The sequence below is a fragment of the Bacillus paramycoides genome, assembly GCF_001884235.1.
Classification (GTDB): domain Bacteria; phylum Bacillota; class Bacilli; order Bacillales; family Bacillaceae_G; genus Bacillus_A; species Bacillus_A paramycoides.
Genome location: NZ_MAOI01000079.1, coordinates 57,672 through 115,342, shown reverse-complemented (window position 1 = coordinate 115,342; position 57,671 = coordinate 57,672). Strand labels below are relative to the sequence as shown.

The 57,671-nt window shown below is 33.9% G+C and carries 56 protein-coding genes and 2 pseudogenes (2 of these 58 cut by a window edge); 13 read left to right on the top strand and 45 right to left on the bottom strand.

Going from position 1 to position 57,671, the window contains the following annotated elements:
* The 8 genes from BAU28_RS16635 to BAU28_RS16600 form a co-directional block, all read right to left on the bottom strand.
* Window positions 1-977, bottom strand: partial view of a sensor histidine kinase gene (locus BAU28_RS16635; protein ID WP_071719206.1) — the 5' portion only. It extends 427 nt beyond the left edge of the window; 977 of the gene's 1,404 nt are visible here — the first part of the coding sequence; its start codon is at window positions 975-977; the stop codon falls past the left edge of the window.
* A 450-nt stretch (window positions 978-1,427) separates the two neighbouring features.
* Complete coding sequence (locus BAU28_RS16630) at window positions 1,428-2,528, bottom strand: ABC transporter ATP-binding protein (protein WP_025147912.1); 1,101 nt, start codon at window positions 2,526-2,528, stop codon at window positions 1,428-1,430.
* 61 nt (window positions 2,529-2,589) lie between these two features.
* Window positions 2,590-3,297 (bottom strand): HAD family hydrolase, encoded by a 708-nt coding sequence (locus BAU28_RS16625; protein ID WP_071719205.1) that lies wholly within the window; start codon window positions 3,295-3,297, stop codon window positions 2,590-2,592.
* The gene (locus BAU28_RS16620; protein ID WP_071719204.1) at window positions 3,290-4,717 is read right to left on the bottom strand and encodes a CehA/McbA family metallohydrolase; all 1,428 of its coding nucleotides are present in this window, start codon (window positions 4,715-4,717) and stop codon (window positions 3,290-3,292) included. Before BAU28_RS16620 ends, BAU28_RS16625 begins: the two co-directional genes overlap by 8 nt.
* A 91-nt stretch (window positions 4,718-4,808) precedes the next feature.
* A complete protein-coding gene (locus BAU28_RS16615; RefSeq protein ID WP_071719203.1) occupies window positions 4,809-6,170 on the bottom strand; it encodes an extracellular solute-binding protein in 1,362 nt (453 codons plus the stop codon).
* A gap of 25 nt (window positions 6,171-6,195) precedes the next feature.
* The gene (locus BAU28_RS16610; protein ID WP_071719202.1) at window positions 6,196-7,014 is read right to left on the bottom strand and encodes a carbohydrate ABC transporter permease; all 819 of its coding nucleotides are present in this window, start codon (window positions 7,012-7,014) and stop codon (window positions 6,196-6,198) included.
* A 10-nt stretch (window positions 7,015-7,024) separates the two neighbouring features.
* On the bottom strand, window positions 7,025-7,891 hold the full coding sequence (locus BAU28_RS16605; RefSeq protein WP_025147907.1) for a carbohydrate ABC transporter permease: 867 nt from the start codon (window positions 7,889-7,891) through the stop codon (window positions 7,025-7,027).
* 162 nt (window positions 7,892-8,053) lie between these two features.
* Complete coding sequence (locus BAU28_RS16600; protein ID WP_071719201.1) at window positions 8,054-8,842, bottom strand: DeoR/GlpR family DNA-binding transcription regulator; 789 nt, start codon at window positions 8,840-8,842, stop codon at window positions 8,054-8,056.
* A gap of 237 nt (window positions 8,843-9,079) precedes the next feature.
* On the opposite strand from BAU28_RS16600, the gene BAU28_RS16595 reads away from it, so the two are divergent.
* On the top strand, window positions 9,080-9,562 hold the full coding sequence (locus BAU28_RS16595) for a DUF2975 domain-containing protein (protein ID WP_071719200.1): 483 nt from the start codon (window positions 9,080-9,082) through the stop codon (window positions 9,560-9,562).
* A gap of 10 nt (window positions 9,563-9,572) precedes the next feature.
* The gene (locus BAU28_RS16590; protein ID WP_048374789.1) at window positions 9,573-9,788 is read left to right on the top strand and encodes a helix-turn-helix domain-containing protein; all 216 of its coding nucleotides are present in this window, start codon (window positions 9,573-9,575) and stop codon (window positions 9,786-9,788) included.
* A 42-nt stretch (window positions 9,789-9,830) separates the two neighbouring features.
* Here BAU28_RS16590 and BAU28_RS16585 read toward each other — a convergent pair whose 3' ends face one another.
* From BAU28_RS16585 to BAU28_RS16565, 5 genes are all read right to left on the bottom strand, one after another.
* Window positions 9,831-10,142, bottom strand: coding sequence for a hypothetical protein (locus tag BAU28_RS16585; RefSeq protein ID WP_071719199.1), 312 nt, complete (start codon window positions 10,140-10,142; stop codon window positions 9,831-9,833).
* Between the two features lie 114 nt (window positions 10,143-10,256).
* Entirely contained in the window at window positions 10,257-10,643 is a 387-nt protein-coding gene (locus BAU28_RS16580; protein ID WP_071719198.1) for a DUF3887 domain-containing protein, read from the bottom strand.
* A complete protein-coding gene (locus BAU28_RS16575) occupies window positions 10,640-11,323 on the bottom strand; it encodes a YhfC family intramembrane metalloprotease (RefSeq protein WP_025147903.1) in 684 nt (227 codons plus the stop codon). The genes BAU28_RS16580 and BAU28_RS16575 overlap by 4 nt, the downstream gene beginning before the upstream one ends.
* Before the next feature lie 60 nt (window positions 11,324-11,383).
* Window positions 11,384-12,724 (bottom strand): GHKL domain-containing protein, encoded by a 1,341-nt coding sequence (locus BAU28_RS16570; RefSeq protein ID WP_071719197.1) that lies wholly within the window; start codon window positions 12,722-12,724, stop codon window positions 11,384-11,386.
* Entirely contained in the window at window positions 12,724-13,458 is a 735-nt protein-coding gene (locus tag BAU28_RS16565; protein ID WP_071719562.1) for a LytR/AlgR family response regulator transcription factor, read from the bottom strand. Before BAU28_RS16565 ends, BAU28_RS16570 begins: the two co-directional genes overlap by 1 nt.
* Window positions 13,459-13,626: 168 nt before the next feature.
* Here BAU28_RS16565 and BAU28_RS16560 point away from each other — a divergent pair, with 168 nt between their 5' ends.
* Window positions 13,627-14,580 (top strand): NlpC/P60 family protein, encoded by a 954-nt coding sequence (locus tag BAU28_RS16560; protein WP_071719196.1) that lies wholly within the window; start codon window positions 13,627-13,629, stop codon window positions 14,578-14,580.
* Window positions 14,581-14,670: 90 nt separating this feature from the next.
* On the opposite strand, the gene BAU28_RS16555 is transcribed toward BAU28_RS16560, so the two are convergent.
* Genes BAU28_RS16555 through BAU28_RS16540 form a run of 4 tightly spaced genes read right to left on the bottom strand, consistent with a single transcriptional unit; the run spans window position 14,671 to window position 16,810 of the window.
* Window positions 14,671-15,246, bottom strand: coding sequence for an HAD-IA family hydrolase (locus tag BAU28_RS16555; RefSeq protein WP_071719195.1), 576 nt, complete (start codon window positions 15,244-15,246; stop codon window positions 14,671-14,673).
* A gap of 35 nt (window positions 15,247-15,281) precedes the next feature.
* Window positions 15,282-15,869, bottom strand: coding sequence for a kinase (locus tag BAU28_RS16550; RefSeq protein WP_071719194.1), 588 nt, complete (start codon window positions 15,867-15,869; stop codon window positions 15,282-15,284).
* Window positions 15,869-16,411: a GNAT family N-acetyltransferase gene (locus BAU28_RS16545; RefSeq protein ID WP_071719193.1), complete on the bottom strand. Its 543-nt coding sequence runs from the start codon at window positions 16,409-16,411 to the stop codon at window positions 15,869-15,871. Before BAU28_RS16545 ends, BAU28_RS16550 begins: the two co-directional genes overlap by 1 nt.
* Before the next feature lie 15 nt (window positions 16,412-16,426).
* Window positions 16,427-16,810 (bottom strand): VOC family protein, encoded by a 384-nt coding sequence (locus BAU28_RS16540; RefSeq protein WP_071719192.1) that lies wholly within the window; start codon window positions 16,808-16,810, stop codon window positions 16,427-16,429.
* Between the two features lie 300 nt (window positions 16,811-17,110).
* Between BAU28_RS16540 and BAU28_RS16535 the strand changes: the two genes are divergently transcribed.
* Window positions 17,111-17,359 (top strand): hypothetical protein, encoded by a 249-nt coding sequence (locus tag BAU28_RS16535; RefSeq protein WP_000433610.1) that lies wholly within the window; start codon window positions 17,111-17,113, stop codon window positions 17,357-17,359.
* 143 nt (window positions 17,360-17,502) lie between these two features.
* On the opposite strand, the gene BAU28_RS16530 is transcribed toward BAU28_RS16535, so the two are convergent.
* Window positions 17,503-18,612, bottom strand: a complete 1,110-nt coding sequence (locus BAU28_RS16530; RefSeq protein WP_071719191.1) for a lactonase family protein — start codon at window positions 18,610-18,612, stop codon at window positions 17,503-17,505.
* A 513-nt stretch (window positions 18,613-19,125) separates the two neighbouring features.
* On the opposite strand from BAU28_RS16530, the gene BAU28_RS16525 reads away from it, so the two are divergent.
* From BAU28_RS16525 to BAU28_RS16515, 3 genes are read left to right on the top strand one after another with little or no spacing between them, the layout of a single operon-like run.
* Window positions 19,126-20,055 (top strand): AAA family ATPase, encoded by a 930-nt coding sequence (locus BAU28_RS16525; protein WP_071719190.1) that lies wholly within the window; start codon window positions 19,126-19,128, stop codon window positions 20,053-20,055.
* Window positions 20,052-21,215, top strand: coding sequence for a DUF58 domain-containing protein (locus tag BAU28_RS16520; protein ID WP_071719189.1), 1,164 nt, complete (start codon window positions 20,052-20,054; stop codon window positions 21,213-21,215). Before BAU28_RS16525 ends, BAU28_RS16520 begins: the two co-directional genes overlap by 4 nt.
* Window positions 21,190-22,299 carry a DUF4018 domain-containing protein gene (locus BAU28_RS16515; RefSeq protein ID WP_071719188.1) on the top strand — a complete coding sequence of 370 codons (1,110 nt, stop codon included), beginning with the start codon at window positions 21,190-21,192 and terminating at the stop codon, window positions 22,297-22,299. Before BAU28_RS16520 ends, BAU28_RS16515 begins: the two co-directional genes overlap by 26 nt.
* An 85-nt stretch (window positions 22,300-22,384) precedes the next feature.
* Here the strand turns inward: BAU28_RS16515 and BAU28_RS16510 are convergent, their stop codons facing one another.
* Window positions 22,385-23,836 (bottom strand): MFS transporter, encoded by a 1,452-nt coding sequence (locus tag BAU28_RS16510; RefSeq protein ID WP_025147888.1) that lies wholly within the window; start codon window positions 23,834-23,836, stop codon window positions 22,385-22,387.
* A 370-nt stretch (window positions 23,837-24,206) separates the two neighbouring features.
* Complete coding sequence (locus tag BAU28_RS16505) at window positions 24,207-25,424, bottom strand: aspartate aminotransferase family protein (RefSeq protein WP_071719187.1); 1,218 nt, start codon at window positions 25,422-25,424, stop codon at window positions 24,207-24,209.
* Window positions 25,425-25,726: 302 nt separating this feature from the next.
* On the opposite strand from BAU28_RS16505, the gene BAU28_RS16500 reads away from it, so the two are divergent.
* A complete protein-coding gene (locus BAU28_RS16500; RefSeq protein ID WP_071719186.1) occupies window positions 25,727-27,106 on the top strand; it encodes a catalase in 1,380 nt (459 codons plus the stop codon).
* A gap of 566 nt (window positions 27,107-27,672) precedes the next feature.
* On the opposite strand, the gene colA is transcribed toward BAU28_RS16500, so the two are convergent.
* The 10 genes and pseudogenes from colA to BAU28_RS16450 all read right to left on the bottom strand — a co-directional run bounded on the left by colA (window position 27,673) and on the right by BAU28_RS16450 (window position 40,807).
* On the bottom strand, window positions 27,673-30,309 hold the full coding sequence (colA, locus tag BAU28_RS16495) for a collagenase ColA (RefSeq protein WP_071719185.1): 2,637 nt from the start codon (window positions 30,307-30,309) through the stop codon (window positions 27,673-27,675).
* 523 nt (window positions 30,310-30,832) lie between these two features.
* On the bottom strand, window positions 30,833-31,339 hold the full coding sequence (locus BAU28_RS16490) for a hypothetical protein (RefSeq protein WP_071719184.1): 507 nt from the start codon (window positions 31,337-31,339) through the stop codon (window positions 30,833-30,835).
* 116 nt (window positions 31,340-31,455) lie between these two features.
* Entirely contained in the window at window positions 31,456-33,198 is a 1,743-nt protein-coding gene (locus BAU28_RS16485; RefSeq protein ID WP_071719183.1) for an adenine deaminase C-terminal domain-containing protein, read from the bottom strand.
* A 383-nt stretch (window positions 33,199-33,581) separates the two neighbouring features.
* The gene (locus tag BAU28_RS16480) at window positions 33,582-34,748 is read right to left on the bottom strand and encodes a serine hydrolase domain-containing protein (RefSeq protein ID WP_071719182.1); all 1,167 of its coding nucleotides are present in this window, start codon (window positions 34,746-34,748) and stop codon (window positions 33,582-33,584) included.
* Window positions 34,749-35,203: 455 nt separating this feature from the next.
* A pseudogene (locus tag BAU28_RS30955) lies at window positions 35,204-35,904 on the bottom strand (signal peptidase II).
* A 227-nt stretch (window positions 35,905-36,131) separates the two neighbouring features.
* Window positions 36,132-37,550 carry a homocitrate synthase/isopropylmalate synthase family protein gene (locus BAU28_RS16470; protein ID WP_071719181.1) on the bottom strand — a complete coding sequence of 473 codons (1,419 nt, stop codon included), beginning with the start codon at window positions 37,548-37,550 and terminating at the stop codon, window positions 36,132-36,134.
* Entirely contained in the window at window positions 37,547-38,611 is a 1,065-nt protein-coding gene (locus tag BAU28_RS16465; protein WP_071719180.1) for an alpha/beta hydrolase, read from the bottom strand. The genes BAU28_RS16470 and BAU28_RS16465 overlap by 4 nt, the downstream gene beginning before the upstream one ends.
* A gap of 14 nt (window positions 38,612-38,625) precedes the next feature.
* Window positions 38,626-39,063 (bottom strand): DUF441 family protein, encoded by a 438-nt coding sequence (locus tag BAU28_RS16460; RefSeq protein ID WP_002172501.1) that lies wholly within the window; start codon window positions 39,061-39,063, stop codon window positions 38,626-38,628.
* Between the two features lie 15 nt (window positions 39,064-39,078).
* Entirely contained in the window at window positions 39,079-39,945 is an 867-nt protein-coding gene (locus BAU28_RS16455) for a HesA/MoeB/ThiF family protein (RefSeq protein ID WP_083594764.1), read from the bottom strand.
* Between the two features lie 13 nt (window positions 39,946-39,958).
* Window positions 39,959-40,807: a HesA/MoeB/ThiF family protein gene (locus BAU28_RS16450; protein WP_071719179.1), complete on the bottom strand. Its 849-nt coding sequence runs from the start codon at window positions 40,805-40,807 to the stop codon at window positions 39,959-39,961.
* 435 nt (window positions 40,808-41,242) lie between these two features.
* Here BAU28_RS16450 and BAU28_RS16445 point away from each other — a divergent pair, with 435 nt between their 5' ends.
* Window positions 41,243-41,455, top strand: a complete 213-nt coding sequence (locus BAU28_RS16445; protein ID WP_071719178.1) for a hypothetical protein — start codon at window positions 41,243-41,245, stop codon at window positions 41,453-41,455.
* A 208-nt stretch (window positions 41,456-41,663) separates the two neighbouring features.
* Here BAU28_RS16445 and BAU28_RS31585 read toward each other — a convergent pair whose 3' ends face one another.
* Window positions 41,664-41,873 (bottom strand): hypothetical protein, encoded by a 210-nt coding sequence (locus tag BAU28_RS31585; RefSeq protein WP_400559489.1) that lies wholly within the window; start codon window positions 41,871-41,873, stop codon window positions 41,664-41,666.
* A 503-nt stretch (window positions 41,874-42,376) separates the two neighbouring features.
* On the opposite strand from BAU28_RS31585, the gene BAU28_RS30450 reads away from it, so the two are divergent.
* Window positions 42,377-42,520 carry a hypothetical protein gene (locus BAU28_RS30450; RefSeq protein WP_165615170.1) on the top strand — a complete coding sequence of 48 codons (144 nt, stop codon included), beginning with the start codon at window positions 42,377-42,379 and terminating at the stop codon, window positions 42,518-42,520.
* A 29-nt stretch (window positions 42,521-42,549) separates the two neighbouring features.
* Here BAU28_RS30450 and BAU28_RS29885 read toward each other — a convergent pair whose 3' ends face one another.
* The 6 genes from BAU28_RS29885 to BAU28_RS16410 all read right to left on the bottom strand — a co-directional run bounded on the left by BAU28_RS29885 (window position 42,550) and on the right by BAU28_RS16410 (window position 46,902).
* Window positions 42,550-43,275 (bottom strand): 6TM ABC transporter family protein, encoded by a 726-nt coding sequence (locus BAU28_RS29885; RefSeq protein WP_071719177.1) that lies wholly within the window; start codon window positions 43,273-43,275, stop codon window positions 42,550-42,552.
* Between the two features lie 15 nt (window positions 43,276-43,290).
* The gene (locus BAU28_RS16430) at window positions 43,291-44,400 is read right to left on the bottom strand and encodes a DUF58 domain-containing protein (protein WP_071719176.1); all 1,110 of its coding nucleotides are present in this window, start codon (window positions 44,398-44,400) and stop codon (window positions 43,291-43,293) included.
* A complete protein-coding gene (locus BAU28_RS16425; protein ID WP_071719175.1) occupies window positions 44,397-45,329 on the bottom strand; it encodes an AAA family ATPase in 933 nt (310 codons plus the stop codon). Before BAU28_RS16425 ends, BAU28_RS16430 begins: the two co-directional genes overlap by 4 nt.
* Before the next feature lie 146 nt (window positions 45,330-45,475).
* Window positions 45,476-45,769, bottom strand: a complete 294-nt coding sequence (locus BAU28_RS16420; protein ID WP_071719174.1) for a putative quinol monooxygenase — start codon at window positions 45,767-45,769, stop codon at window positions 45,476-45,478.
* Between the two features lie 46 nt (window positions 45,770-45,815).
* The gene (locus BAU28_RS16415) at window positions 45,816-46,454 is read right to left on the bottom strand and encodes a nitroreductase family protein (protein ID WP_071719173.1); all 639 of its coding nucleotides are present in this window, start codon (window positions 46,452-46,454) and stop codon (window positions 45,816-45,818) included.
* A gap of 19 nt (window positions 46,455-46,473) precedes the next feature.
* Entirely contained in the window at window positions 46,474-46,902 is a 429-nt protein-coding gene (locus tag BAU28_RS16410; protein ID WP_002172515.1) for a MarR family winged helix-turn-helix transcriptional regulator, read from the bottom strand.
* A 414-nt stretch (window positions 46,903-47,316) separates the two neighbouring features.
* Here BAU28_RS16410 and BAU28_RS16395 point away from each other — a divergent pair, with 414 nt between their 5' ends.
* Window positions 47,317-49,260, top strand: a complete 1,944-nt coding sequence (locus BAU28_RS16395; protein WP_071719171.1) for an elongation factor G — start codon at window positions 47,317-47,319, stop codon at window positions 49,258-49,260.
* 51 nt (window positions 49,261-49,311) lie between these two features.
* Here the strand turns inward: BAU28_RS16395 and BAU28_RS16390 are convergent, their stop codons facing one another.
* Together BAU28_RS16390 and BAU28_RS16385 are read right to left on the bottom strand one after the other, a co-directional pair.
* Window positions 49,312-49,956 (bottom strand): alpha/beta family hydrolase, encoded by a 645-nt coding sequence (locus BAU28_RS16390; RefSeq protein WP_071719170.1) that lies wholly within the window; start codon window positions 49,954-49,956, stop codon window positions 49,312-49,314.
* A 21-nt stretch (window positions 49,957-49,977) separates the two neighbouring features.
* Complete coding sequence (locus BAU28_RS16385; RefSeq protein WP_071719169.1) at window positions 49,978-50,445, bottom strand: NUDIX hydrolase; 468 nt, start codon at window positions 50,443-50,445, stop codon at window positions 49,978-49,980.
* A gap of 385 nt (window positions 50,446-50,830) precedes the next feature.
* Between BAU28_RS16385 and BAU28_RS16380 the strand changes: the two genes are divergently transcribed.
* Window positions 50,831-52,219 carry an erythromycin esterase family protein gene (locus BAU28_RS16380; protein WP_071719168.1) on the top strand — a complete coding sequence of 463 codons (1,389 nt, stop codon included), beginning with the start codon at window positions 50,831-50,833 and terminating at the stop codon, window positions 52,217-52,219.
* Window positions 52,220-52,361: 142 nt separating this feature from the next.
* Here BAU28_RS16380 and BAU28_RS16375 read toward each other — a convergent pair.
* Window positions 52,362-53,434 (bottom strand): annotated as a pseudogene (locus tag BAU28_RS16375) (SDR family oxidoreductase).
* Window positions 53,435-53,606: 172 nt separating this feature from the next.
* A complete protein-coding gene (locus tag BAU28_RS16370) occupies window positions 53,607-53,906 on the bottom strand; it encodes a hypothetical protein (protein WP_071719167.1) in 300 nt (99 codons plus the stop codon).
* A 210-nt stretch (window positions 53,907-54,116) separates the two neighbouring features.
* Here BAU28_RS16370 and BAU28_RS16365 point away from each other — a divergent pair, with 210 nt between their 5' ends.
* A complete protein-coding gene (locus BAU28_RS16365; protein WP_071719166.1) occupies window positions 54,117-54,872 on the top strand; it encodes a CPBP family intramembrane glutamic endopeptidase in 756 nt (251 codons plus the stop codon).
* Window positions 54,873-55,089: 217 nt separating this feature from the next.
* Here BAU28_RS16365 and BAU28_RS16360 read toward each other — a convergent pair whose 3' ends face one another.
* The 4 genes in view from BAU28_RS16360 to BAU28_RS16345 are tightly spaced (at most 48 nt apart) and all read right to left on the bottom strand, a layout consistent with a single transcriptional unit that may run on beyond the window.
* Window positions 55,090-56,031, bottom strand: a complete 942-nt coding sequence (locus BAU28_RS16360) for a serine hydrolase domain-containing protein (RefSeq protein WP_071719165.1) — start codon at window positions 56,029-56,031, stop codon at window positions 55,090-55,092.
* A 23-nt stretch (window positions 56,032-56,054) separates the two neighbouring features.
* Window positions 56,055-56,945 (bottom strand): AraC family transcriptional regulator, encoded by an 891-nt coding sequence (locus BAU28_RS16355; protein ID WP_071719164.1) that lies wholly within the window; start codon window positions 56,943-56,945, stop codon window positions 56,055-56,057.
* Between the two features lie 48 nt (window positions 56,946-56,993).
* Window positions 56,994-57,464 (bottom strand): GNAT family N-acetyltransferase, encoded by a 471-nt coding sequence (locus BAU28_RS16350; protein WP_071719163.1) that lies wholly within the window; start codon window positions 57,462-57,464, stop codon window positions 56,994-56,996.
* Between the two features lie 17 nt (window positions 57,465-57,481).
* Window positions 57,482-57,671, bottom strand: the end of a protein-coding gene (locus BAU28_RS16345) for a DUF3980 domain-containing protein (RefSeq protein WP_071719162.1). The gene runs 212 nt beyond the window's last position; the window shows 190 of its 402 coding nt (coding positions 213-402); the start codon falls outside the window, past its right edge — the gene reads right to left on this strand; it ends in the stop codon at window positions 57,482-57,484.

Below are 57,671 nucleotides of genomic sequence, written 5' to 3'. Positions count from 1 at the left end.
AACATAAATATAATACTTCTTATTTGTTTTCCTAGATTGAAAAATTCTTTACGTAAAGTTAGTTCTTCTTGATCAAGTGATGCTAGTGTTAATAGTTGTTTACACATTTTAGACATACGTTTACTTTCTGATTCAATGATACTCAAGTAACGATGTTTTTCTAATTCAGTTAAATCCTCTGTTTTTACTGTTTTAGAAAATCCTTGAATAGATGACAAAGGTGATTGAAATTCATGTGATACATTCGAAACGAATTCTTGGCGCATTTGTTCTGAGTTTTGCAGCCTTTTTGCCATCTTACGAAAGTTCTTTGCAAGCACCCCAATTTCATCTTTTCGGTATTCTGGTAATACTAAATCATACTTACCACTCGCGATTTCTTGTGTCGCTTGTGTAAATTTTTGAATCGGACGAACAACGAAACGAGTAGCTATCGCTATACAGGTTAAGCTAATTAATACAATTAGCCCTAACAATACCGCGTAAAAAATTCGCAACTCTCCAAATTGCTGTTGAATATCCGGGCGAATAAATAGAGCAAATTGCTGTCCATTGGTATGAATAGGGATTCCAATACTGTTTGCTACTGTATTATCAAAAAAGCCAGTGGAAAACAATCGATTAGGATAGTTCTCAATCCCGTTATATACATTACCATTTAGTACATTATCAATGGCCTCGTCACTAATATTAATTTTTTTAAAGCCCTCTCCATATCGTTTTCCTTGTTTCTTTTCATCTACCATATAGATTGCAAAACCAAGATTGGAAATAGATTGTAGATATGTCTCCTTATTTAGTTCACTGTCTTCCTCATATAAATGTTCTATATATAGGGCGTAATTTAGAATTTTTTCACTGTTATATGGTTTTAAATACACATGATAAAATATATTTGTAAGTAGAAATGCCACTATACTACTAACCACCATAATAACGGCTGATATAATGACAAATCTCCCATACAATGATTTCATTTTATTTCAACTCCTCTTTGGTGAATTTTTTATTCAGTAAATACTTCTGATTTATTCTTACTACATATGGAAAACATCTTTCCTATTGTGAGTAGTAAATTAGAATAATTTTTACTCTCTAACAATTATGATGAAAAGTATTACAGGGAATTGTAGCTATATAGAAGGTATAATGGAACCAAAAAAATTCATTGTATAAACAATGAATTTCTCCTTGCACTATTTTTACAATAACTAATAATTATGAACGAAAGATGAACATACAATTACAAATTCTTTTAATGTAATATATTGAGTACATTTATTAAATTCTTTTTAATAGTAACGATCTAGTAGTATAATTACACATCAAGCTAAAACATTTTTCATACAAAAAAAGCCTATTTCCTTTTTCTGAAGGATAATCGGCTTTTTACTGTTTTATTATACAGGGAGTTTTTATTAATTACTCTATAAAACAATCCGCTTCTCAGTTTCTGAATCGAAATAATGAACTTTGTCCATGTTTAAACCGAGTTCTATATTTGATTGACTTTGTACATCTATAGAAGTGTCCACACGTGCAACAAAGGATTGGCCATTCATATTAGAATAAAGATATGTTTCTGCCCCCATTAATTCTGCTACATCAATGGATACCGTTACTTTTGCGTTATATGGTAAAGATACGATTGCTTTTCCATAATAAAAATCTTCTGGGCGTATCCCTATTATGATTTCTTTATTCGTATAGCCCTTGTTTCGCAAACTCTTCATCTTCTCTTCTGGCACTTCAATTTTCCACTTATCAATCATAACTGCATTTTCTGTTAATACTCCTTTGAAAAAATTCATTCCAGGAGAGCCAATAAATCCTCCGACAAATACATTCTCTGGATTTTCGTACACTTCTTTTGGTGTACCGACTTGTTGTACAATGCCATCCTTTAGTACAACAAGGCGAGTTGCCATCGTCATAGCTTCTATTTGATCATGTGTAACATACACAGTAGTTGTTTGCAACTTTTGGTGTAACTTTGTAATTTCAGCACGCATTTGAACACGTAGCTTCGCATCTAAGTTTGATAAAGGCTCGTCCATTAAGAATACTTTTGCATTTCGAACAATCGCTCGGCCTAAGGCAACACGCTGACGCTGTCCACCTGAAAGTGCTTTTGGCTTCCGATTTAAATATTCCTCCAGCCCAAGAATTTTTGCTGCATGTTGCACACGTTGGTCAATTTCTTCTTTACTATATTTTCGTAGTTTTAATCCAAATGCCATGTTTTCATAAACACTCATATGCGGATAAAGCGCATAGTTTTGAAATACCATTGCAATATCTCTATCTTTCGGTGTAATATCATTTACACGCTTTCCATCAATATAAAAGTCACCCTCTGAAATCTCCTCAAGTCCTGCAATCATGCGTAATGTTGTAGATTTCCCACAACCTGAAGGGCCAACCAAAACGATAAATTCTCCATCATTTACTTCTAGGTTAAAATCTTTTACGATTGTCACATCATGATCATATTTTTTGTAAATGTTTTTGAATGATAGTTGAGCCATAATATCCTCCTAGAATTTGAGCTATTTTTATAGATGTTGTTAAAAATACTCATGACATGTATTATAAAATTTTCGAAATATCCTTCATACTGTTTAAAATATAATCCGCTTTCCCTTCTAAATCTTCCTTCCGGCTCGCACCCGATAAGACGCCCACTACTTTAATATTACTATTTCTCGCAAATGTTACGTCTGTTAATGTGTCACCTACCATAAGTACGTCTTCTTCAGTTAGTGAAAATTGTTCTTTAAACATATGATAAAAGTCACTTTCAGGTTTTGTTCTATTCACACCATCATCTGCACCTAAAAAATCTACATAATCATATAACTCTGTCATTTTCAAAGAATGTATAGCTGCATCAACATCGTCTGCCGTAACAACCCCAATAATATATTCATTGTCTTTTAAATATCGTAACGTTTCCTTTGCACCTTCCACTTCTGTAAATACTAAGTCATCTGCAGTAGAGTATTTTTTGAATAAAAGACATACATCATGAATAAACTTCTCTTCATTCACATGTTGATTTTCTAACAACGAAAACCAAGCAGCCGCAATAAAGTAATTTGTGCGACAAGCTAGTAAACTCGTACTCTCAAAATCGTTATCATTCATACCAATAATCGTTAAGTAGTCATCTCGTTTACTCTTTTCATTTGGATACATTTGAAATATATCATCTAACACACGATGCACAATTTTGTACCAAACTGAATCTAATTGTATTAATGTTCCATCTTTATCAAAAATAATTGCTTTATTCACCTTTTATTCCCCCTAAAACTTCATTCCATGTTTTCATATTTTTATACTGAACTTTATTATGAATAGGATTAATAAACGCTACTAATTCATCCTCTTCCCATCCCTCAACTCTAGCATATGCCCCTTCATTTAAAGAGAATGCAAAGGTTACGTCGCTACCATATTCTTTTTCAATCATTTGTCCATTTATAAGTAGTCTCCATTCACACGGTTTATCTGTACGAATGTTGTACATAATATTTCCTTTAGCCTCATCACCGACATAGATTGTTTCACCTTCGTTTTGAATATCTATCGCTAGTTTTCTAAATCGAGAGAAATAAATTTTCCCGTTTTTGATCGCCTCTTTTAAGTTTTTAATAGATAAACCGTTACATAATACAAATGTTCCTGGATCACCGTAAATCGATGGATCTTTTGATCCTGGGAATGTTTTAGACGGATGTAAATGAGAATCACTTCCTCCTATCCCCCAGATTTTAAGACCATTTGACCACATTTGATCGAAACAACGCAAAGCTTCTAAAGTAGACGACTTACTCTTTTTATACGTTGGATCACACATAATTTCCATCGTATGAACATTTTCTAAATTAATATTCACTTGGTTCGCCCAAGGCTTCATAAATGGATGGTTCACACTCATTAAGTAGCCTCTTTCTTTCATGAATGAAAATAGTGCATTCATTTTTTCGGCGCTATACGATTCGTCTACATACTCTGTAAAATCCACGTATTCCTTCATACCGAATATGTTGTAATGACCGTAAGGAGTTGTAAGTTCCATAGATGGTATAATTAATGTGTTTCCTTTTTCATAAGATGGCATAACAATATTGTGCTCCGTCGCATATAAAAAATCTAATTCTTGTTTTTCACATACTTTCATTCCAAGTTCATCATCTATCTCACCATCTGTTAAATCCGTATGTTCATGAAAATCCCCTTTGTACCAGCGATGTTCTTCATTTACTACCTTATTAAAACGATCTTCATCGATAAAAACATTTCCCTTGCAAAAATGCTCTCTATTATACTTTCGTTCCAACTGATCATTCACTACTATATTTACTGTATAGTCAACTTTTTCTCCGGTAAACTTTACTACTTTCTTTGCACAATGTGGTATATACACGACTTCTAATTCCCAATTACCTGACTGTATTTCTCCTCCAATACAACCAGCGGAACAAAACTTTGAATCTTTCGAAACGACTAGTTTTTCATTTACAATTGGAGTTTGATATTGTATACGTACATAACCGTTAGGATCTCTCAAGATTAGTAAAAGAGGAATTTTCCGGCTATCCCCTTGATCAATTGTTAATGTAAAGTTTGTAATATCAGTTTCATCCATTTGGAAACAATGTTTATTTTTTACGAATGGAGAAAGTGTTATCGTACTTTTCATTTCAGCCATAGTTCTCACACCTTTTTTATATTTTTATAAAAGAATGTTAGAGGCACTTCTTTCGTTCAAAAGCACCTCACGTTAGTCATACAAAACAGGTTTATTTCTTCTTTTTCAGAACTTTATCTAACTCTTCTTGTGCAACTTTAGCTGCTTCATCTAATGCTTTTTTTGCTGGAACTCCTTCAATCTCTACTTTATCTTTAGCTACATTTAAGGCATCATTAATTTTCCCGCCCGTTGGATCTACAAATGGTCCCACTCCGTAATTATTAGCTTGTTCCAACGGAACTAATGCTTGTGGTTGTTTTTTAACAAATTCAGCATATGGACCATACTCTGTTACATTGTTACGAACAGGGATATAGCCAGTTGCCATTGACCATTCAGCCGTTTTCTCGGTACTTGTCGCAAATTTCATAAAGTCATATGCACCTTTTGCTACTTCTGGGTCAATATTTCTCGTTAATGTGAATAAATATGTTTCTAATTTTGGTGCTGGTTTATGATTACCCCAAGCTGGTTGTGGTAATGCTTCAAATGTGTTTAAGCGTTCTTCTTCCGTCATTCCTTTACCTAATGATTTAAAAACAAATCCTTGGTCACCAGATGATCCTGTAAACCCTAGCGTTCTACCTTCTACTAAATCGATTACTGTTTTATCCCAATATTCCCATCCAGTACCACCTGAATGTATTTTCATAATTTTATCTTCATGAAGCCATGTACGGAATTTCTCCCATACCGTAACCCAAGTATCATCGTTAATTAATACTTTTTTACCATCTTCACTTAATACGCTGCCGCCAGCGCTGCGGACCGCATCAATTAAGTTTGACGTCCCCCACATTGGCATCCAGCCAGCATACGTAACATTTCCATTCTCACCACGTTTTGCGACTGTTTTTGCTACCTTTTCAACACCTTCCCACGTCTTTAAATCCTCTTTTGTAAATCCATTCTCCGCTAACGCTTTTTTATTGTAATAAAAGATTTGTGTTGTACCGTAAAACGGAATCCCATATAATTCCCCGTCAATCGTTGCTTGCTCCATAAAACCTTTTCCGTAATCTTCTTTTTTGAAATTATTATCATTTTTAACATATTCATCTATAGGCACAATTAACTGTTTTTTAACATACTCTTGAATGACGTCTGAACCTAGTAATGCAATTGCTTCTTGGTTATTCGCTGCAAATCCACTTTGTAGCTTTTGATAAGACTCATCGTAGTTGCCCGCCTTCGTCGTTTTCACTACATATTTGTCCTGACTTTTATTGTATTCTTCCACGATTTTGTCTACACGATCTGCAAGGGAACCACCTACTCCATTAATAAATGGAACAACAACCTTCTCGCCTTCTTTACTCGCTTTAACAGTACTTCCTTTTCCGCCTGAACAACCCGCAAGTGCACTAACAAACAATGTTAAAACTGTTAGAAGCATGAATATTTTTTTCATCCCACATATCTCCTTTACTATTTAATTACCCCTTTATTCCTGAATCTGTAACACCAGATAAGAACCATTTTTGTAGAATTAAAAATACGAGTAAGAGCGGCACCGTTGCGATTGTACTTGCAACCATAATGTGTGACCAATCTCGTCCTAAAGAACTATTAATGAAATAATCAGCAATTCCATTCGTGATTAACTTTTGCGTATTATCTTTCAAAATAAGAGCTGGCCAAATGTAATTATTATAATTACCAATAAATGTGACCAATCCTAGTGTTACAAATGATGATCGTGTCATTGGAAAAATAATCTTCCAAAGAATACGCCAGTCACTTGCTCCATCAATTTTGGCTGCTTCTACAATTTCAAAACCAACTTTATGGAAGGATTGTTTTAAATAGAAAATACCGAATACGCTAACAGCCATAGAAATCATGTATCCAAAATGTGAATCAAGTAGACCAAACTTCCCTAACATTACATATACAGGAACATATGATACAGCTCCAGGGATCATATAAGTTGCCATCACAACACTAAACGTAATATTTTTACCTTTAAACTTGTAAAATGCCAACATATAAGCAAAAAGCGCTGACGAAACAAGTACATATATAGTAATAAGGAAAGAAGTATAGAAACTATTAAATAAATACGTGTTAAATGGAAGGATATCTAATACTTGACGATAATTTTCCAAATGAAATTCTTTAGGCCAAAAGCCTCCTTGTAATACTTCACTAGATGTTTTAAACGAACCAAGTACCATCCATATGAACGGAAAAATAAATAGGATACTTGATAACGCTAGAAAGAGATGCTTTACGATTAATGGACCTTTTTTCATATTATTCACCTTAATAGTTCACCCACTTGTCACCTATTATTTTGTTTATAACAGATAGTAGAATTGTAATGATTAGTATGATAAATGCGATTGCTGTTGCAGATCCCATATCAAACTGTTCAAACCCTTGTTGGAAGAATAAATATAGTAACGTACGCGTCGAACCACTAGGTCCACCTTGCGTTAAAATTTTAATTTGGTCGTAAGCTTGCACCGCAGAAATTGTATTGACAACAACTAAGAAGAAAGTTGTTGATGAAACCATTGGCAGTGTTACATATCGGAATTTCTGCCACGAATTCGCTCCATCAATACTAGCTGCTTCATATAAACTATCCGGAACTTTTTCTAATGCACCGATATAGAAAATCATCGTCCATCCAACTAATTTCCAAACTGTCACAATAATGACTGCTAACATCGCTGTTTTACTACTTTGAAGCCAGTCCAAACCTGGTATCCCGAAGAAGTTTAGAACTTTATTAATAACTCCAAATTGAGGTTCATATAAGAGTGACCACACAATGGATACAGCTATCGTTGGCGTTACCCAAGGTGAAAAAATCATTAATTGGTACAATGCAGAACCTTTAAATTTTTTTCGGAAGAATAATGCGAACCCTAAACCTAATGCAATTGTCGGAATGACTGTTCCAATTCCGAAATAAAACGTATTTAACAATGCTTGCATAAAAGAATCTTGTGTAAACAAATTGAAATAGTTTTCTAATCCAACAAAGTTAAAATCATTCGTCATAAAATCCCAATCAGTAAAACTAATACCTAAACTAATGAAATTCGGAATAATCCAAAACAATATTAGAGGTATTCCAACTGGTATTAAAAAGAACACAGCTTTTGATAGTTTTATTTGCATTCTTGCCACCTCCTAATTCATATTGTACGAGTTCATTATTAACACAATGTTGTTAATTTGTTAACTAATTGTAAAAACAACATATAAACAAAATAAAACAACATATAAACAAAAAGAAGACTATTTCTCAACTTACTAAGAAATAGTCTTCTTCTTGTTTTACTATACTGTTATTACTTCAACCCCATTACTTGTTAACACATTTTGCCACGCTTCATCAAGCTTAGCATTTGTATATAATGCATCTATATCGCTAAAATTCCCACTTTTATAAAACTTTGTTAAATTAAACTTTGACTCATCAGCCATCATGACAACTTGTTTTGCATTGTCCTTTAACTGCTTATATATTTGTGCATCTTCAATATACGAACATGTCAGTTCTTTTTCTAATGAAATTCCATCACACGAAGCAAATAATTTATTAACAGTGAAATGATCAAGATAGTTTAACGTCATTTCACCAGATAGTGCTAATGAATTTGAATTCAATATTCCACCAATAACTATTAACCTACAATCAAAGGAATCATATTGTTCTTTAAGCTCAATAATTTTATTTACAGCTGGTATGGAGTTTGTTAAAATCGTCAAATTCTTTTTATCGTGTATGTAATCTAAAATTTGCATTGTAGTTGTCCCAATTTCAATTGCGATAATATCATTATCTTCTACGAGTTTACTTGCTTCCATTGCAATTTTTCGTTTTTCTTCAATATTCTCAGATCGACGTTTATTAAAATGAAATTCTAGTGTTTGATCTTTTTTCTTAAGTGCACCACCATGTATTTTAGTAAGCGTCCCTTCCTTATGCATCATATCTAAATCTCTTCGTATCGTTTCCGTTGTAACATTTAATACTTTCGCTAAATCATTTACCATAACTCGGTTATACTTTTCTAACTCATCTAGTATGTATTTTCTTCGTTCAAATTGTGTATACGATTTCATTTCATTAACACCTCTTCAAATTACGCAAAATATAGATTTTCTAAAAACTCTTATTATAAGAAAGGATTGATTATTACTTTTAACATAACATCATTTACAGAAAGAGGGAACGATTATCTTCATTTAAATTCAAATTTGCTTAACAATATAAACACGATTAAAATAAATAAAGATTTATTGTTAAACGATAAATATCATGTTAGATTAAATAGATAATATTTAAATGAGGTGCTTTATATGAAACAAGGATCAACACTCTTTTTAAAGACCGCTATTATTCTTATCGGAATCCCTGTTCTTGCTTTATGTATATTTTTAGTTCCTAAAATAGGGAATTATGCAGCGGAATTGTATCCCGATATTGCATCTATAAAATATCTTGTTTTAATCAATCTGTATGCAACGGTGATACCTTTTTATTTAGCTCTGTATCAAGCTTTTAAACTTGTAAGCTTCATTGACAAAAATAACGCTTTCTCGAAATTATCTGTTAGAGCTTTAAAGAAGATAAAATACTGCGCAGTAACAATCAGTATTTTATATGTGGTAGGCATGCCACTCTTCTATCTCGTGGCGGAGAGAGCTGACGCACCGAGTATTATTATACTTGGAATGCTCCTAATCTTTGCTTCAATGGTTATCGCAGTCTTTGCTGCCGTTCTCCAAAGGCTATTAAAAGATGCTATAGATATAAAATCAGAAAATGATTTAACGGTCTGAGGTGAATAACATGGCAATTATAGTAAATATTGATGTAATGCTGGCGAAAAGAAAAATGAGCGTAACTGAACTTTCAGAGAAGGTTGGAATTACAATGGCTAACCTTTCTATACTAAAAAATGGAAAAGCAAAAGCAATTAGAATTTCAACTTTAGATGCTATTTGTAAAGCATTAGAATGCCAACCTGGAGATATTTTAGAATATCAACCTGAAGATACCGAATAAAAAGAGTCCTTCTATATAATGAAGGACTCTTTTTATTGCTCATTACGGTGCAAAGCTAACTTGACCAGTCAATACTAAAATAATTGCGATTATCCAAAATATAATAAATGATGAGGACAGTATTAAAGAAATTATAGGAATTACCTTTTTCTCCGTTTTCTTCGTAATTCCAATTGTTGAAAGTATAATACCTGCACCTGTAAGAGCAATCGTTATATAATCTCCAACTATATTTCCGGCATTCGCTATTCTCGTTGGAGTTATAAAAACGAATAAAACACACATAATGCCGATGAGTAAAGATATATAGCTTATTATACTGTACTTCTTTTTGGGAACTATTTCGGTATTCAACGTAATCCCCCCTCCTTTATACATATGAGTTAATATTAGTACGAACAACTAAAAATTGGTAAAAACAAAAAAACAGATAAAGTAAGTACGATCACTTTATCTGTCATTCACCTACTACTTAATATACAACCCTGCTATTTCTTCTTTATCATTATAAGTTACGATGAAGGTACGTTGTTCTTTACTATATTTCGCTACAAGAACAACAGTATATAAACCATCTTTTTCTTCAATCGACTTTTTTTCGATCTTTTCGAATGTACCAGCTTTTTCAATTACAGGAGTAAGATCTTTCATTTTCTTCTCTGATAATGTTGTTTTCATCTTGCTATCAAATTTTTCATGTACTTCTTTATACTTAGCTTCATTTAATAACGTTACAATTTCTTCCGCTTTCGGAATGAATTTTTTTGAAGTGCTTTCATCTACTTTATTACCCGTACATGCTGCAAGTGCGAAGGCCGCGATAGCACTTATAATAATGAGTAACATTCTCTTCATTTTAATACACCCTTTCTTTTTAAAAGAAAACTATAACTAAATACAAGTAAAGCACAAATTGCTATTGAAACTTCTGCAGCAATTATCCCCCTTTTCCCTGATACATATAGCGGTATAATGCTAGCTAATGCATTTACAGTCCCATGGATGAAAATTGCATATACAACATAACGAAATTTCTTTTGGACAACAGCTTGCAATACAATGAAGGAAAGCCCAACATGTAATACCATCGCAAAAATGCGCTCAATACCACCGATATAATAACTGTCACCATTTTGAATGACTGTTTGTGACAATAATAGAGATATTACCGGGATACCAACTATCAACACCGCCTCAATACCGCCGTGCCCTGCTCCGAATAAAAAACCAGACTGCCAATCTCGTTGTTTCATAAAATAACGCATTGCGATAAAACGAGCTGTCTCTTCAAAAATACCAGCTGATAAACTAAGCACAATAACAAATAATATAGGCTGCATAACACTAAACATTTGAAAACCTGTGCTATTTCCATTTAAATAATTCAGTAATGGTATTCGGATTAAAACTTGTGATACAACAAAAGCCAATACTCCGAACATATACGGGATATAGCGTTTCTTCCAAAAAGCATATAAAAGTGCAACAAGCGGTAATCCGATACTTATAAACGCTGTAAAAATAAGACCATTCATCTCGTTTCACCTCTTACTTGAAGTGTATAAAAACGAGTGAAGAAAGTATGTAGTTATTTCTTATTCGGTTTGATTTCCATCATAAATGGTTATCTTTTTTTGTATGAAAGTTTGCGTGAAATAAGGACTCGTATACGTTGTTTCTAACGTTGCATTATTCGTTTTATTTATAATACGTTTTAATGAGAATAACCCATATCCTCTGTCCCCTTCTTTACTCGAATAGTTTTTCTCATAAATTTTTTGTAAATCAATCTCATTATAATGGGAGCTATTACGTACAACAAAATATTGCTCAGCATCCATTTCAAAAAAGGCAATTTGCAGTACCCTTTCCTCACTATGTACCGCTTCTTCAATTGCATTGTCTAATAAAACTGAAATGATACGAATAAATGAAACGATAGACATCGAAACCGTTTCAATTTCCCCCGGAATATCAAGCATTACTTTTATTTGTTGTTGCTGGGCAGTACCAACTTTCGCTCTTAATACACTTTTTACTTCTGGAATATGAATACGAGATAATTTCGCAATATCAAGTTCATGATCATTTATTAATTTTAAAGTCGGAGTAATAACGTCATAATACACTTGCTCGATTTCGTTCACATTTTTTGTGCGTATACCCTCTTCTAACGCAAGTAACACATTTATATAATCATGGCGAAAACTAGCCAGTTCATCATGCATTGATTCTAACTTCTCCACATATTCGAGTAACTCTTTATCTAACCTTTTTTCATGTTCTTCTACCAATTTTTCTTTCGCTAAATGCGAACTCAGTAATACAATAAGTAGTAATACTAAGAACAATATAATTGCTGAAATGAAACTCAATTCACCATATTGTTGATTTAAATTTGCTAAAAAATCATTGGATGGACTCGTCAAAATTAATTCAATCATAAACCCTATAATTAGCAAAGCGTAACTAATATAATAAAGCGGACTTCCTACAATATACTGCGCAATCTTTTGAATTTGTTTACGGGCTACTATAATACCGACAAAAATAACTAACGACACGCAAAGATGTATGATACTCCCTGTCCATAAATATAAATTAAATGGTGTTAACATAAATAACTTCATACCTAATTCTAAACACAACATTTTCACCAATGTAATAACAACCATACTAACTAGTGCAAAATATAAATTATGCTTAAATTTCAATTCATTTTGCATTAACCCTAAACTTATTAGAAATAACACAATTGTACTATTTAACTCTGGATATCTCGTTACTGTTACGACAATTGCAAGCAAAATAATAAATACAGCACTTAAAACTGCTAACATTCTATATGATAATCTGTTGTATCGGATTAATTGAATGTATAAGAATGTATGACTCATACTAGTAAGTAGCAGTGCAAATAAATCATAAATATACATTACATCTCACCCTTTAACATTTTACGTACTTTACTCACTAAACGACGTGATACTGGAATACGCTTCCCGCTTTTTAAAATCATCATTTTTTGCTTCGCATCGTAAGAAGACATTTGCTTCGTATTTACGATATATGATTGATGACAACGAAATAAACGTTCATCTATTATTTCAATCTCCTTTAATGTCCCGTAAAAATAAACGATACGATCTAACGTCACTAATGCTAAACGATGTGGTTCATCGGTCATAATATATTCGATTTCTTGAAATGGTACTCGCACAGTCGCATTATTATTTTCAACGATAAAATCGTCATTGGGAATAGCAGCCTTATTGCGCGCCTCATATTGAAGCAAACATTGTTCAAAAACTTTGTATCGCTCTTCATATGGCAATCCTTTATCAATAAAAGTTAATGCTGATACCATATATTGATATGAAATAGGTGCAAATTCAGAATGCGTCGTTACAAACACAATAATCCCTTGCGTATCATACTTTCTTATTTCTTGTGCCACTTGTAAACCTTTACGCTCTTCTCTTTTTATCTCTATATCCAAAAAATAAATTGGGACATAAGTCGCCCTTGAAATGTTATTAATAATGTTTTCACTTTTGCTAGTTACCTCAATAAAATCAAAAGCTAACATATATTTTTCGCAAATCTCCTCAACTAACCGCTTCATTTGCTGCGCTTGTATGATATCATCTTCTAAAATGAAAATACTCATATGATCACTCACTTTATAGAAATCTACCATTAGAATATCATGATCCCTTACAAATAATGAATAATATTCCCTATATTTTCAAATATAATGATAGTTAATATCCTTTTTCCCTCAAACTGAAAAGGCATTTAAACTACCATTATAGAATACAAACTAGAGGTGATTTTAATGACTAGTATACATATAGAAACAGATATACTAAATAAATGGATAGAACAATTCCTACCTGAATATGATTTATTCTTTTTTCCTGCTAAAAATGAATGTATAGTAAAGCATTTTACTACTAATACCTTATTTATGACTAAGCAGGAGTTTTTCAATCATTCTATTTTTAACAATATTGATAATAGAAATAGCTATCAAATATGGAATATCCATAAAGACGTTAATTTAATTTGTGTAGCAAATCCTAATGTGATTACACAATTAGACAATGCGACACGCCAAATTATATTTCAAACTCAACTTGAAGTTAATAGCGGTTCAATTTATGAATGGGATTTTATTGAACTTGTACTACAAGATATCCATTTTGTTTCAATAAGAAATTCTATAATACAATATTTATCTCTTTATTCATTTGAACACAATTCGAAGCAATATATCAGTATGCAAAAAACGCTATGGGATAACTTACATAAAGAATTTAAATATAAATTTCTACTTCTATTAGCGAGACAATTTGTTTATCAAAATTCATTAAATGAAAATCAAATTAAAACATTTAAAGAACAGTTCCCACATATCGCTCCATATTTTAATACTTTTACAACTACAAATGGACCAAACTGTTTTGCATCAACTTTAGCGAGTATACGTAGCGAACATTCCGAAGTACAATGGATTATTACAAAATGGGTCCATGATTATAGTTTTCTAAAAGGTTTAGACGTAAAAAATTATAGGTTAAAATCAATTTCATTAGACTTTTTACAACCTAAAGATATCCTTGTATGGAGAAATGAAGGAAACAATATAATACATGCTTCTTATTATGTAGGTGATGGCTATTTCTTTAATAAAGATGGACAATCATTCTTTAATCCGTGGCAATTAGTACATATTAATAACTTGCATGATACATGGGGGAAAGAACGTATTGAAGTGTATAGAATTTAAATAATCATCTCATAAAAAAGTAATAACTCTAAAACATACAGACTGTACCTTTTAAACTAAAGATACAGTCTGTAACAAACACATACTCTTTTATGAAAACTCCCTATCAATAACTACCTTAAAAAACTCAGAGTAATGAGATAAAGAATAGTCCGCTACATCACATTTACCTTGAAACATACATGTTGAAATGCCTAATTCCTTTGCAGGTAATAGATCTAACTCTCTATCTCCAATTGCTAGATCAATATTGTGCTTTTTATGTAAATGATCATAAGCTAAAGAGCTCGGTTTTCGCGGAAAACCATCGTCAATTGTAACCATATCAGCGAAGTATTTGTCCAAGCCGTAATACTGTAAAATCTCCATAACTCCCGCCCTATGTTTATGGGTCATAATTACATTTTTATCCGCAAATTTCAAAACCTCTTCAACACCTGCAAAAGGTTTCATATCTTTTGGAGTAAATTTTTTCTTCAAAATCTTAATCTTTTGTTCCTGATCATATGAAATATTGTAATACTGAATTGCGTGGGAATATGATATTTTTAAGTTTTTGTATATTTCTTGTTTATCTACTGCATCACCTAATATTTCAGAAAGCATCATTGTATATGCAGGATATGTATCAAATAACGTCCCGTCAAAATCCCATAATATATTCATTTTATACACCTTCTATTTTGTACTTACTTACATTGTTACATATGGCGTATTACTAAATCCGCCCTCTTCCTCGGTAATTCCATTTCCATATAATAATCTTCAGCTTTCCAATACCTATTTTGAAACTTTGAAAGGTTCTGCTGCGTTTCCTCACTCTCGCGAAGAAACCTTGTCTCTCTTGAACAATCCAAATACACCATATAATGAAAGAACTCTCTCCATTCTTTTCGCTGAAGAAAAACACCTTCAACAATTATTACACCTACTAAAGGAAGCTGTATTTCTTTCATTTCACATGAGTCTGTTTCATCATGATAGAAAGGCAACTCTATTTGTATATTGCTTTGTAACTTCCAAAAAAAGTTTTGCTGCAACCACTCTATATCCCATTGAAGGTTGTAGTACTCATACCACTCTGCAAATCCAGTATTATATCGCTTGTTACGCTCGGTTATGTGATCATCAATATGGAAGATATGAAACGGGATTCCACTTTGCTTCATATCTTCTTCCAATTCTTTAACCAATGTTGTTTTACCCGAACGACTTAGACCATCTATACCTAAAATAAATCGCTCATCTTTATGTTTCTTAATAACTTTCATTATTTCACTTGTGCTCATCACTTTTGCCAATCTTCTTTTAATAGTGAATAAACGACCGTGTCATGAGCAACATCATTTTGAATCATATATTTTCGAAGTAATCCTTCCTCTTGAAACCCTGCTTTTTTTAATAAATTACGGGAAGCTTCATTTTCTATATATACGACAGCGGCAATTCTTATGAAGTTCAACTTTTCAAACCCGTAAGCTAACATTGCTTGTAGTGCTTCTGTTGCGTATCCTTGCCCCCAATATGTATCATCTAGCTCATAACCAATTTCAGCTCGGTTATGATGATTGTTAATTAAATGAAACCCACACGTACCAATTAACTGATCCGTGCCTTTCTTCTCTATTCCCCAGCGAAATACACTTCCTTCTTCATAACGCTTTCTAAACGTTTGAATTGTCGTTTTCGCTTGCTCAATATTTTCAAAAGAGTCCATTCCGAAATAACGAATAACGGATTCTTTTGAAAAATAATGGAACATTGTTTCTGCATCTAACAGTGTAAGTTCTCTTAATAGTAAACGCTCTGTTTCTAATTTTGGAAACTCCATCCTCTTTTTCTCCTTCTATTCTAATGAACTACAAATTTCAATATAATTACCATCTGGATCGGCTATGTAAGCTATTGTTTGTCCCCACGGTTTTACAATTGGCTCAACTAAAACTTTTACCCCTTGTTCTTTTAACTTCTCAATCGTTTCCTTTACATCCTCTACAACAAACCCTAACTCAAAATGAGAAGATTGTAGCACACCTTCTGTAAGAGGTAGTCCTGTTAACTCCTTAACATCCTCTCGTGTATTCATCGCTAAAATTGTAGATCCAGTCTCAAATTCAATATATGTACCGTGTTCTGCTCTTATTGGTAAATGTAAAACATCTTTATAAAATCTTAAACATTCCTCAAATTTTTCTACATATAAAATTATGTATTTCATCTTTAAATTCATAGTAATCCCCCTTTTACATTCACCTCTAAAAATTCGACAAATGTTACAAAATAACCTTGTTCTTTATAGAGTCGAACGCAAAAAAATGAGGCCGATTTCTCGGCCCCCAGCTTATTGGCATAAAACAGGAGATTTGGTTTGGACATAACCAGTTCTTACATATATTATATTTTATTTTTTCTGAATTTTAAATATAATATATACCTATTTATGTTGAGAAAGTTTTTTTCTACATGGCCATAAAACTATGTGCATAAATTCATACCATTTAAGAAATGCTACAAATGGAGGTGTATACATATGGAACCAATGCTATGTCCAAGCTGTAAAACGAACCGAACTCGCTTTAATATTCTTGAGCAACAAGTAAAACCAGTAAAATTAAATCCGCAAACTGGTCAAGTAGAAGAAGAATACACAAATGAAACGATGAATGCCTTTCATATGGCTTATCAAGGACCAACTTACCGCGTCCAATGTGCTGTGTGCGGGCTTGTTGAAAATCCTGAACAATTTATTAAGCCGGCTCAAAATCAGTCTTTCTCTTAAACATTTTCCCTACCCCCTATCAATTTTCTATAGGGGGTTTTTCCGTTTTACGTAAGTAAGGTAAACATTTGATTTTTAGTCAAAGGTTCATAATTCATCTACATGTCTACTATTCATACACCGTCATATTGTACCCAATAGAATTAAAGAACAGCTAAGCCTTGCGACCCAAAGTAAGGCACATTGGATGAAGCAACAACCTGCAACCTTACTAGACTACCATCACTTTGAATATTAAATACTGACACTGTAGCCTGATTTCCATTAAGGGTGTAAAAATGCCGTCCATCTTTACTCACTCCAACATCCATCGGAAGACCTGGTGCTGTACCCGGCGGTGTACTAGTAATATGCCTTACTACCGACAGTGCTCCATTCGGGGCAATTTGGTAGGTGGAAATGGTGCCACTTAAAGTGTTGGTAGTGTAGGCAAAACGTTCATCTTTCGTTGTTATAACCCAACAAGCAGTTTTATATCCGTTTGGTACAGAGCCGCTGATTACATGAAGGGTACCGTCGTTACTCAATGAATAAGATGACAGTGCATTTGAAACTGCTTCTGTAACTAAGAGAATTCCAGACGATAGAAAATAAGCTCCCAATGGGCCTTTACCGTAAGAATTATTAACAATTGGTCCTGTAACCGTACCATTTTTATTTACATGGAATACACTGAGATGGTTTGATGTAAGCTCGGAAACAACGATTTTACTACCATCCGGAGTGAAGAGAACCTGTGCCGGCTGCGCATTGAAGGTACTGAGAGCATGAGTAGATCCTGGAATAGGAGTAAGATTTCCTTTATCATCTATGTGAAAACCAGTAATATTTGATGCAAAATTGTTTGCAGCATAACCTACATTGGAGACATAGAGAAGATTACCATACACACCAATGCTATTCGGTTGAGCACCTCCTGATGGTTTTACATCCACGAAAACCGGTACCCCGTTATCTGCTATGATAAAACTACTGATACTATGACTGCCTGCGTTAACTGCAAATAGGAAACGACCATCACGGGACAAAGTCAGAGAACCTTGTGATGCTAGGGGATCTATACCATCATTTGCCGTTTCTGTAGAAACCTCCTTTATACCAGTACCTCTTCCGTATGTTGGATAAGAACCCACAAAGGTGAGCATTCCATTCGTGTCCATGTGAAAAGCAATAATGGAATTCATCACTTCATTATTAGTCATCATGTACACCATACTCGCACGCGCCCGAAAATAATTGTTCATACTCTGCATTTTATGACTCTCCTCCCTTCATAATTTTATATGGTTCTATTTTCATTTAAATTCCCAAACAAATGTAAATTGGTTTAGAAACAAATCCTACTCACCTTATATTTTCTTTAAGTGAAAACCTTAACAACTTCCATGATGTTACTAACATAAATCTAAAACATTATCAAAAACGTTACTCAACAATTTGGTCCGATTATTAAATAGCATGGCTGGCGCCTTATTATATTTCAAATGACTACTTTTTTGTTACTTAACAGCTTCGTTGTCATTTATGATTTTGTTAGGATTACTTCGCTCTTAGTTCTACGCCTTAATTATATGTTTTTTATTATATAAAAAAGAGTGAACAAAATGAATTTAGATAATAATGAAAGAAGATGATTCCGTCTACTACACATACGGAATCATCTTCTTTTAATATCTATTTCTTTGAATTAAAAAATAATACCAATTTTCTGAATGATTTGTTAAAATATAGAAATATCCGCTTTTATTTTGAAAGGAATGATACATGTGATAAATAAATTAAAAGAAAATATAGGATCTGTTTTTGTCGGTAAGGAGAATGTTATTGATTTACTCATCGTTTCACTGCTTGCTGACGGACACGTACTACTTGAAGATGTACCTGGCACCGGGAAAACATTACTAGCTAAAACAATTTCAAAAAGCATTGGTGGTAGTTTTTCTCGTGTTCAATTTACACCTGATGTACTACCGAGTGATGTAACTGGTATTGAGTATTTCAATCCGAAAACGAGTGAATTCGAGTTAAGACTCGGACCAGTCGTGACAAACATATTACTTGCGGATGAAATTAACCGCGCGATGCCGAGAACTCAGTCTAGTTTGTTAGAAGCGATGGAAGAACGACAAGTAACTCTAGAAAAGCAGTCTACTCCTCTTCCGAAACCGTTCTTTGTTATTGCGACGCAAAATCCGATTGAATCACAAGGAACTTTCCCTCTTCCAGATGCGCAGCTTGATCGCTTTTTAATGACGATTTCTATTGGTTATCCGGCTCCTGAAGATGAGTTAAAAATGATGCGCCGTTTTCGCAATAACACACCGTTAGAAAGCGTTACATCTATCATTTCTTTAGAAGATATTTTAAAAGCACAGCAACAGGTGAAAGAAGTGTTTGTATCAGAACCGTTAGAACACTACATTATTAAACTTGCTCATGCGACCCGAAATCACGATTACATCGCTAACGGTGTAAGTCCGCGTGCCACATTAGCTTTAGTACGCGCAGTTCAAGCACTAGCCTTTTTACGCGGTAGAGAATATTGCATACCTGAAGATATACAATTTTTAGTTCCTTCCGTTTGGAATCATCGTATCGTCTTGTCAATGGAAGGAGCTTTACGTACAACAAAAAATGAAATCATGCAAAGGATTTTAAAAGAAGTTGACGTACCTGTGGAGATTGAGCAAGCATGAATGGACAGCGCGTTGTAACTGTACCTTTATTTTTTCAACTCCATATTATTCAATTAACTGTGCCAGGCGCTATACTATTTACGTTTTTTCTGCCGCAACGAATTATTATGTTTCTCTTTTTCTTCTACTATTTATTTGCGATTTTTATTTATAAATATGTCGCTTACATAGAGAAAAAATTTCAAGTTATAAATGAGAAGCAAACTACTCGGCTTTTCCCTGATGAGTCTGGACAGTTTTATATCCATTTAAAAAATGGGGCAAATATACCACTTGTTAACGGCGTTTGTTATTTTCATTTAAATTCGTCCCTTATACCGCATAAAGATCAAGGAATTGAACAAATATCAAAAACGTTATTCTCTTTCCCATTTTCACAACCTGCTCATTCAGCACAAAAATGGGATTTAACATTAACTGCAACGGAACGTGGTGTGTTTCAAATTGAACAGTTCGAATGTGTATTAAAAGACCCTTTTCATTTATTAACTGTACATTTACCTGTTTTCGATAAGTTAAAAACTGAAATTATAGTATACCCTTCTCCTAAAGAAGTAGCGGGTTTACAAGAACTTCAGCAACTATTAAATGGTTCTTATCGAACGAATTTTTCTTTTTACAATGATGAAACATCTATTATCGGTGTTAAACGATATGAACGTGAGTCTTTTCGCTCTATTCATTGGAAAGCATCTGCTAAAATGCAGGCGTTACAGGCGAAGCAATATGAACCTGTAAAAAATTATAGTTGGACGATTTGTCTTTCTTTAGCTGCTGATCGTGGGTTTGGTTGGAAAGAGAATGTAGAAGACCTTATTTCATTTACAACGTACATTTGTCAATTCGCAACGAAGCATCAAATTCCATTTGAATTATTTATTAGTATTTTAGCAGAAGGTGGCCCATTGCACTTACCTTTAAACGACGGACAAACGCATTACGCAAAGACGTTAGAGGAATTAGCACGTATTTCAGATGATAGTACGTTACTTCCGAAACAAGGATTCCTTAATTATGTCACTAGAAAAAGAGCGCGATCATCTACATTGATTTACATTGGCTTGCAGAAGAATGAGATCCCTCTTCTATCGCAGCCTACGTTTCTCATTAATAACGAAGGGATGGTGGAACCAGTTGAAAACTTGGCTCTATCACATTAATGACTTTATTCTGCTCCTTCTCCTTTCGTTATTAACAGAAAGGGATGAATTAGTTGGTATTGCTATATTTTTAGCGACCGGTTATGCAGGAGTACTTCTTATTAATAAATTTATGAAGAAAAAAACAACAGGATTTGTAATACTGTTAGTTGCTCAAATAGTCGGTTGTTCTTTAACACTACCATTTTCTCTTTTTGGCACAATTATGTTACCGCTTTTCTTCTTTATCGTACACGCGGTCGGACCTGGATATCCAGTTCAAAAATCGTTAGGCGGCATTGTATGGTTTGTCGTTTCAGCTATATTTTATGCACCATTTCCTCCATTATGGAAATTGTTATTATTAGCTTTGCACATTATGATTACATTTTGGCTAACTGGGGCCAATCGCAAACAACAACTATTACGTTTCGCTTCTATCATTACTATTGGAATAATTAGTGCTTTACTTATTCCGGTATTCCCTTATATTCGGCTTATTTTTTCTTACATCATACAAGCAGTTGCTTTAGGGTTTGGTTATGCTATAAATCCATTACTAATAGCAGCTGAAATGAAAGATACAGAAGGAGTTTGGGCAAATAAAGGGCATCTATTAAAACCTAACATTGAAGATGGGAAAAAACTTCCTGACTTTGACCCAATACTCATAAATAGCATTACAATAATAGTTTGTACAACCATCGCTTTTTACGTCGTTTGGAAAATAGTAAAAAAACGAAAATATTTGAGCTTAGCAAACATGCCAGTCTTCGAATCTACAATCATTACTGATAAAGAAGGAATTAGCCAAAAACGAATGAAGCGAAATAAACCACCACATAACGAAATTCGGAAAGAAATTTTCAAACTTGAGAGTAAGTTATCCCCTCCTTTAAACCGTGAACGAGGAGAAACAGTTGAAGCTTGGCTAGAGAGAATTAATGATGAAGAAGGTGTAAATATTCAGAGGCATATCATTATAGATGCGTATAATGCAGTACGTTACTCAAATGGTGAAAACACTGTACTTCTGCATGAATTCAAGGAAGAGGTTCATAAGCTTTATGCGTATCAGAAGAGTTTGAAGAAGAAGAGAAAATGAATAAATTTAAGTTTTGATACATACAAAAAGACTCCTATTAAACTAGGAGTCTTTTTGTGTAAAAGTCCACGTTGCTTTTCACAATTTATGCTTTTCGCTCTTCTGCAATTTCTAAAGATTCTTCATGCCACCAAAGTGTTTCTTCAGGATCTTCTTTAGCGATTAGGTGTGCTTCTTTTTTCGATTCTACTGTAGGATAAGATCCTTTTAATGCACGTCCTGATGTTGTGACAAATAGTACACTAAATACAATTAATCCAATTACACTTACACCTGTTAAATAAAATGCTGGTGCGAGCGGGTTACCAGTAGCATGAACTAAGTATGAACATACAAGTGGTGTTGTCCCACCGAATATGGATACAGATATATTAAAGGAGATTGAAAGTGCACGATAACGTACATCGGTGAAAAAGAGTGCTGGTAATAACGATGGTAATGTTCCTTCATAAACACTTAGGAAGAAACCTAAAACGAAAACACCTGCAAATATGGCTGCAATATGTCCATTCCCTATTAATAAAAACGCTGGAATTGAGCATAATGTTAAACCAATTAAACCGATTTGTACTACACGCTTATTACCAACTTTATCACTTAATTTACCGAAGTAAAGTGCCAGTGGAATCATAAGTGCCATCGTAATTGAAATGATTAATAAGCCAGTTGTTTCTTTGACTTTTAATACTTGTGTTAGATAAGAAGGAATATATGAAAGGATCATATAGTTTGTAATATTAAAGAAGGCAACAATTACTGTGCTTAATAAGAAGTCTTTTTTGTGATATTTTAATATATCACTAAACGGAATTTGTTCATTGTCTTCAGATTCCTCTTGCGCTTTTTCCATCTCTTCAAAGATTGGAGATTCATCTAAGTGACGTCGTAAATATAAGCCGACCAAACCGATTGGTGCAGCGATTAAGAAAGGAATACGCCATCCCCAGCTGAGCATTTGCTCATCTGTTAATAATAACGTCAAAATGGTAACAATTACCGAAGCAGCAATGTAACCTGAGAGTGTCCCTATTTCAAGACCACTACCGAGTATACCACGCTTTTTATCTGGAGAAGATTCTGCGATATAAACCATTGCTCCTGAATATTCTCCGCCTGTAGAGAAGCCTTGAATCATTCGAGCAACTAAAAGTAGTATTGGTGCCCATACACCAATTTGTTCATAGGTTGGTAGTAATGCGATGAATAATGTAGATAGTGCCATTAAAATAATAGTTGTACTTAAAACAATCTTTCGGCCATATTTATCACCAATTCTCCCAAAGAAAATACCTCCAATTGGTCGAACTAGAAAGGCCGCCGCAAATGTACCAAATGTTAGCACAAGTTGCAAACCACTATTATCCACACCTGAGAAGAATAATTGACTTAAAATTACCGCTAAATACGCGTATAATCCAAAGTCAAACCACTCCATTGCATTCCCAATGCCAGTAGCAACAACTGCTTTCCTAGCCTGTTTAGGATTGACAATATTAACGTCTTGAGGTTCAAAATTTAAATCATTATTTTGTTGCATATAGTAAAACAGCTCCTTATTTAATTTATCTTCTTTAAGCACACCTTCTCTTACTAGAATAAATTCAATACGAAGCACTTAAGGAAAAGCAACGTCTCCTTATCTGTTATTATTGTTTCACATAATTAATTATTTGTCCAATGAGATGCTTTCCTTGATTAAGGAAATAAGTACTTTAAAATAAGAAAAGACACTATATTAGTGCCTTTTTCAAGCTTTACATTTATTATATTTTATAGTGCGTGAGAGAACATAAATCAATGATTTTCTCCCCTAATCTCCTTTTATGTGAATTGAAAACAAGTTACTTTTGACATTCTAATCGTCACAAACAATTAATTTATTGTAGTGAAAATATTATACATAGAAATCAAACACTTGCTATAGCTGACAATCTATGAATACAGGAAATAAACTCATTAACAAATGTATCAATCTCTTCTTTCGTAATAATATATGGCGGAAGTAAACGAATGATATTCCCTTGCGTAACATCAACTAACATCCCTCTATCCAATAACGCTAACTGTAATTTCTTTACGTTTTCATTCGTATCATTCAAACTAATTCCAAACATCATTCCAGAGTGACGTACTTCCTTAATGAGATACGAATTTTCTTTCTGAATTTCTTGAAGTTTGTCATTTAAGTATAGTGACGTTTCATAAGCTTCTTGCATTAAACCCTCATCAATTAATGTTTTTAATACCGTTAATCCTAAAGCCGTTCCCATAGATGAATGAGCAAATGTTGTTCCATGATCTCCTGGTGAAAATACATTACATAACTTTTCACCTACAATGATTCCTCCTAGCGGTATCCCGCCTCCTGCCCCTTTACCAAATTGAATAATGTCTGGTGTAATATTGAAGTTTTGATACGCAAATAATTTCCCTGTTCTGCCCATACCACTTTGTACTTCATCAACAATTAGAATTACATTATATTGCTCACACAGATGTTGAACGCCATTTACATATTCACTTGATAAAGGATAGATCCCGCCACTTCCTAATACAGGCTCTAGCATAATTGCAATTGGATTTTCATTAATAATCGTTTTTTCTAGTTCTTCTAAATTTTCTCGTTCCACTTCATATACAGGAATGGATGTTTTCGGGAAGTTTTGATATATACTTTCTTGTCTTGTAAAGTGAAGTGCGCCTAATGTTCTTCCGTGAAAACTACCTTTCAATACAACTACTCCGTCACGTTCTTCGTTTGTTATAGTTCTATATTTATCAATTAATTTTAAAGTCGTTTCTGTAGCCTCAGTACCAGAGTTTGTGTAGAAGACCTTACCATTTTGCAAAGTATAATCAACTAATTTCTCTGCATATTCAATCGCAACTGGATTTAAAAAATGGAATGGAAGATGCAAGCATTTCGTAACTTGTTCTAATGTAGTTTGCACAATGTTTGGATGATTGTAGCCTAATAAATTCACACCCACACCAGAAAATAGATCTAAATATTCTTTCCCGTTCACATCATACAGTTTACAGCCTTCTCCTCTTTCTATCGCAACCTCCGTACGACAATACGTAGGCATAATATATTCTTTATCTAATTGAAACCAATCCGTCATGATAAATTCCTCCTAGCTATTTTTCCCGTTTTTAATGTTCATTATCTATAAAGTCATTTTCAAATTAATTTTTAAGATTGAAATTTTAATAGTGGTTTTCTTCCACCTTTTTAATAAAACGTTTTATTTCTCTTCCCGATATTCATTTTTCCATAATTTCTTCTATTTCAACAGGTCCACTGCATGTGCGTTTTTTTCATCTAGCGGTATGTTACTAATTTGAACTTCGTATGTAATACATAATCGAGGCTAAAGAATCATATTTAGTAACAATCAACGAAAAAATTTTGGAGGCTATATCGATGAATGAAAAATATGATAAACAGAGGCAATCTTTATTTGGAGAAGACTTTAATAGCGATCGAGAACTTAATGAGCCAGCTAAACTTCACTCTCAAACAGTTGGTTCACGTGGACCTGTTTTAAAGCAAGATAGTGTACTGCACGAGGCGTTACAAGAATTTATTCATGAAAAAATTTTAGAAAGACCTGTTCATGCAAAAGGATTTGGTGCATTCGGTTATTTTCAAACGATATATCCGATGTCTGAACATACAAAACTAAGCTTTTTACAAAATTCAAATGAGAAAGTTCCTGTTATGGTGCGGTTTTCGTTAGCTGTTAGTACGAAAGGAACACCTGATACTTCTAGAAATGTACGCGGTTTTGCTACAAAATTTTATACAAAAGAAGGCGTATTTGATCTTTTATGCAATCATCTTCCTGTCTTTTCTGTTCGAGATCCGATGCGTTTCCCTGAAACTATTAAAGCGTTGTTGCCTTCACCTAAAAATAACTTAATAGACCCTGATAGATTTTGGAGTTTTGTCGCTAGAGCACCCGAATCCATTCATTTTGTTGTCCGTTTATACTCTGATGCTGGTACGGCAAAAAGTCTTCGCCACATCCCAGGACATAGTGTAAATACATATGTTTGGAGAAATGCTCAAGGTTATCGAAAGTACGTAAAGTATCATTGGTATCCATTTGAAGGTGTACAATTCATTAATAGTGAGGAAGCAAATAAACTAGCTGCCGAAAATCCTGATTATAGCGGGAAAGATTTATACGATGCAATTGAGGCTGGTAAACCAGTGGAATATGGTTTATATGTCCAGCTCATGGATCCAAAAGATGAAGCACACCTTTCTTATGACCCTTTAGACGATACAAAAGTATGGGATGAAAAGGAGTATCCTCTTATACCAGTAGGCAAAATGGTATTAAATAAAAATCCTGAAAACTATATGGAACAAGTAGAAAAAGTCGCCTTCTCCCCTTCTAATTTACTAGACGGTGCAGAACTATCAGATGATAAAATGTTGCAAGGCCGCGCTAACATTTATAGTGATTCTCAAAGAAGAAGAATTGGACCCGAATTTCGTAAAATAGCGATTAACCAACAGCAAGATTGGACACCTGCTAATCAAATTACAAGTGGTGACGGAAGATACGTTGAAGGAAAGCTTGAAAGAACTTCTATAACTAAGCAAAATGACTTTGCACAGGCTGGTGAGTTTTATGAGAAGTTAACACAAATAGAGAAAGAACATCTTGCTGAAAATTTAGCTAGTGATTTGAAAGTTATATCCGATGATATTAGAAAGGTAGTTATGGGGTATTTCAATAAGGTATCAACTGATTTGGCAAACAGAATAGAGATAGAAATGAAGAAGCATTAAGAAGATTAAAATGGTCATTTTAATGGTGAAACGTGATTTTCATTTTATAAGACTGTTTAACTTACAGGTTATTCACTCCATTCTTTGTATGAATCTATTGATGAACGACTATAGTGAGATGAATTTATATGTAAAATGATTTCAGTAGATTTTACCATGAAGATGCTTTACGAACGAGAATTTTAATCCGTATTAGTTTCTTTCTTGTTAAAATCCAATGCAGTTGTTTAATTATAAAATTTAAAGCCAGTATAACCCCGTTCTTAATACGGGGTTATACTGGCTTTACATACTTTCTTACACTAAAAAATACAATACAAAAATCGTTTAAGTATAAGTGTTATTATAAAAACCACACCTGTAATTGAAAATATCCATTTTCAGTAAATCACATTTAATTTAACAAGAACTTTAATTCAAAAGCACCTACATCATTTCTACACAATAAATATCCATATAATATACAAGTTTTCACTGATTTTTATTAATAATTAATATTTCAGTAGATTTTTTTCAATATCAGCCGATTTTTCTAACAAAGAAATTTTAATTTCTTCATTATTAAATTATTTTACTTCTACTGTATAATTCCCTGTTCCGCCGCCATATTTATATACACTTAAGTAATATTTCCCTGGCTTCGCATTATAATTTCCAAGCAATTTGTTTCCATCACGTTTTGTTGCATAAGCTACATAATTATCTAGATCTGATTCAGAATATAACACCCAGTTCAGTCCAAGGTTTTGTTCGTTCGTAACGGTAATTTGTAAATCTTTTGGGTCCTTTACATCGATCACAAATCGGTCAACTTGATCTTGATCACTTAAGTTTCCTCTTAATAACGTGTTCAAAGATAATGGATTTGCTGTATCAAATGAATTATTCGGTTCTTTTTCTACAGCAGTACCTTCCTCCGTATTCACTCCACTAAATACAACATCATATTCAAATTGTCCAGCATCATTGACACGGTAATTTACAAAATAAGCAGTCAATGTTTTGTATCCACTCCACTCTTTTTCTGATAGATGTTTCAACATATCATTCGTTGCTTGATTCATCACTTTCCAGTCCTCAATTTCTCCTTTTGCTGCACTTCCTGTATATGTTCCCTGTAGTGTGAATGTATTAAAGAATTGTGATTTATTCTTTGTTACCTTCACATTTTTTAACTTTGCTTCATTGGTGATATCTGACGCAACATCTGAAAGCGGTTTCGGAGCATGCTGTGCTAAATACTCATCTGATACTTGTGGAATTGTATACTTATCACGATTATCAATAAGCATTTGCATATAAGATTGATATTCTTCATTTAATTTATTATCTTTGCTTAATGTAGAACGGTACGTGTCGTAACCTGGAACATCATTTGCACGAATTAAATCATGCACTTTATCGAACATTTCAGGACGGTTATTATACATATAAGATTGTAATGCAAACGAATAGTTATAAAAATCCCATGTTCCATATTTTGCATTTAATGTTTGTGCTGCTGTGTAACGTTTCGCAGGATCATACGACAATCCACCAATTATGCTTTTTCGTGGTACTACACTGTCTAATCGCGTTGAACCTGCAAAAAACTCCGCATTCCCTTCTTCAAACCATGTTAAACGTTCATTTTGATACATTTCCCCTTGGCCCCATAATCCCGGAACCTCGTATCTTCCCTGTAAATAGTGTGTAAATTCATGACGGAACAATTCTTCCAAACTATAAATACTTTGCTGTGGTGTACGTTCATATGTAAAGAACGTTCCACTTCCTTCAATGTAAATCCCACCATTATTCGTTTCATAACCATACAATTGACGGTTAAATTGATATTCTTCTGGACTATTATAAATAACCATTGTTAACACATCATCAGCATGTCCACTTTCAAGTGGTTTATCACTACCAACTGTACGATAAAATTGAGAACGTACTTCTTTTGCCGCCCAGTACAGACGTTTAATTTTCTCTTCGCTAACTTTATCACCAGCTTTAAAGACAATTGCTCCATCATCAAACGTATACGTTTTCGGTAAATATTTCTTTTTACCATCTTCTCGAATTTGATCTAAATTTATAGTTTTTCCGTTCGCATCTACTCCTCCATAATTTGTAGTAATTTGTTCTGCCGCAACAAAATATTGCTCCCCTAAATATGGATAAATTCGCATTGCATCTGTAACAACTTGCTGTCCTTTTGTTGGCGTACTATGAAGCTTGCCCAATCGGCCAGCGTAGTAAATTCCGTTATTAATTAACCATCCGTTTTTATCTGTTACAGTACCAATTAGCGCAAAACGACTAATTTCATTAATAAAACCATCGATGTTTCGATACCACATCGTATCTTTTGCTTCTTTTCCCGTATTATACATATACGTCTGAATGTCATAATCAATTCCTTTCATCAACTCATATACAGCATTTCCTTTTGTATGGTCTTCAATGAAAGTTGCCACATTATCGTTATATTGTTTGAAGATTTCACCTGCATATTGAACAACCTCAGCATCAGCGGATGCGTTTCCAATCAACATTCCATAAGATGAAATAACTTGGTTTTGTGCTGATGTACCGAGTTTGAAATTTGGATTCTTTGCAATTGTCTTTAAAGCCGGTAAACATTTATCATGATAGCTACGCTCATTTAGTTTGCTTAATTCATCATGGTAAAAACCTAAATAAAATGCCGCGCGTAAAGTTTCTACTAATGTTTCAATCCCTTTTGAGTCATCTTTCGTATAAGCTTGTCCCTGTTCTGCTAGTTTATCAATTATCGCTTGCATGCGACTATCATCTTGATAGAACTTAAGACTATCACTATTAAACTGAAATAATTCCGGAATTTGATACCATTTAACTGTCACAAGAAGATCAGTTAATTGTTTATTGCTTAATTGATTTAATTCGGCCATCGAATATTTTTTCTCTTCAGCTAACTGTTTTGCATTCTCATTTGGCGCTAGCGGACGCTGCGATAAATCCGCTAACTTTAACCGTTTTGTAAAAGATGCATTTTCTTGTACTTTCGAAGAGTGCGCCAGCTCATCAACGGATTTCTGTATTCCTACTGGCTCCATTTGTAATACGTTCTTCACATTTTTTTCTTTTGTCTCTGCTTGAATTTGCAAACCATTACATGATATTGTCACTAGTCCAACACCAAGAATCAGCTTAGAAATTTTTGAATATTTAACCATACCGTTACCCCCTAATAAATTAAAAGAAGATTCTGACTTTTAAAACCAAAACATTCTTATTTGTATGTATTTACAACTCCGCTATAAATACAAGTAAGATCAATAATGCAATAGTCGCTTGTTTTTTACTATCACTAATACAAATTCCTTTAGTTTAATCCTCCCTCCTTAAATTTAATACAAGCAAAAACCGTGCCAATGATATTTCTTGTGAATAGCAAACATTCCTTTATTAATACTGTAGAATAAAATATACACAAACGGTTCAGCAATGTATAAATCTTTTGACACAAACTCCTCTTTTTACGATGAAAAGAGGAGTTGAATATTATAATCGCATTAGCCAGCAAATCATTTTCACCAAACACCATTCCGAATTTTAAACCCATTCAAAAAAAGGTAAATAAGCATATTACATAAGACTAATATGTTTACTTACCTTTCCCTATTTTATATAGACAACAAGCTATCAGTGGATAGAAACAACATTAATTAGTATTTGGCTATATCATTCTATACTTTGTTATTCATTTCTCCTTTTCATATAATCCTTTTCACATTGTAACGGTTTGTATTCCACTATTTTCCCTTGCTTCTTTTTCGTTTCGGTAACAACCCATTCCCCTTTTTCCAGTTTTAGGCGTTTCATAACATTTGTATCGTCTATTTCTTTATACAGTAAAAATGCTTCAAGTGCCTTCACAAACAACCTAGGCTCTCCTCTATATCCGCCATTAGCAAAAACTTTAGTTAACGAATTATAATAAGAATCATTTTCCCGTCCACCATACATTAAGTGCGCAGCTTCTAAATCTTTTTTACTTACTTCCATAAATCCACCTTCATCAATATTTATTTCGAAAGTAGATTTGATGTCTTTCATTATACTTTTCACATACTTTTCATCACGAATTTTCCTTTCTTCCAGACAATCCGAAGACAGCCTTGATGCATCTGTTTGAGAATGCACAACCTGTTGAATAGATACACACAAAATAAATACACTTAAAACATACAGTAGTTTTTTCATATTTAAGTATCACCTCAAATAATTTAGATACTATATTATTTGTTTTTGAGGAGATTCTATTCTTATTCTATAAATATAAATCCCCTATAAAATTAATTTTTATAGAGGATTTATATTTAACATTTAATTGGTGAAGCAATTACTTCTCTATTCTTTACATCATATAAACCTATTGGTGTCACTCTAATAAAAGGTAGATGAGTCGCTGAAAAGAATAGTATTGTGAAAGCTGGATCGTTATAAGTATAACCTCGTTCTTGTAATAATTTCACCATCATTTTCTCTTTATGTATTAATGCGCTCATTTCTAAGTCTGACATAATACCTAATAAAGGCAATGAAATCTCATGTAAAACTTCATTCCTTTCAGTTAGTACCATTCCACCGCCGAGTTCTTTCACTCTATTAAATGCGCCTAACATATCTTCTTTACTCTTTCCAATTAGAATAATATCACCCGTACCAGAATAGGAGCTTGCAAAGCCACCTAATCGATTCGCAAAACCTTTCACAACTGTATTCACTCGCCAAGTACCATCACGCGCAATCATCATTAAGAAACATTCATCATGTTCATAAGAAAGTTCCTCACAGTTTAATTCAATTTCACTAACATATGGCTGTGTAATAACGTCATTTAATAATTTTATGCCAGTTGTATTAGAAAAATTCATGTCTTCTTTCTGCAAGCACCAGTCTAATTGTAAAGGAGCTACTTGGAATTTATCCCATTGTACACTTACTGATTCATTTTTGTTTATTCCTTCACGCTTTACCCATTTCCCTTTTGCGATTACACTAATCGGAGTTGGATTTTCTTTGCTTTCCAATATATTAATGTTTGCAATTCTTCCTGTTGCAATCGTACCGTGTAAATGCTCCATATTATAGTAACGAGCAATGTTATAGCTTGCCATATTATAAGCATCAATTACTGAGATTTCTTGTTTTATCGCGGTAGAAATCATCACATTTGTCATACCATTTTCATAAAATGACGGATGTGAACCGTCAGTTGTTAAAATGAATCTATCAAATTGTCTAACACCTAATTCCAGTAATTCTTTCAGTAAAACTTCTAAATCTGGGCGGATCGAAGAATTTCTAAGAGAAACGGTGTAGCCTTGCATAAGACGTGTTAACGCTTCCTGCCCTGTCATCGCCTCATGATCACAATCGGTACCAAGTAACTTTAATTTCGCTAACGTAGTTTCAGATGCCCCCGGAAAATGGCCTTCTATTTTCTTCTGTAACCGTTTCGTTTCCTGTACCCAATTTAACATTTCATCATCGCCATTTAATAGTTTTGGCCACGCTGTTAACTCGCCGCCTTGAAGAACGTCTTCATGGTTAAGCCATTCCATTATTTCTTCACTATTAAACAAAGATTGACCATTTTGCAGCTCGGTCTGTCCATCGAAACGACACCACCAGTACATACTTGCTGGAACCTTTTTGAATTCATCTAATAAACGAAAGGCTACTTCACGTTGTAATGTGAAAAATAATGTTAAATTATCATTTATTAATGTAGTTGTACCAAATTGCATCGCATGATTTGCTAAAGTCTTCGGGTTATATAATTGGTATGGATGTGCATGCGGTTCTATATATCCAGAAACTAAATACTTTCCTTCGCAATCTATAACTTCACAATCATTTAATTGTTGCGGCAACTTTCCTCCCACATATACTATTCGATCATCATAAATCCAAATATTCGCTATCGTCCATTCACGTATGTACGGATTTAAATACGTTGCATTCTTTAATAAAATGTGCGGACTTCTAGCACCATCTACTACTTCAACATGCTCTCGTAATTGCTTGTTACTCCATCTAAAATGGTTTTGTTCCAATGTATTCAACTCCAAATCAACTCATGATTATTTTGGTTACAACGAGAAATAATTAACTAACTAAAGTATTATCTATTCATAACTCCCCTGTATAAACCCCTATAACCTTTATTATATTTAACAATTGTAAAAATAACAATTTTCAGAACAAAGTACATACCTCTTTGATCCAACATAAAAAAGATGTCATGCAACTGACATCCTTTTTATTTTTATACTGAGCTATAAGATTGACTTTCACTTTGAAATACACTTGTATCGTATTTGTGTTCTACATAAACTTGATGCCATACCATAAATGCTAATACTGTCCATATTTGCAAAATTTAAAAAGCATCTCTTTTATATACAACTATAGCAGAATCCAATTCACTTTCTTTTTTCTATTTATTAAATTCAATTTGCATCATTTTATTAAACTGCGTACCAATATCAATCGCACCTAAAGAGTTAATACTGACAGACAATGTATGTTTGCCTCCAATTACTCCCCCAGCAAAAGTTGTAAATCCAGGAATTGCCCCTCCGTGACCCCAAATTGAAACACCGTTTGGAAGTTTAGTCTCATAGATTCCAAGACCATATCCATCACCAACACCTTTTCCTTCTACAGGAACTGTGGTAAGCATTTCTTTTAGTTGATTTTCCCTCAGTAACTTACCACCGAGTAAAGACGAAAAAAACTTATTTAAATCGTCCGCATTAGAAATCATATCTCCAGCTGACTTAGCTAAACTCGGATTATAATACGTTATGTCTTTCAACTCGCTTGTTCCTTCAATTTTCATATACCCTCGAGCATGATTCTTTCCTGGGATAACGGTTGAATTCCCTGGTAAAAACGTATTTGACAGATCCAAAGGTTCAATAATTCGCTTTTCAATTTCTTCTGCATAACTATTTCCAGTTATTTTTTCAATCAGCATTCCCAATATTACGTATCCTGTGTTTGAATACGACCATCCCTTACCTGGCGAAAAATCAGGTGGTAGAGAAAGCCCCATTTTCACTATTTCTTCTGCTGTATACGTTTTTTTCGAATTCATTATGTCAGCGTCTTTTGACTTTAAATATTCAGCTATACCACTCGTATGATTCAAAAGTTGACGTATCGTAATTTGATTGCCATCATACCCATTTCCTTGAATGAGACCCGGTAGCCACTTTTCAATTGGATCATCAAGTTGTATGCGATTTTCTCCTACTAATTGAAGAACAGTCGTGGCAGTAAAAGTCTTCGTCACACTACCAATCCGAAAGCGATAATCCGATTTCATCGGTTGCTTTGTACTTAAATCCGCCACGCCAGCTGTATAACTACTAGTTTTTCCGTTGTTAGACGTCTTAGCTAATATCCCTGGTGTTCCAAGCTGTACTGTTTCCTGCATTACTTGTTTCCAACCATTCCGGTTCTTTTGATCATGTGATTGTGACGGACTAGAAATATTTTGAACCGACTCTGCTTTCACCGGAAAGCCGGGTGTGAATAGAGTAGTACCCGCTAATAAAACTGCCAAACTTGCTAACTTAATTGAATTACATTTTTTCATAAGGCTCCCTCTCCTCTATTAATATCGTATTAATGATTCATTCGTACAACTCTTTTCTTCACTAAAAATATAATGCCTCTATTTTAAGTACCGATAATTTCGTTCCTAACAACCTGTAACTCTCATTTTTTGACATACATGTTGTGCCAAAAAATCACTACTATTTCTTGCAATACTCCATTATCTAATTGATTATTTAAGTTAATTTCTTCTCCCTTCACATCAAGTTATACTTTAATCCTATATGATAAATCTCTCTTTTTTCTTATCCATTCCTTACAAAATGCTTACGTTCAAATTTTGATATGATAAGCTGAGAAAGAGTTATTTTCAAATCGTAAACACTCAATTGGATCTAATTTAGCCATCTTATTCGCTGCCAGTTTATCAAATGCAATACCGATAAACTTAGATATCCCAACTGAAATTCCCCTATAAAAAGTAAGGCTGGATATTTAAATATCCACCTTCCCATCCCTCTCTATCCACCGCATAGTCTTTTCTAGATTTAACTCCGTATACACCTTTTCACCATATCGTACAGACTCATATATCGGAATAATGTCTCCCGTTCTACAAATTTTCTTTAACCATTGTTGCATCGTTTCATAGGACCTTCGCTGTTCGTGATATGGTAAAGTTCTCTCCCATTCAATTAATCTTTTCCTTATTGTATCTGTAGGCAGTGGTTGCTCTTACTGATGAATGACTTTTTCATTCTTTACGGTTCTTACCGAATTCTCTTTTGTTCCCGATTGTTTCTCCTGCTCTATTTCTGTTTTCGTCAACCTTTTCCAAATAGATTTGTAAAGGAAATATATAATTAGCACCACGATAATCACATAAAAAGCTATAGTAATCCATGAATTTGAGAGCGCAGAAAATACGTCCCCCCATGAACTTTCCCGTTCAAAAACTGGAAACTTTCTATTCGTTTTCGTTCTTATACCTGTATCTCCTTTTTCTTCATCATCCTTAATTGTTTCCCACCCTGGGGTTTGTTCGACGTTTATTGTTCTGTTATAAGTTTTTTTCGACTCATTCTCATTAAAAAATGCTCCTTAACTACATCTTGTAAATGCACAACACCTTTTGATAACCATATCAAAAGAAGCAAGCATCGCAACTTTTTTAGAAACGTCTCAACTTTGTTCAAAACATCGCGTCTTTCTTAAAATAACATCCATTTTACGACCATACAAAAAACGCCATCCTTTCCTATACTTCTACAGAAAGAATAACGTCTATTTTGATTAATGAATGGTGTAAAACCATAGCTTTATGGAGATGGACATGTATGGTGATCCCTTATAGAAAAAAGTATAAAAATGGGCGTTCTATACTTTTTTAATTTATATATGCACTAACTTTTGCTATCTTCAATCAATGCACACGTATTTCCCATAAATTTTTCTCTAGCAAACTAGAATTATAATTAGGTGCTAGTACGATGTTTGTATATGTTCCTGTCCCTGAAAGGTATTTGTACCTATGTTTTAACCCCGATGGAATAAAAACAGATGCTGGACTTTCAATTATTTGCAATTCTCCTTCAATTTCCACTTCACATATGAGACCAGTACCATCTATTCTATTCCCCCAGAAAATAAAGGCACTATCACAATGATGTGCGTGAATATCTACATGTCCTTCTAAGTTCTCATCCATCTGTGCATCGTAAAATACACGCTGTATCACATAAAATGATGCTCGTTCATCAGTTCTATAATCCATCTGTACCCAACGTTTTCCTGGACCATCTCGATGATATAAAAGCTCAGATGCTCCCTTTACAAATGGTTTACTAACTCGCAAAGACTTTGAAAGCCTAGACCCTTTTCTCTCTATGCGTTTTTGTTGTATGTTCCTTACTCTTCCTATCATTTCTGGCTGAATGCCCTCGTATGCTGAGTAATTCTGCTGAACAGCTTTCATATGATAGGGTGCGGTATGTGTAAAAATATTTTTCCCAATAATTGGTCTCCAATGATCTACTTTACAACCAGTAGCTAATTGAAGTGATTGAGTTAATTCAGGAATCATCTGTAGTTTAAAGTACGGAAGATTACGCTTTTGAGATAATAAAACGGATAAGTTTAGCAGGTCAACAATCCCTGCACGTTCACCTATTCCGCACAATGTGGTATCAATGACAGATGCCCCTGAATCGATTGCAGCAAGAGCATTTGCTAGTGCTAATCCTAAATCATTATGAAGATGAACTTCAATCTCACAATGGAATGTCTCAACAGATTTCTTCACGATTTCCGCACACTGACTTGGTTCCCAAATTCCTACAGTGTCTGCTAAACTAATTCGGTCTGCTCCAGCTAGATTTGCAACCTGTCCAATGTAGGCGATATCTTCCCATTCAGTTCGTGAAGCATCTTCAATAGTAAAACGGATTTTCATCCCTAAAGATTTTGCTTCTTCAATAGCTTGTTTCACTTGATCGATGACGTAATCTTTTGAGCGATTACTATACTTTGTTTGTAAAGAAATTGAATTAATAGACGCCCATATTCCTATCCAATTGGCACCAGCCCGATAAGCCGCATGAACTTCTTCATTTGTAGCTCGAGCATGCATAAGTATTTCGGCATGCTTTGCAGATGCTGCAACTTCTCGGCAAATCTCTTCTTCTTCTTCAGAGATGCCAGGGTGTCCAACTTCAATAAGACTTACTCCAAAATCTTCTAACATGTGAAGTAGTTTAATTTTGTCTTCCTTGGAGAAACGAATACCACATTGTTGTTCTCCTTCACGTAAGGTAGCATCTAATATTGTTAAACCCTTTTTCATTCCTGTTTGCCTTCTTTCGCTTCTATAAAGTTTAATGTCTGTTCAAATAGGGTATTACGATTCTTTTCATAAAGAGCCCAGTGTGTTGCATCAGGGATTACTACCTCTTTTTTTTGTTTTGTACTTGTTAATTTTGACATCATATTTCGGTCTGCAAATATGTCATCTTCACCATAAATAGCAAGTACTGGGACAGTAATTTTAGATACATCATATAGAGGTTGATTTTTCCAAATATAAAATAAATCTTCAAGTGGACCAACTGGTCGACGAATCATTTGATTATTTTTCTTACTCATAGGATCTGAATCAATAAAAACTTGTTTTACGGCATCCATTGCTTCGTTTGTAACAATTTTTTTATTTCCCATCATCATATGCCAATGATGCATTCCTTTATCAAAGTCCACCATTTGATAGGCTGATGCTTCAGGATTAAATTGATTAGGTTGTAATGGATTTTCAAGAGGTTTTGTCATCATAGGAAGCGTAAATCCATGCATATATCCGTATAACACCATTTTATTAATATCTTGTGGATGGAAGATCGCATAATTTCCAGCTACAACGCCTCCATATGACCATCCAACAATATGAATTTTTTTTACGTTTCTCTTCTTTTTAATCCAATTTACAATTGTTTCTAGATCCTTAGTTGCATCATTCAAATGAATAACCGGACGGTTTTGGGAAGGAGAATCTGACATTTCTTTAGGGCGAGAAGAACGACCAAACCCTCTGAAGTCCATAGCCCAAGTATCATATCCTTTTCCGGCATACTCATCCATCCACGAAAGTTTCGGTACATCAAATGCTTGAGCTGTAGGTACACTAAATGGTTCTAAAAATAAGATAATTTCATCAGATGTATACTGTTTTTTATTATTTAAGTTTTTATGAAGTAAAAATAATTTTTCTTCTCCTTGCTGAATTTCTAATTCTTGTTTTACCACTTTAGAAGTTTGATCATTTTGAGAAGTTTCTTTGATATTAGAACAACTAGACATAAGTATTATCAAAAAAATCCCTACTAAACTAATATGTGCCCATTTTATCTTCATTTAGAATATCCCTTTCATTTCATAGAAATAATAGCTATTATCCCTGCCGCAATAATTAATCCGGCTGGTAACCCTTTTGTAAATAATACGGCAATAAGAGTACCTATTAAGACACCTAGCAATATCGTAGGATTCATAGGTAGAACTCCTACACCTTTTCCTCCTATGTATGACACAGTAAAACCTGCTAGAATGGATCCTAATCCAATAGGAGAGGTAATTAATTTTATTACATTTTCACTTGTAATTTTCCCAGATGTAATTGGTACTAAAAGGAATAACATCAGAAAGAAAATACCAATTGGAAAAGAATATTGTTGAATAAGATGTAATAAAGTTTTTTGTCCAACAGCAAGTACAACTCCTAATAAACAAGCCGCACCAGCTAGGGCATAATCCTTTATTAGCAGGGCGAGTGCCACAATAATTCCGAGTAACAAAAAAGGAAACATATTCTTTTACCTCATCTATAGTGTTGTATAATCCCAACTGCCATTTTCCGGTACAGAAACTTGTACCATATTCTGATTTGCAAGGTTAATTTGAATTAAATTTGGACTTATTATAGGTTTTAGTTCTTCTCGATTTATCATAAATTTAAATGCTTCAAAGCTTGCTAGAATGCCTACTATATTCGCAACAGGAGAAAGTACCGCCCATGGCCGATTTTTTTGTACATAACTATTTGCCCAGTTCTCATCCGCGCCGTACGTGACAGAATGAAGAGCACGCCCATCTTTTAATTTATGAATTTCATCTTGGATTTCTGTTGTTAGCTCTTGTTGATAAGACGGATATCCTAACGCAATTTCATAGGGTGTAGAGTCAGGAGTAAAAGACATGACGCCACCTCTAAATGGAGGCGTCACCGCAATCCAAATTGAAGGAATTCCTAAGATCTGAGCTGTACGATGGATGATTACTCTTGCTACTAAATTATCAGTCGCATCTATAATGACATCTGTATTTGTTAGAAGTCCCAATGCATTGTCCTCTGTAACAAACTCTTTTGTTATTTCTATTTGTAATGATGGGTTAATGTCTTGCAAAACTTCTAAAGCCACCGCTGCTTTTTGCTGTCCTAATTTACTGATGGAACTTAGCATTTGTCGATTGATATTACTTGTTTCAAATATATCTTGATCAATAACATGCAAAGAACCCACACCCATTCGTGCCAATTGGATGAGTGTAATTCCTCCTACGCCTCCTGCCCCAACTACAGTAACTCGAGAATTTTTTAATTTCTCCTGCTCCTCTACAGAGATGACACCAATATTTCGCGTAAAACTTTCTTCATATATATTTTGCATATCATTATTTTTTGTTAACAAATTATATTCCTCCTTACAGTGTTTTATAATCCCATCCACCCTTTGGGACTTCTTTTACTTGAACCGGAATATGACTATCTAAATCCATTACAATGCCTTTAGGCGCTCTAGCTAGAGGTTCACGACCAGTTAAAACTTGTATTGCTTCATGAAAACTAAATAGCGACAATAGATGAGCACGCATCGGTGTGATAATCCACCCTGCTTTTCCATCACAAAAATCTTGTGCCCACTCTTTCGGTGCGCCTTTCTCCACAGAATACCAAGCTCGACTTTTCTTTATATCAGCAATCTGTTGTCTTAATTCTTGATTTGTTAATTTGCATCCGACACTTGAGATGTTTAATGCTTCTTCATAAGGAATTCCGGTTGGAAAAAATGTAGAAACAAATCCTCGTGTGGGGGGGCTACCTGACATCCCGACACTTGGTATACCCAATTCCCTAGCTGTTCTATGTATAATAACTCTTGAAGGCATATCATCGACGGCTTCTACTACAACATCGTGTCCTTTTATAAGTTCAACTACATTATCCTCATCTACTCTTGTTTGTATAAAATTTGTTGATATATAGGGGTGTATATCTTTTACAACTTGTTCTGCAACCTTTGCCTTTGGTTCACCTAACACACTAGAAAGCGCTAACATTTGTCTGTTAATATTAGAAACTTCAAATTCATCGGGATCAACACCTGTAATATGCCCTATTCCCATTCGAGAAAACAGAATCGCTTCATATCCACCTACTCCCCCTAATCCAAAAATAATGACCCTCTTCTCTCGAAGGCATTCTTGTTCCTGTTTAGAATAAACTCCTATATTCTTCTTAACCATTTCCCAATAATATGAATCCATATCCATTTTAAAATCTCCTTTCTATGTAGTAACTATTTCAAGAAACATTACCTATGAAATAACTGCTATATATAAAAATAAGATAGATTTATGGCATTTTTGTGTGTTATTTGAAAAAAATGTGAAAAGACTTTCAATTCTTACTTTTCACTCCTTTTTTGAGTGAATTATTATATATTAATCTACCTGGTTCTGGTGCAAAAACTTTGAAATATATGAAAATGGTCTATCAAACTTGGACATACTGATACTAGCACTCTAAAAAAGGATGTGATTGGTATGGAAAAGCAAAATCTGTTCAAGTGGAAACTGAATTTTTATAATTAGTTAATTTCTCAATATAATTTGTGCATATGATTCCATTCAAAGATACAAAATATCTAAGTAACTATTTATAATTACATTGTTTTTATATCTAAATTCACAAAGGAGCTATATAACATGGATAAAAAAAATCTATTAAGTCAACAACTTGACCACGTATCATCAGATGCTCTGAATACTCCTAGTAAGGCTCAAGAACAAATGCAAGAAACATCTCAAGAGGCACATAATCCAAACAACACCAATGTTAAAAAGACAGGCATTACTCAAGATTTACATGGCGTGGACTTACCAATTTCAGACGTATATAGAACAACGAACAAAAAGTAAATTTTAAAGGGAAAAGTCTTAAGAACGAGTGAACTTAATTCTTTTCCCTTTTCCTATCCAAATAACTATTTTATGAAGCTTTTAAATACCTGATTTCCCTTGCACAATTACACATCTTTTCCATTCCTTCTTCTGGCCGACTCCAATGAGTACAATACAATCCCGCATAACCATTTCACTCATTTGAATTATCATTACCAAATTTGAACTACCCCCACACCGTTCCGCCACTTGAGAAGTATCTGCATTGCTTCTTGTCATACGCATTGGAATAGTGGTCAACGAACCATAGATTGCTACCAACATGTTTAAAATGAGCTGTTCTATTTTCATCTTCATAATGAAAGATATCTTTTTCGTGATCTGCTAAGTAACTAAGAAGTGAATTTACGATTTCAATGCGTTTTTGTTTGTCCATCTCCCATTCCCCTTTACGAATAATCTTTTTTATATTACACATACTACCTCAGAACCGACTTCCCACCGGCTTCACTCTTTTCAAAACGGGGATTTCTCCTCCGTGTCATGCACAAACGGCGGCTAACCTAGTCAGTTACCTGCCGTTTGTACATATAAACGTTTATATTTTTTTGCTAAGTTTTTATCTAATTTATAAGATATTGATTCATTTTTTGTTTTTGATTCTAGATTTGTGACTTTTCTAGTTAAATACTCATAAATTAGTATAAATACTGTAGGGAAGCATGTAAGAATGAAAGTACAAATCGAATTCATCGACTTTATTTTCTATTTGAGCTGTACCACGAATCGTAGATATAAAAAAGATGACTTTAGCAAAAGTCATCTTTTTTAGGGTTTAGTTCAAAGTTCCCAAGGATTTCTCTTATTTTTGTACTAGCTCTCCATACTATAATTCAAATCACTAAGAGTTAAAGTCCAAAATAAGACTATAGGTACAATTTGTATTTAAAACTTATTAAAACAATTCTGGGGTCAGAATTAAATATTAATGTTGTAATCGATGGTCAAGACTATACACAGGAACAACTTGAAGTCATTCAATATGAACGTGGACAACATGTGCTTCATGAAGTGAAGCTTTAATAAGTTTAGTATTTTATATATATTTTAACTTAATCCAATTTCCCATCCCCCTCTATCCACTTTATAGTTTTTTCCACATCTAACTCCGTATACGTCTTTTCACCATATCGAACAGACTCATATATCGGAATAATATCGCTCGTTCTACAAATTCTTCTTAACCACTGTTGCATCGTTTCATAGGACCTGCGCTGTTCCTGAAATGGTAAAGTTCTCTCCCATTCAACTAACCTTTTTCTTATCGTCTCTGTAGGCAGCGGATACTCTGACTGATGAATGACTTTTTCATTCTTTACGGTTCGTACCGTATTCTCTTTTGTTACCGATTGTTTCTCCTGCTCTATTTCTGTTTTCGTTAACCTTTTCCTAACAGATTTGTAGAGGAAATATATAATTGCGACTGCGATAATCACATAAAACGCTATAGTAATCCATGAATTTGAGAGCACTGAAAAGACGTCCCCCCATAAACTTTCCCGTTCAAAAACTGGAAACTTTCTATTCGTTTTCGTTCTTATACCTGTATCTCCTTCTTCATCATCCTTAATTGCTTCCCACTCTGGGGTTTGTTCGACGTTTATTGTTCTGTTATAAGTTTTTTCCGACTCATTCTCATTAAAAAAATGCTCTTTAACTACATCTTGTAAATGCACAACACCTTTTGATAACGTTATCGCACTAATCGCAAAGAAAAGTATGATTAAAGCTCTTACACTCCAAAACTTCACCTTCGTATGCCGCTTTTTATTCAACATGACATAAGCCCTTTCTTATTCTTTAATTACAATCCATTTATTCGTTCTACTATATTTCCTTGGAGAAGTACCCAAAATTAAAGGAACCGCATCCAATTCCTTACGACGAAAGCCAGCTGTGTAAAAATAAGAAGATGATACAGGCGTATCTTGGTCCGATATTGAGGCAAGTACTTTTAATACATTTTGCAAATGTTTCCGATTATCCCCGTTTTTTATATGCAACAATCCGTTATCTTTTACGCTATTAATCCATAATTCAAATGAACAGTTTTGCATGAGGAGTTGTTTACATATGCCTGCCGTTAATTCAATTAGTTCTTCTGTATCATTTCGCAAAGAAACGCCACTTTTATTTTGTAAATTAAGATAAACCGCATATTTATCTGATTGTGTTCGTTCGTATTTTTTCGCCGTTATCGTCCCTGTTTTTGCTGTTGCACTCCAATGTATGGAACGAAAATCTTCATTTTCATAAGATTTCACTCCCATTACTTTCGTTTCATCATATAGCGGAGACGACATTGCTTTTCGAAACCCACGTGACCATTCTTGTAATTCAGGTACTTGTATTTTCGGAACAGCCGGTAAAACTAAATAGGACGGCGTATTAACGTGACTATATGTTATGTGATTCGTTATAAATCCAAAAGGATCCGTAATAACAATTTCTACCTCTTCCCATTTTCCAACCCCTCTTCGTAATGCAATACTTTGTAAATCAAATGAAACTGACTCTCCTCCTTTTATATGAAATTTCATATAATAATTTGAACCTGTGCTATGATTTTTGTTTAGTTCATCATGATTCCAAGTTAGCTTATTTTCACATTTAAATCGAAATACGATATTGAAAATAGGAAATATCGAGTTGTTTGAAATTCTTATTTTACACATATTCGTTTCACCTATAAAAACGTTCGAATTGCCTTGATTGTATCCCCATTGAACGCGAGACACTTTACGTATGTATCCATGCGTAGCTCCTATTAAAATTAAATATAAAAATACGAGAGATAAAATTAGTAGATTACTTGAAAATACACATAAAATAACGGCTACAACTGAAACAACTCCTATTACGAAAGGATCCGCTAATGATGTATACACGAGCTGTTGATTCATCGTACATTCTCCACTGGCACATTAATTGTGTGAAGAATTTCTTTAATAATATGTTCTTTTGTCGTTTTCATCTCTCCTTCAATCGTTAACGTTAACCGATGAGCACAAACGGCTGCAGCAAGTGTCTTAATATCATCTGGTGTACAGTAATCTCTTTCATTTAATATTGCTCGTGCTTGGATTGCCCGCATAAATGCCAATGTGCCTCGCGGGCTTACACCAATTTCAATTAACTCATGCTTACGGGTTGCTTCAATAATTTCAAGAAGATAATCTTGCACATCATCCCCTACTAACACTTCCCTTGCACGTTTTTGCACCGTAATAATTTCTTCACTTGAAATAATAGAATGTAACGTTTCTAACGGATCATTCGTTTGGAAGCGATTCATCATTTCCTTTTCTGCTTCTCTCGTAGGATAACCTTGGCGTATAGTGAGTAAAAAGCGGTCTAACTGAGCATCTGGTAGTGGAAATGTGCCAGCCGATTCAAGAGGATTTTGCGTTGCAATTACTAAAAAAGGTTCTGGTAATGAATGTGTCTGTTTCGCAATCGTAACAGTACGCTCTTCCATAACCTCAAGTAACGAAGATTGTGTTCTCGGTACAGCTCGATTAATTTCATCAACTAATACTATATTTGCAAAAATAGGCCCTAGCCTCGTTTTAAATTCCGATTCCTTTACATCAAAATATTCAAGTCCTATGACATCGCCAGGTAAAGTATCAGCTGTAAATTGTATTCTTTGAAACTTAGCGTTCACACTTTTGGCTAAACTTTTTGCTAATGTTGTTTTTCCAGTACCGGGAACATCTTCTAATAAAATATGTCCTTTTGCTATAAGAGCAATTGCAGCCAGCTCAATTGATTCATCTTTTCCTATAATAACTTTTGAAATATTGTTAGTAATTTTCTTTAATATGTTCATATGTTTCACTACCACCTTTAAATATTTTTAAAATTAAGAATATTTTTTTCCAAATTATAACACATTAAGTTAAAAGTAAATATATTCATATCAAAATAAAAAAAGATGACCCCGGCAATACGCCAAAGTCATCTTCTATACCCATATTATTTTACTAGTTCACCGCTATAAACTTTTATATCAAGCGGAGCAGTTAAAAACTGTGATGCTTTACCAACGAAAGATGTGAAGTGTTCACTCGCATTATGGCTCGCAACTGCGGATTCATCTTTCCATACTTCTACCATCGTATAAACACTTTCTTTTTCTGTATTTTTATATAAATCATAAGATACATTTCCACTTTCTTCTCTTGAGCCATGAATTAGTGGCTGAATTTCTTCTAAAAATGATTGTTGTTTTGCTGGATCTACTTGAAATATTGCGTGAATAATAATCATGGTGTTTCCCCTCTCATATTCCATATATTTCTAAGACCTTATAAGATTACTTCCACTCAGCAACTTTGTCAATTGGAAGACGTACTGATTGGTAACCACTATCAGCTGCTTTTCCGATTGAAATTAACATTACTGGTACGTGACGCTCTTTATCTAATCCGAACGCTTCTGCGATTTGGTCTTTTTCAAATCCACCAATTGGACATGTATCATAACCGTGAGCACGAGCTGCTAGCATAAATTGCATTGCTACAAGACCACCGTCAATTAATACAGTATCTTTCATTACTTCTGGTGTAACCATTGAGAAGTAACCTGAAAGTTTTTTCATTTGATCTTCTTTTACTTCAGCTGGCATTAAACCACGCTCTACTGCTGTACCGTAAATTTCTTCTGCGTTATCAAAGTTATTTAAGTCACCAAATACAGCGATCATTGCTGAAGATGTTTCTACTTGAGATTGATTGAATTTCGCAAGTGGCGCAAGTGTTGCTTTTGCTTCTTCACTTTCAATAACTAAGAACCTCCATGGTTGCATGTTTACTGAAGACGGTGCAAGTGTTGCTTCTGTAAGAATTTCTGTCATTTCTTCTTTGCTAATTTTTACTGAAGGATCGTACTTACGAATTGAACGACGTCCTGTTAAAATTTCGTTAAAATCATTTGTTTTTACTGAGTTAGTCATAGTTGTATTCTCCCTTTTTTTATAATTCTTTTATATTTTCTTGAATGCGATCTAACATAGTTAAAAGATTATCGCGTTCTTCTTCACTTAATCCTTTAAATGCTGAAGCGGCAAAACGTTCTTTTTCCTCTTGAAACACTTGAATTTTATTTCTTCCCTCTTCAGTTAGAGAAACTAAAGTAATTCTGTTATCATCTGGATTTTTACGTCTTGTAATCATTCCGTTTGCTTCCAGCTGTTTTAAATGCCTCGTAATTGCGGCATTATCAATATTCACTTCTTGCTGAAGTGCTTTTTGACTAATTTCATCTACTTCATATAACTGAAGTATGAGTTCTAGTCTAGACTGACTCATACCAGTACACCCTTCAAACTTCGAACTTACTTCTTTATTGAGGAAGTGTAATTTATATAAAATAATCGCTTCTTTTGAGCATGAACTTGTCAAATTACCCCTCCTTTACATTCAAAACAAAAATATTTGATGCATCAATAGTTGATATGTCAATTAATATAATTGATAACAATTTAAAATGCAAGCATTTTGTTTTCTTTTTTATCCCGCTTTAACGGGCAGTAAGACTCCCCTCTCAAAATTCTGCTAATGCGAGGAAGTTAGGTGGGAGCTCCACTGCCCGTAAAAGCCCGATTGGTTCAACTAATAATCAGTGGGATGAACAAAACTCCCCCTGATTAAAGTTTCACTTTATTTTTCCAAATTAAGGCGCTTTGTCGCGTTACAAAAAATGTAAATTACATTATAATAGTAATAATTTAAATGACTGGAGAGTGATTGTAATGCGGCAATTCACAAATAGAAATGAGGAAATAAAAATGGAAAACGAAATGAGGATTTCAATATATGACAACAATAAATATAGGGATTGTCGCGCACGTGGACGCTGGCAAGACGAGTTTGACTGAGCGTATTCTTTATGAAACAAATGTGATTAAAGAAATCGGCCGAGTAGATAGCGGAAATACGCATACTGACTCAATGGAATTAGAAAGAGAACGCGGAATTACGATTAAAGCATCTGTCGTTTCTTTCTTTATAGGCAACTTAAAAGTAAATGTCATTGATACACCTGGACACGCTGATTTTATCGCTGAAGTGGAGCGATCATTCCGCGTTTTAGACAGTGCGATTTTAGTTATTTCTGCTGTTGAAGGTATTCAAGCACAAACTAAAATTTTAATGCGAACACTACAGAAATTAAACATACCGACTGTTTTATTTGTTAATAAAATTGATCGTAGTGGTGCAAACACAGAAAAAGTTGTGAAACAAATAAGAAAAACTCTTTCAAATGAAGTATTACCCTTCTATGCAGTTGAAAACGAAGGAACAAAACAAGCTCGTATTATTGAATATAAATCATATGACGATTGTATGGAACAATTAGCACCATATAATGATACATTGCTTGAATCATATGTAAATAACGAAATAATACCGGACGCACTTTTAAGAAAAGAACTAGAAAAACAAATACAGCAAGCAAATGTGTATCCGATTTTTTTCGGTTCAGCAATGACAGGTATCGGAGTAACTGAACTACTTGAAAATATTTCAGTCTTGCTTCCAGCAAATATTTCGTCTCAAGATGATATATTGTCCGGTGTTGTTTTTAAAATTGAACGTGAGTCTTCTGGCGAAAAGATAGCTTATGTAAGAGTTTTTTCTGGTAGTTTACACGTTAGAAAACATGTTGATATTCAGCGTAGTAAGTCTCTAACACATAAAGAAAAGATTAAAAAAATGTGTATTTTTCATAATGGCAATGCAGTTCAAACTCCTACTGTTCAAAGTGGAGAGTTTGGTAAGGTTTGGGGATTTAGCGATATTAAAATTGGTGATATTATCGGAGAACGGACGAATCATATTAAAGACATTCAATTGGCCGAACCACAAATGGAAGCAGCCATTAAAGCAATGCCTAAAGAAAAAAATCATGATTTATATGTAGCTCTTATGGAACTATGTGAAGAAGATCCACTCATTAAAGTGTGGAAAGACAATGTTCATAATGAACTATACATTCGCCTTTTCGGTGAGGTACAAAAAGAAGTTATTGAAACAACACTTCATGAAAAGTATAATTTGCAGGTTACTTTCTCAAATACACGAGTTGTATGTATTGAGAAACCAATTGGCATAGGGAATTCCGTTGAAGTAATGGGTGAAAAAGCGAATCCATTTTACGCAACAATCGGTTTCAAAGTTGAACGTGGGAAGCTTAACTCTGGCCTAACGTACAACTTAGGTGTTGAACTTGGATCACTACCTTTAGCATTTCATAAAGCGATTGAAGATACGGTATTTCAAACGTTAAAACAAGGTTTATACGGATGGGAAGTTGCGGACATTATCGTCACGCTAACACATACCGGCTATGCAAGCCCTGTTACAACAGCAAGTGACTTTAGAAATTTAACACCGCTCGTATTAATGGATGCTTTAAAACAAGCTGAAACATGTGTATATGAACCATTAAACGAATTTGAATTAACTGTACCGGAGTACTCAATTAGTACCGCAATGTATAAACTAGCTGCCATTCCAGCAACTTTTGAAGAGCCTATATTATATAATGACTCTTACCAGTTAACAGGATCATTACCTGTTGCAAAAACAGAGAGTTTTAAACGAATGCTACATTCATTTACTGAAGGAGAAGGTATCTTTACAACAAAGCCAGCTGGTTTCACAAAGCTGAAGGCTCCCTTCCCTACTCGAAAACGTGTTGATTATAATCCGCTGAATCGGAAGGATTATTTTCTTCATGTGCTGAAGGCTTATTAAATAAAAAAGAGGTGCAAATTGCACCTCTTTTTGCATGTATTGAAACTTAAATTAGTTTGTCCTTACAACTTCTTTAAGTTTTTCTATTACTTTTGCTATAGCTTCAATTGAATTCTCTGTTTCAAATTTCCCAATATTTACAGAATGATCTGCGTTTTTGACAATATCGATCTTTAAATTCGTTTTATATAACTGATCAATTTGATCTGCATCGTACTGGTGATCTTTATCCCCAATTACTAAAAGCCCTTCATGATCACTATGTAAGATAGAATCAAAAATCGTATCAAACGTCAGTAAAGGTGTCAATAATATCATTTTTGACTGTAAAAGCTCTTCTCTCTTCATTAAATCATTTGCGATTGGAATCGTTCCGAGTGATTTCCCTAAAAACATTGTATCGTTGTATTGTCCTCTTTTTAATACTTCATTTATTACGGGATTAATATCATCCATCATTACTTTCGTTATCTCTTCCATTGGTCTATTCATTACCTGTTCGTCGTAAGAATAATGCATATGCACTACATCAATTTTATGTTCAAGCATTAACATCGTTGCATAATAAAATAATGGTTTATCATAATTGTAGCCTGAACCTGAGAACATAAAGCAAATTGTATTAGAACCTTTTTCAATATGTGTATAACGAATTACTTTATCATCTATATGTATCTCTTTTTTATTCCCCTTCACGGTTTTCCCCTCCGGATACGTTTACTTTTGTAAAACGATATGTTCTGTATGAACTGCTATATCCTTTACTTTCTCTTTTATAAATGCTGGCTGTAAGTTATATGCATGTAGCTCTTCTATCGGCACCCACTTAAACATATATGTTCTACCCTCTTCTTGCAGAATATATTGATCCGCTCCATTTGCAGGTAACTCATGTAGCTCTACTTCATAATAAAAACTAATTTCATGAAACTTCCGCTCAGAAAGTGTAAAGAAATTTTCTACTGACCATATTAATCTCTTCACTTCAATAGGAACGCTTAGTTCTTCTGCAAGCTCCCGTTTTAATGCATCTTCACTATTTTCTAGCATTTTCACACGTCCGCCTGGTACGTACCAAAAATCTTCACCGTCACCTTGCAGAATGAGTATTTTATTATCGTGTTTACAAATTGCTCCGACGCGGTAATTAAAACATGTTTCCTCTACTTTAAATGTAAGATCCACTATTTTGTACCACCTTTATATAGTTTTAGATTAAGAAATTAAACAATTGTAATTGCAAGTAAGTACAAAAAAGCTTTTTTCATATGCACTATACCTAATTACACACTATTATTTATAAATTAAGGTTACTAAATCCAATCATGCCTTTCAATATTTTTAGATAAAAACCATTATTCTAACTATTGATTCGTTATTTGTTGTCAACTAACTCGTAGTAACTAATAAAAATAATAACCTTCATTATCTAATTCCAGATCGAATTTTCTTAATTTTTATATTGTTTCTTATGTTATTATCAACTAATATAAATACATGGAAGAACAGTATATATTTGGATATATATCCTGTTATTTAAAGAACAAAATTGTTTCATGGGGGGAAATATGTGTTTACTAAGTGGAAAATAGGAATAATTACTTCACTTCTAGCTTTCACAGCATTTACATCTGTGATTTCAGCTGAAGAGAAACCGAAAGATCAGCCAAAATGGGAAGAATGGATAAAAGAAAATGCACAAAAATTAAACGAACCAAACGCACAGACAACTGATGATTTATTCTTTTTAAAAGAAAAAATAAAAGATAAACGAATTGTTCTACTTGGGGAAAGTACACATGGTGCTAAGGAAATAAACCAATCAAAAGTACGTATGATTAAGTATTTACATGAAGAAATGGGATATGATGTAATTGCGTTTGAAACAGGATTTGCAGAGGCAAATGCTGTAAATCAAAACCTCGACCAATTAACAGCCTTGCAGGCCATGAAAAAATCTTTATATGGTGTTTGGCATACTGAAGAAATAGTGGAGCTATTTCAATATATAAAAGATCAAAAAGAAAAAGGAACACCTCTTATATTAACAGGGTTTGATGCTCAATTCAGATGGTATTCTTATTTCCCTGAGTTTGCAAAAGAATGGTTAGAAAAAATTAATCCTGAAATTGCTAATGATATAGAAATAGCTCATAAAGAATTACTCAATATAGAGGAGAAAATTGCACCTAAAGATAATGAGTACTCTTATGAACAATATAAAACGGACATTCAGCCGATAATAGCCAAATATGAAAAAATTAAAACGTTTGTCCAACAACATAAAACAGAATTGACTAAGGTAGCTCCATCAAATACATATGATGTAAACCTATTAGAAAAGACTATCAGTACACGTATTGATACAATTAAGACACACCAAGATGCTACTGTAAAAGAAAAAAACTCTATTTACCCAACAGACTTTAAACTTTCCGATCTATCACTTTATATTCGAGATCAAAAGATGGGGCAAACCTTAGCTTGGTTAAGTGATATTCAGTACAAAAATAAAAAAATCATTGTATGGGGACATAACTATCATATCCGAAAACAAAATTCAAAAATGATACTCGACTGGACCAAATACCAACAATACAATTTTAAAGCACCTAATATGATTGATTATTTACCTCAACGGATAAAAGAGCAAATGTATACAATTGGCGTATATGCGTATAGCGGAAATAGTTGGGATAGTAATGACCTTGATAAAATAGTCCCTATAGATATAGACCACGCTGAACAAAGCATCGAAAATATACTGCGAACATCTCAAAATCCTAATATATTTGTCAATTTGAAAGGAGAGCGCAATCGCCCTGAAACGTCTTGGATGTTTACCCCTACTACCGCAAGACACTGGGGCGATAAAGACTATGAAGAAATTTTAAAACCGATTGAACAATACGATGGCATACTATGGCTAGACCGTATTTCGCCATCACAATATAAGTAAGGAAAAGAGCACACTTTCGCTATGAATAAGTGTGCTCTTTTATATTCAACTATTATATTCATAATAACTACTATAGTTTAGAAATAAATAGAATATCTCCTTGAGTAAAGATTTATACAATGAATCATACCATCCCTTAAAATCAAATCATTCTAAAAGTACCCTTGTTTGCCCTTGTTTGCCCTTCTTTATACCATTTCTCTAATAATACTCTCTCCCTCTCCCCTGAAATACCTGCTTTTAATTCACTATCTTTCATTTCTTTCATCCACTCATGCACATCTGTAACTGTATCTTCTAACCTTCTAAAAGTAAGCCCTGCTTTTACAGCACTTTCGATACTTATAGAAAATCCACCTTTCCACGGTTCGGTTTCCCCTTCTAATGGAAATGTTTCAGGAAGCCATAATGGCATCTCTGTCCATGGCTGCACTTTATGTTCATTCATAAATGATTCATTTACCCAAACGAATTCAGCATCGCTATTCGTAACTTCTTTACACGTATTTAATACTTCCCCCATCGTCAATTCATCTTTCGGACCTGTTACATTAAATGTACCTGCTTTATTGTTTTCTGCCATGTTTAATTTAATCCAAAGCTTGTGACATCTTTTATATCAACTAACTGTACTGGGCGGTCTTTTCTTCCTGGTACTAACACTTTTCCTCCCTTTGCTACACGCTGAATCCAATAAGGGAGTCGATCTGTATAATCAAACATTCCCGAGAGAAGTCCTGCTCTTACGTGTAAAACACGACCTGGCCAATATTTCTCTGCCTCTTTTTCACATAATACTTTTAACGCACCGTAATACTCATAAGGAGATATTTCACCATTCTCTACAGCCTTTAACTTATCAATCGAAGGTTCAGGTTGTAATATATAGTCTTCTTTTATATGATGCGGGATCCAATCTTTATATACGGAAAGGCTTGAGATGAATATATAATGCTTTATATTATCTTTTAGTACTTCTCCAACATTCCTAATATGGTGCGGAGAAAACCCACACGTATCTACGACAACATCCCATTTTCGATTTTCTAAACTTGATACATCGCCATTTCTATCACCGATTAACTGCTCTACATTTGAAAAAATTTCTTTGTTTGTTCCGCGATTAAATAATGTAACTTCATTTCCTCTCTTTAAGGCCTCTTCTACAAATGCTCTTCCTAAAAATCGTGTACCACCTAGAATTAAAATCTTCATGTTTCTCCTCCATTCGCGAGTAAAAATCCTTTCTTTTGTTTAACGATTTTTTATTGTGGAAAGTTACGGGGACATTCTTTTTTGGAACCGCATGATATTTCCTTATAGAAAAATACTTATTTATACAAACAATGCTCCCGCCAAATTGACAAGAGCATTGTTTTTTCAACCTCTATTTACTTTTATATACTTGAATTGAAATTATCGAAATTAAACTGAGCAATCCCATAAATAAACAAATCGCACCTAGAATTGTATATGAATTTCCATATCCTTGTAATATAGCTAAATATGTACTCGTATCCATATGACCGCCCTGCTCTGCAACAGATCTACTTGCAGCCTTACTCCCCATTTCTGGTGCATTTATTAGTATATACACGCCGATAATAGATACTAAAGCTGAAATAATTTCTACAATATTAGACTTTGCCATCATACCCTCACCTTTCAAACAACGTCTTTTATCCATCTAGAGCAATCTCTTTCTATCTCTTTCTATCTCTTTCTATCTCTTTCTATCTCTTTCTATCTCTTACTTATACATAATAGCGGTATAAAATTTAATCCTCTTCTCTATTATTAGAATCAACAGTATGAAAATATTCATTCTGTCTATTTCCATTTCATATATAATTAAAATATCCAATATTCGATTAACAAATTATATGTACTTAGGTAGGTGAAAAATATTAATAAAAACATAGTTTATCATTCAACATTATACATTTATTTTCTCACATCGCTTGTTTATATCGTTTTACTAAACATAGAAAATAGTCGTAATTATTTAGGGTTTACGATGGTTGTTCCGCTTTTAGCTGTTATTTTATATCAGAAATTATATAAGAAACAAAAAATAGTTCATACATTTGGAATTTCACGTCCAACATTAAAATCACTAATTTTCTCCATTTTATTCCCACTACTTTTAGGTCTATGTCTCCATTTCTATTTTTATATTTATAATATTAAGTTCTTATTTAATCACTGTAATGAATTGGGATCTCTCCTACTCATTGGTCTTACAATCGCAGCTTTATCCGCATTATTAGAGGAAATCATATGGCGTGGAAATTTTCATTACCATTTACGAAAAAAATATTCATTAACACAAACAGCAATCATTACTGCATCGCTTTGGTCTTTATGGCATTTACCAGTATCAATCTTTTATAAAAACTATGAGTTTTGGTTTGTAGGAATATTAAGCTATCTCTCATTATTATTTATATTATCTATAATTTTGACGTATACGAGAGAGTATAGCCGTTCTGTGATAACACCTGCAATTTTACATGGTATGTTTAATGTATTTTATTTAACAGATGGAGTAGAAACAAAATGGGATATTAGCCTAATAGAATTAATTAAATTTATTTTGCTGGCAATTGTGTTTGGCATGATGTACTTTATACATCGAAAAATTAAAGAATAATTTACAATAACAGAAAAAGGTGTTTCAGCTCGCTGTTTAATGTACCTTAATTTACTTAAAAGTACTTCAACACCATGCAATTATTCAATAATCGTATAGGTGTTGAAGTTTTCTAATCTTAGTTGAACAACTTTTTTCTCACAACACTTACTTCTTTCATTGAGAACAAAACAAGTATAACTAAATCTTTTATTCTCATTTTCATAAAATACACATCTTAATCTTTTAAATAAGGAAGTATGCAGTCTTTAATTAACTTCCATCTATCCCCTGCATTCGGTATAATTTCAGACGCAATCACCACCACCAATTCCTTCTCCGGAATACAACAAATCACATTCCCACCATCACCCATTGCACAATATGAATAGACCCCGTCTTCTTCTCGTAACCACCATAAGTAACCATACTGATTCTGGTTCATTGCTGTCGATTCTTTTACCCATGATTTTGAAAGAATTTGTTTTCCATCATAAGTACCTTCATTTAAATATAAACGTCCAAACTTAGCCATATCTCTAACGGTTAACGTAAGTCCCCATCCACCCGTCGAAATACCGTTTGGATCGTGAACCCACCCTTTCACATCTTTTCCGAATAAGTCATCAAATCCAAATGCTTTCATATTGTAGTTTGGAATTTCTCTCATACCGATAGGCTGAAATAGGTGTTCGTTCGCAAACTCACGAGCACTTTTCCCAGTTACACTCGTAATTATTGCTGATAATAAATGAGCTCCTGCAGAAGAATATTTAAAAGACCCAATTTCTCCGCCTTGCCCGATTCTATTTAACGTATACTCTACCCAATCCTTTTGTGTACATAGTTCTTCTAACGGTTCATGCCAGTCTGCAAAAGGATATGGAGCTGTCATTGTAAGAAGATGCCAAACTGTTATTTCAGATGCATTAGGATTATATTCTGGGAAAAATTCTATTACCTTTTGATCAACGCTTTTTATATAGCCTTTATCTACACATATCCCAATTAACGCAGAGATTATCGTTTTTGTGACTGATGCTACATGAAATGCATCATCTGATCCGTATCCGTTATAATATTTTTCCAAAACAACATTATCTTTTTGTACAACTAACATACCATTTATATTTTTATAGTCTTCTTTTATCATACAATCTAACTGTTCAGTAGTTTTCATTGTTCTTCCCCCTTAATCTATGATTAAAAAGGTTCGATAGGTACATATATTTCAACTATATGTTTATGTTCTGGGTGTTGCCCTGGATCATTTTTATACATTTCAAAAGGATACGAATCTCTCGGTTTATATCCGCTATTCGGTAGCCACTCGCCATATAAGAAATCCCATGCCCCTTTATATTCGTCTTGGAATATTTCAAAATGGCCTACTGCATACTTTCCTGGCGGTATTGCCATAATTCCAATTCCGCTCGTTTCTACAGCGGATTCATCTGGAATTGTTATACAAAGGCTCGTTCTTAAATGATAGTCTTCTGTAAATTCGTGATGATCGTGATAAATTGTTAATACCTTCGTATCCTCGAATACATGATAGTTTTGCTCCGTTGCGTAATGAAATAGTTTTTCTATCATCTTTGGAAAATCTATAGTTAAATCTTTATATGTACCTACATGTCTTATGTATGCAACGTTTACATTGTCCGCTGTTTCAATTTCAACATTTCCTCGAACCTTCTTACATTCATTGTATTGATAACCTTCGTTCCCGTCTTTGCAATTCTTGCTATTGTGATTTCTATAGTAAGATGGACTTACTCCGTAATGATTTTTAAATGTCCGGGAGAAAACTGCTGAATCCGTGAACCCAAAGTGATAAGCAATGTCTGTAACCGTCATGTCTGTGCGATATGTAAGTAAATGTGTTGCTCTTTCTAATTTCAAACGATTCACATACCGAGATAACGATTCATCCATCATCCCTTTAAAAATTCTATGAAAATGAAACTTTGAAAATCCTGCCACATCTGCTAGCACCTCAATAGAAAGTGAATCATTTATGTTTGATTCTATATAATCTTGAACTTTATATATGCGCTGTAAATACTCATTTCTACTTTGTTTACTCTCCATACTAATACCTCCTCACAACAAAAAGGCTAACTTCACGTTAGCCCATCTTTACACATGTTTTAAAAATAAAACCCTACTCCCGCCGTTCCCATCATAATTTGTATGTACGGATACACCATCGATTTCACCATCTCCGGCTTCAATTTGAAAACCAATTTCTTGATGAAATTGTATCGATTTTTTATTAACTGGTGATGTGATTGCTTTTACAACTTTACGATTGTTTGCACGAGCGGCATCGAAGAAATAAGAATACAATGTCGATGCAATTCCTTTTCTTCTATACTTTGGATTTACGCCGATAAAGTGAACGTAAGCTTCTTCTTTGTGGGTTTGCGAAAAGAATCCACATAAGAAACCTAACGCTTCTCCCTCTTCTTCAATGATAAAACTCGTTTCTTGAAAATGAACAAAGAACAATTTTGGCAACATGTCAGCCATATTTCTCCCGCCCCACCAATCATTTAAAACGGAATGAATCTTTATATAATCTTCCCCTTGAATATTTCTTACTCGCATATATTTCTCCCTCTCACTCACTTCATTTTTTCATAAATTTTAATGACCGTTTCTACTAATAGGATGAATACCCATATCCCGCAAAATACGAGAACAGACTGGAATATCGATCCAATTATCATAACACCAACTGCGCCTGTTATTGAAAATGATATTCCACCAAGACCTGGATCCTGTATAAGTGCTCCAGCAGAAAAAGCGGTTATA

Bases quoted from the DNA above. Each gene is read 5' to 3' on its own strand.
- BAU28_RS16415 (WP_071719173.1), bottom strand. From the start codon at position 46,454: ATGACTAACTCAGTAAAAACAAATGATTTTAACGAAATTTTAACAGGA.
- BAU28_RS16555 (WP_071719195.1), bottom strand. From the start codon at position 15,246: ATGAATATATTATGGGATTTTGACGGGACGTTATTTGATACATATCCT.
- BAU28_RS16470 (WP_071719181.1), bottom strand. From the start codon at position 37,550: ATGAAAAAGGGTTTAACAATATTAGATGCTACCTTACGTGAAGGAGAA.
- BAU28_RS16535 (WP_000433610.1), top strand. From the start codon at position 17,111: ATGGAACCAATGCTATGTCCAAGCTGTAAAACGAACCGAACTCGCTTT.
- BAU28_RS16430 (WP_071719176.1), bottom strand. From the start codon at position 44,400: ATGAATCAACAGCTCGTGTATACATCATTAGCGGATCCTTTCGTAATA.
- BAU28_RS16550 (WP_071719194.1), bottom strand. From the start codon at position 15,869: ATGAGCACAAGTGAAATAATGAAAGTTATTAAGAAACATAAAGATGAG.
- BAU28_RS16445 (WP_071719178.1), top strand. From the start codon at position 41,243: ATGGATAAAAAAAATCTATTAAGTCAACAACTTGACCACGTATCATCA.
- BAU28_RS16595 (WP_071719200.1), top strand. From the start codon at position 9,080: ATGAAACAAGGATCAACACTCTTTTTAAAGACCGCTATTATTCTTATC.
- BAU28_RS16350 (WP_071719163.1), bottom strand. From the start codon at position 57,464: ATGCGAGTAAGAAATATTCAAGGGGAAGATTATATAAAGATTCATTCC.
- BAU28_RS16500 (WP_071719186.1), top strand. From the start codon at position 25,727: ATGAATGAAAAATATGATAAACAGAGGCAATCTTTATTTGGAGAAGAC.
- BAU28_RS16510 (WP_025147888.1), bottom strand. From the start codon at position 23,836: ATGCAACAAAATAATGATTTAAATTTTGAACCTCAAGACGTTAATATT.
- BAU28_RS16480 (WP_071719182.1), bottom strand. From the start codon at position 34,748: ATGAAAAAATGTAATTCAATTAAGTTAGCAAGTTTGGCAGTTTTATTA.
- BAU28_RS16450 (WP_071719179.1), bottom strand. From the start codon at position 40,807: ATGGATATGGATTCATATTATTGGGAAATGGTTAAGAAGAATATAGGA.
- BAU28_RS16615 (WP_071719203.1), bottom strand. From the start codon at position 6,170: ATGAAAAAAATATTCATGCTTCTAACAGTTTTAACATTGTTTGTTAGT.
- BAU28_RS16560 (WP_071719196.1), top strand. From the start codon at position 13,627: ATGACTAGTATACATATAGAAACAGATATACTAAATAAATGGATAGAA.
- BAU28_RS16545 (WP_071719193.1), bottom strand. From the start codon at position 16,411: ATGGAGTTTCCAAAATTAGAAACAGAGCGTTTACTATTAAGAGAACTT.
- BAU28_RS16570 (WP_071719197.1), bottom strand. From the start codon at position 12,724: ATGTATATTTATGATTTATTTGCACTGCTACTTACTAGTATGAGTCAT.
- BAU28_RS16490 (WP_071719184.1), bottom strand. From the start codon at position 31,339: ATGAAAAAACTACTGTATGTTTTAAGTGTATTTATTTTGTGTGTATCT.
- BAU28_RS29885 (WP_071719177.1), bottom strand. From the start codon at position 43,275: ATGTTGAATAAAAAGCGGCATACGAAGGTGAAGTTTTGGAGTGTAAGA.
- BAU28_RS16630 (WP_025147912.1), bottom strand. From the start codon at position 2,528: ATGGCTCAACTATCATTCAAAAACATTTACAAAAAATATGATCATGAT.
- BAU28_RS16565 (WP_071719562.1), bottom strand. From the start codon at position 13,458: ATGAGTATTTTCATTTTAGAAGATGATATCATACAAGCGCAGCAAATG.
- BAU28_RS16540 (WP_071719192.1), bottom strand. From the start codon at position 16,810: ATGAATTTAAAGATGAAATACATAATTTTATATGTAGAAAAATTTGAG.
- BAU28_RS16425 (WP_071719175.1), bottom strand. From the start codon at position 45,329: ATGAACATATTAAAGAAAATTACTAACAATATTTCAAAAGTTATTATA.
- BAU28_RS16580 (WP_071719198.1), bottom strand. From the start codon at position 10,643: ATGAAGAGAATGTTACTCATTATTATAAGTGCTATCGCGGCCTTCGCA.
- BAU28_RS16610 (WP_071719202.1), bottom strand. From the start codon at position 7,014: ATGAAAAAAGGTCCATTAATCGTAAAGCATCTCTTTCTAGCGTTATCA.
- colA (WP_071719185.1), bottom strand. From the start codon at position 30,309: ATGGTTAAATATTCAAAAATTTCTAAGCTGATTCTTGGTGTTGGACTA.
- BAU28_RS16355 (WP_071719164.1), bottom strand. From the start codon at position 56,945: ATGGAGAGTAAACAAAGTAGAAATGAGTATTTACAGCGCATATATAAA.
- BAU28_RS16370 (WP_071719167.1), bottom strand. From the start codon at position 53,906: ATGGATAAAAGACGTTGTTTGAAAGGTGAGGGTATGATGGCAAAGTCT.
- BAU28_RS31585 (WP_400559489.1), bottom strand. From the start codon at position 41,873: ATGGACAAACAAAAACGCATTGAAATCGTAAATTCACTTCTTAGTTAC.
- BAU28_RS16590 (WP_048374789.1), top strand. From the start codon at position 9,573: ATGGCAATTATAGTAAATATTGATGTAATGCTGGCGAAAAGAAAAATG.
- BAU28_RS16520 (WP_071719189.1), top strand. From the start codon at position 20,052: ATGAATGGACAGCGCGTTGTAACTGTACCTTTATTTTTTCAACTCCAT.
- BAU28_RS16460 (WP_002172501.1), bottom strand. From the start codon at position 39,063: ATGTTTCCTTTTTTGTTACTCGGAATTATTGTGGCACTCGCCCTGCTA.
- BAU28_RS16600 (WP_071719201.1), bottom strand. From the start codon at position 8,842: ATGAAATCGTATACACAATTTGAACGAAGAAAATACATACTAGATGAG.
- BAU28_RS16465 (WP_071719180.1), bottom strand. From the start codon at position 38,611: ATGAAGATAAAATGGGCACATATTAGTTTAGTAGGGATTTTTTTGATA.
- BAU28_RS16620 (WP_071719204.1), bottom strand. From the start codon at position 4,717: ATGGCTGAAATGAAAAGTACGATAACACTTTCTCCATTCGTAAAAAAT.
- BAU28_RS16420 (WP_071719174.1), bottom strand. From the start codon at position 45,769: ATGATTATTATTCACGCAATATTTCAAGTAGATCCAGCAAAACAACAA.
- BAU28_RS16605 (WP_025147907.1), bottom strand. From the start codon at position 7,891: ATGCAAATAAAACTATCAAAAGCTGTGTTCTTTTTAATACCAGTTGGA.
- BAU28_RS16395 (WP_071719171.1), top strand. From the start codon at position 47,317: ATGACAACAATAAATATAGGGATTGTCGCGCACGTGGACGCTGGCAAG.
- BAU28_RS16505 (WP_071719187.1), bottom strand. From the start codon at position 25,424: ATGACGGATTGGTTTCAATTAGATAAAGAATATATTATGCCTACGTAT.
- BAU28_RS16530 (WP_071719191.1), bottom strand. From the start codon at position 18,612: ATGCAGAGTATGAACAATTATTTTCGGGCGCGTGCGAGTATGGTGTAC.
- BAU28_RS16360 (WP_071719165.1), bottom strand. From the start codon at position 56,031: ATGAAAACTACTGAACAGTTAGATTGTATGATAAAAGAAGACTATAAA.
- BAU28_RS16575 (WP_025147903.1), bottom strand. From the start codon at position 11,323: ATGAATGGTCTTATTTTTACAGCGTTTATAAGTATCGGATTACCGCTT.